Raw genomic sequence first — 42,697 nt, 5'->3', positions numbered from 1 at the left:
GCCCGATGCCGCGCGCGACCGCCTGCACGTCCGCGCCCACCGCCTCGCACAGGTCCGCGACTTCGTTGATGAACGTGATCTTCGCCGCCAGGAACGCGTTCGCCGCGTACTTGGTCAGCTCGGCGGTCCGGCGGCTCATCGCCACGATCGGGGCGGCGTTGAGGTAGAGCGGGCGGTAGATCTGCTCCATGACCGCAACGGCCCGCGGCTCATCGGTGCCGACGACGATGCGGTCGGGGCGCTTGAAGTCGGCGATGGCCGCGCCCTCGCGCAGGAACTCGGGGTTCGACACGACCGCGAACTGCGCCCCGGGGTTGGTCTCGCGGATGATGCGCTCGACCTCGTCGCCGGTGCCGACCGGCACGGTCGACTTGGTCACCACCACGGTGAAGCCGCGCAGCGCGCGCGCGATGCTCCGGGCAGCCGCGTAGACGAAGCTCAGGTCGGCGAAACCGTCGCCGCGGCGGGAGGGCGTGCCCACCGCGATGAACACCGCGTCCGCCTGCCCGACCGCCGCCTCCAGGTCGGTGATGAAGGACAGGCGATCCTGACGGACGTTCTCGGCGACGAGGGCCTCGAGGCCCGGCTCGTAGATCGGCATCCGGCCGGCATTCAGCGCGTCGATCCGGCCGCGATTGCTGTCGACGCACACGACCCTGTGGCCGAAATCCGCAAAGCACGCGCCGGAGACCAGACCGACGTAGCCCGACCCGACCATCGTGATGTTCATGGAGTCCTCGCCGCGAGCGCACCGACGCTCGGGTCTACGGCGGCCCGACGGGGCGACCAACATCATATCTTAGGCGTACGCGACTCTGCCGATCCGGCGTAGCGCCGGCGATTCGACGATACCGGCCCGAACCCGCCGCGGCCCGGCCCGCACGCGCGACCGGTCCGCGGCGGACTTCGCCATCCGGCCATGGCGGCGGCCGGGCGGCTACGCCATTCGGCTGACACGGCGCCGCCGGCCGACGATCGCGCGAACATTTCCCCGGCGCATCACCCGAATTGTCAGAGACAGGCTGCTTTTTCCCGAGCGCTTTGTCGGGGAGCGCGACCGGCTAAGATGCTAACACCGATCTATAGAACTGAACTCCCCGAAGAGTTCCGGCGGAGGAGAACCCTGTTGGCGGCGCGTTTCTACTTCGAGATCGCAAATGCCGAGGAGACGATCCACGACCTTGTGGGGGTTGAGGCTGCCGGCCTTGAGGAAGCCCTGTTCGAGGCGCGCAGCGTGATCGCCGAGATGGCGGACGAGATTACGGGAAGCGGCCAGGAGCCGCCCTGGACCCTCCTCGTGCGCAACGAGGACGGCTGGCTGGTCGGTCGGCTGCCCATCCGGAAGTGAGGGCCCGGCCGGAGCGGCCGGTGCCGCGGTGCGGGCCTTAAGATATCGTTAACGGATCGTCCGGAGGATCGGGCCTGCCCTCGAACCGTGGCAGCCATGGCCGGAATGCCCCTCTCTCAGAACGCCCCGAACGCCGCCCATCAGGCGGACGCGATGGCCGCCCAGATGGCGCTCGCCGCCCACGCGCTGCGGATGCGCGGCGATGTCGGGACGGCCGAGTCGCTCCTCGCGATGGCGCGGCACAACCGGATCCTCGGGCTCAAGCTGCGGATCGAGCAGGATCTGGCGCCGCGCCGGGACAGCGCTGGGCGTCGGGCCACCGCCGGCCGCTAGGGCCGGACCGGACGACACCGGACGGACCGCGCCTCGGAGCGGCGCGAACGGGGTGGGCGTGCCGGCGATCCGCCGCCCCTGCCGCGGCGCGGCCCCGCTGGCGGGAGCGTGCCGATCCCGGCCCGCAACGTCCCCGCGACGCCGCCCCTCGCCGCCGCGAGCCTGCCGCTGGCCGCGGGGACCCGATGCAGAATCCACACCGCCGTTCTTCGGCGCGGTTGGCGCCGAATAAAGTCCATGTTAGTGTAGAAAACTAACATCCGACAGGAAATTCAGTCGTCGTGTCGACCCCGGACGCCGGACATTCTGAGGTCAGCACGACCCTGGCGCTGGACATGGTGGGGCGCGCCTACCTGGCCCTGGCGCTGCTCTACGAGACGGCCCATCCGGGTGAGTTCGGCGACGTCCAGCAGAAGATCCGCTCGTTCGTCGAGGACAATTTCCGCATCATCCAGGAAACAAGCCGCAACGAGAGCCTGACAACCGGGACCGTTGACGGCGCCATTCACCTTGTGAACAGCGTCCTGGTCGAGGTCGAGAACAAGATCGCCACAATGATCCGGCCGACGTGGCACATGCGGGGCCAGACGAAACCTTGAACTGACGCCCTCTGATCATCGACTGTTGCAGTCGAGCCATGCCGCTCGGATAAACGGCCCCGCGCCATAGGGGATCGAAGATTGCAACGCCCCCTAACGTCGACAGTGTTAGGTGGACATGTTACCCGGCGAAAGGGGCAGCGATAAATTATCAAGCACGACGATGGGCAGCGATAATTGCGATCGAGCGGCGCGCAGTGCGGATGTCGCGCTCGAGGTTCTCGTCCGAGCCTATCACGCCCTCGCGGTCGTCTACGAGTTGTCCAGCCCCGGCGCCTACGCGGCGCTCCACGGCAAGATGATGCCCTACCTGCTGGACAGCTTCCGTCACGGGACGGCGCCGGGCGCCGTCGATCCGGACCCGGACGCGACGTTCACGACGGCCCTGGAGCGGGTCCGCAGCGCGCTGGACGACGTCCGGTCCGACGTGGCGGCCGTGCGGGCGCGCAAGGAAGACCGCGACCGCTGACGGACCGGGCCGGTCCGATGCGCCGACCCGGCTCGAGGCGCTGGCTCGAGGCGCCGGCTCAGCGCGCCGGCTCGAGGCGGCGCTCCGGCCCGAGGAGCAGGCGCGGGCCGGTCTCCCGATCGGGCGCGGGCGCCGGCACGAGGCGCCCGAGCTTGGCCGCCAGGGTCACCGACAGGATGTGGCGCCACGCCAGGGGCGTGCCGAGCAGCTCCCGCAGGGCTGCCGCGTACCCCTGGGCGCGGCGCCGGTCGAGGACGCGCCGGTGCTGCCAGCGCTTCGCCGTCGCGGCGCGGTGGGCCCTGAGAGCCGCCCGGGCCTCCGGGCCGAGACCCGGCCGGGCCAGCACAGCGTCGTCGAAGGCCAGCATCGCCCCGAGGTCGTCGGTCCGGTGCTGCGCGCTCAGCGAGTTCGACCGCTCGACCGCCACGTAGCCGCAGGGCGCCGTCACGGCGAACACCGCCCCGGCCGCCAGCGCCTCGACGTAGAGGGCGTAATCCTCCCCGAGCCGCAGCCGCGGATCGTAGCGCAGCCCCTGCCGGTCCAGGAAACCCCGCCGCATGATCGGCTTCAGGAAGCCGAGTTCGCGCCGGCTCGCGCCGGGGCGGGCGATGTTGCCGGTCACGAAGGTCGCGAGGGTGAGCCGCTGCGGCCGTCCCGGTCCGGTGACGAGGCCGGCGGCGGAGGCGGCCTCACGGCCGCGGACCATGACGATGTCGTCGGCGATCAGATCCCAGGTCCGGGGCGCGGACAGGAGCCGGCCGAGCCGGCCGTCGAGGAAGTAGTCGTCGGCGTCGAGAATGCAGAGCAGCGGGGCCCGGGCCGCCGTGATGGCGCGGTTCCGGGCCTCGGCGGGCCCGACATTCTCGGCGAGCCGGATCACCTGCAGGCGGCCCGACCCGTCGTCGGCCGCCGCGGCGGCCGCGCCGGTCGCGTCCGAGGAGGCGTCGTCCACGACGATGACCTCGGCGACCTCCGGCTGCCGGAGCGCCGAGGCGACGGCGGTCCCGATCGTGTCCGCGGCGTCCCGCGCGGCGACGATGACGCAGACCTCCGGGACGGGGGACGAGGCCTCTAAGCTGCGCACCGGACGACTCCGCGACTCTCCGGCCGGTCCGCGCCGCGGCCGGTCCGTCGGCACGGTAGGGCGACCCCGGCGGGGCGCGCGAGATCGTCCGAAAGGAGGGGGCCGGCCCGGGCCGGATCGTCCGAATGATCGCCGGCCGGCATTGCCCCCGCCGTTACGATGCGCGCCGCCGCGATCCTGCGGCGACTGGTTTGAGGACGTGCGCATGACGATCTGGTCCGCCCCGGGCCGCCGCCTCTGCGTGGCGGCGACGCTTCTCCTGCAGGCCTACCCCGCGAGCGCGGGCGAGACAGCCGCGCCGCCGGCCGCCGCTCCGGCCGCCCAGGGCGGCCCATCCTTCGTGGAGCTCTTCAGCAGCCTGAACGACCGCCGCTGGTACGTCTCGGACGGCTGGGTCAACGGCGACTGGCAGGGCTGCACGTGGTCGAAGCACCGCGCCCGGATCGCGACGCCCGGCGCTCTCTCGCTGTCCCTGACGGACATCACCTACAAGGAGCGCCCGTTCAGCTGCGCCGAGATCCAGACCCGCGAGCGCTACGGCTACGGCACCTACGAAGTCCGGATGCGGGCCGGGGCCGGGTCCGGCATGGTCTCGGCGTTCTTCACCTATAACGGCCCCGAGAACGGCGACCGGCGGACGAACGACGAGATCGATTTCGAGTGGCTCGGCAAGGACACGAGCAAGGTCCAGCTCAACTACTTCGTCGGCGGCGTCGGCGAGCATGTCAGCCTCGACGCCCTCGGCTTCGACGCCGCGACCACCACCGCGGACTACGCCTTCGAGTGGCTGCCCGACCGCCTGCGCTGGTACGTCAACGGGCGCCTGCTGCGCGAGGTCATCGGCACGCCCGACCGGCCGATCCCGTCGCACCCGAGCAAGATCATGCTCAGCGTCTGGTCGGGACAGGGCCCGGACTTCGCCTCCTGGCTCGGACCGACGGAGTACTCGGGACAGCCGGTCACCGCGCTGTTCGAGCGGGTCGCGTTCACCCGGATGGGCGATCCGTGCGGCTTCAAGGAATCGATCGTCTGCCGCTAGCCGCGCCGGCGGGCGGACGCCGCACCGGAGACCGCCCCTGACATCGACCCGGACATCGCGCCGGACATCGCCCCGCACACGGCTCCGCACAGGCCCCCGCACACCGGAACCGAGACCGGGCGGGGCTAAATCTTAACGTCTCCGCGGCAGGCTGGGCCCTCGAACGCGCCCGGAGCCACGCGATGCATTGGTCGAGCCTCGTCATCGCCGCGTACGCCGCCGGCTTCGTGGAGTTCTGGCGCCTCTGCCTTCAGGCGCCGGCCGCCGAGGAGGATCCGGCCTGACGTGCCCGCGTCGCCGCGCCGGGCCGCGCTGGGCCGGGGCGGTTCAGCGCTCGTTGGCGATCGGCCGCAGCAGGGCGCCGAGCAGGAAGGCCAGCTGTCCGCAGATCAGCAGCGCCGTGCCGCGCCGCAGGCACGCGCCGGCGCTCAGGTTGTAGACGACGAGGCCGTAGCCGACCTCGGCCGCCACGATCGGGACGAAGACCAGCAGACGCCAGACCGAGCCGAAGCGGCCCAGCATCACGCCCAGCAGGGCGTTGAGCATCATGCCCTTCATCGGTGCGCTCCGCGGCGGGCGCGGCGTGGCCGCCCGGTCATGGCGCTAGCGGCTGCCGCGCTGGCACAACACGGCCGGGACCGTCTTGAACAGGATGGCGAGGTCGCGGGTGAGGCTCCACTGACTGGCATAGGCGCAATCCAGGGCGACGCGCTCGGCGTAGCCGGTATCGCTGCGTCCGGAGACCTGCCACAGGCCGGTCAGCCCCGGCGGGACGGAGAAGCAGGCGGTGAAGTCGGCGCCGTAGCGGACGACCTCGGCCTGGACGATCGGCCGCGGTCCCACGAGGCTCATCTCGCCGCGCAGCACGTTCCAGAGCTGCGGCAGCTCGTCGAGGGAGGTCTTGCGCAGGACGTGGCCGAGCGCCGTCACGCGGGGATCGTGGGTGAGCTTGAAGGACGCCTCCCACTCGGCCCGGGCCTCGGGATTCTCGGCGAAATGCCGCGCCAGCACCGCGTCGCCGTCCGCGACCATGGACCGGAACTTCAGGCATCCGAAGGGGCGCCCGTACCGGCCGAGGCGCTTGTGGCGGAAGATCGGCGACCGGCCGTCGCTGCCCCAGATCAGCAGTGCGATGAACAGCAGCAGGGGCAGCAGCAGGAACAGCGCCGTCAGCGCGATGCTCGCGTCGAGGACGCGCTTCATCGCCCAGCTCACCCGGAGGCCGGGGCCGGCCTGCCGCGGGGCCGGCAATGTCTTGACCAACGCGTCGTTCAGCGTCTCGACCATTTCCTGCGGCGTCGACGACTCGATCGGCGTCGGGGTCCCAGCCGGGCGCAACATGTCGGCTCCTTGACTCGGGGCGAGACGGGGTCGGAACTTGCGGAGCGACGGGCGCAGCCGGCCGGTCCGGCCAGCGTCGCCGCAGCCGGCTTCGGCGGCTCTCGGCCGGTCCGAAGGGGCGTCGATCGCAGGCAAAACCCTTGCGACAACACTGGGCCCACGACAGGTTCGGCAACAAGACGGCCGCCGATCCATCAATGGAGGTAAGGCGTTGCTGGTCGTGCTGGTCTTCGCTGCGCTGATTGGAGGAGCGATCGGCTTCGCGGTTGTTCTACCGAAGGGTTTCCTGCTCGCGGTGCTCTCCGCCCAGGCTGGGGCGGCCGTCGCCGTCGGCCTCGTCGTCCTGCTCACCCGGCGCCGCTGACGGCCCTGCGGGGCGGCGGACCGCTTTCGGGGAGGTCCGGTCCGCCGATCGAGGTAGGGGCTCCCGCGCGGGGCCCGGTCTAAGGCGGGGTGTCCGGCCCTCCCGGCCGGACCCGACCGCGCGGGCGCGTTCTGCCCCGGCACGGTCGATCACCGGACGGGACGCGCCGTGGCCCCTTCAGAGCGCCGCATCAACGGGTTCGACGGCCTGCGGGCCCTGGCGTTCCTGATGGTCTTCGTCAGCCACAAGGCGCCGAGCCCGAGGACCGAGGCCCTCGGCACGACCGGCGTGTGGCTGTTCTTCGTCCTGAGCGGCTTCCTGATCGTCCGGATCCTCGCCGCCGCCCGCACGGCCGTGGAGGCGGGCGCGTCGACGCCGCTCGGCAGCCTCGGGCTGTTCTACCGGAACCGCCTGGCCCGGATCGTGCCGGTCTACTACGTCTTCCTGTTCGTGCTCTACACGGTCCGGCCCGGCGATCCGGCCAGTCTCGGCGACGAGGCGTTCAAGCTCGCGACGTGGTTCTACGTCACGAACATCTACATCGAGCAGAACGGCTGGGGGACCGAGCTCGGCCATCTCTGGAGTCTCGCCGTCGAGCAGCAATTCTACCTTCTGTTCGCGCCGGCGGCCCTGTTCCTGCCGCGGCGCCATCTCGGCGCGCTGTGCTGGCTCCTGGTCGGGATCAGCGTCCTGATGCACGGCGCCCTGTTGTGGGCGGGCGCCGCGCCGCGGTGCTTCGACGTCGACACCCTCGCCAATCTCGGGCTGATCGCGCTGGGCGGTCTCGCCGGCCTGCGCACCCGGCCGCTCCCGGCCTGGCTCGCCCGCGACGCCGCCCTGGCCGGCGTGCTGATCCTGTTCGTGACCCTGCCGCTCCTGATCGCGCCGACCGGCTGGTGGCTGATTCTCGGCCGCCTCAGCGGCGTCCTGGCGGCGCTGCTGCTGCTGCAGGTGATCCAGCTGCGGGACGGCCGCGCGGTCGCCCTCCTGGAGATCCCGTGGCTGCGCCGGATCGGCGTGATCAGCTACGCCGCCTACCTGTTCCACGTGCCGCTCCACGCGGAGCGGGTGCTGGCCCTCGTCGGCATCGACGTCGCCGGACCGCGCTCGGTCTCCATGGCGCTCGACCTGCTGCTGACGCTGCTGCTGGCGGACCTGTCGTGGCGGCTCCTGGAGCGGCCGGCCCGTCGCCTGCTGCGGGCCCCGCGCCGGCGGGTCGGCGCCTCCGCCCTGGTCAGTCCGTAATCCCGTCGCGCAGCGACCGGGACCGCCCTCCGGCTCAGCCCTTGATCGGCAGACGGCCGACCTCCGCTCCGGTGGCGTCGCGCACGACGAGCGTCCACGCGCCGCCCGGTCCCGCGGCCTCCAGTTCACCCGCCATTTCGTCGATCACGCTGCGGGCCTCCGCCAGCGCCTCGGACAAGTCCTCGGCTTCCACGCCCTGGGCGTCGCGGATCGTCTCCTCGCCGTTCTCGATGTCGAAATAGAAGCGACTGGGCACTCATCTCCTCCCTGAATGCTGCCCTCGGGAGGGCCCTCGGATACTACCTACGTAGTTCGCCCACGTCCGACAATGCTCAGTAGGAGACATAAACCTTAACAAACACCAAAACTGTTTTCGTTGGTTGCGTTGCAATAATGTCGAGATTCCAGCCAAATAATCCATTATAGGTATCGCCGATCACCCTTCCGGCCGCTTCGGCGATGGCGGCGCGCGGTGACGGGCCTCAGGGGCGTTCGGCATGGCAGCCTCCGGCGATTCGAGCCTCGAAAAAGATTCTCCCGCCACGGCGGCGAGAAAACAAAGATTGCGCGCCCACGTCCGGGCGATTCTGGCGAAGGGCCTCACCGTCCGGAATTCCCGCGCCGCCGGCGACACGGCCTCCGACGAACGCTGACCGCGGCCGGCCGCCGGGGCCATCCCCCGCAATGGGAGGGGATGGCCGCCGCCCTACGCCCTTTGAGCGTCGTGCACCCGGATCGCTTCCGGCCAAAGTCGGGGGCGGTCTCGGAGGCCGCGCCCGGCGGCCCAGGAAGCGCGATGGCGGATCAACTCTTGTCCGATGCTCGGGGCACGTTCGTGGACGTCTCGTTCATCATGGCCGCGCACGATGCGGCGCCGTGGATCGCGACGGCCGTCCGCTCCGCCCTGGCCCAGACCGGCGTCGCCGTCGAGGTCGTGGCGGTCGATGACGGCTCGCGGGACGGGACCGCCTCCGTGCTGGCGCGCCTGGCGGAGGCCGACCCGCGGGTCCGCGTGATTCCCCTCGCCGAGGCCGGGCCGGGCGCCCCCCGGGGCCCGTCGAGCGCCCGGAACGCGGCCCTGAACGCCGCCCGGGGCCGCTGGATCGCGATCCTCGACGCCGACGACCTGATCCTGCCCGACCGCACCCGGACCCTGCTCGATCTCGCGCTCGCGGCGGATGCCGACATCGTCGCCGACAACCCGATCCCGTTCACCGACATGTTCGACCCGCAGGGGCCGGGCATGCTGGATGGCGGCCGGGAGCCGTACCTGTTCGAGATCGATCTCGCCAAGTACATCACCAGCAACCACATACTCAGCCGGGTCACCAAGCTGGGCTACCTCAAGCCCATGATGCGCGCCGAGATCCTGCGCCGGCACGGCATCCGGTACGACGAGGGCGTCCGGATCGGCGAGGATTTCCTGCTGTGCCTGGAAGCCCTCGCGGCCGGGGCGCGGTTCGTGGTCACCACCTATGCCGGTTACGGCTATCGGCGCGGACCGACCTCCCTGTCGCACCGGCTGCGCCAGGGCGACATCGCGCGCCTCGACGCGGCCTTCGCGGCCCGGACCGAGCGTGGCCGCCTCGCGGAGGCCCGGTCGCGGTCCGCCGAAGTCCGCCACGGCAGCCGCGCCTACCGAGACGGCCTCGCGATGACGCGGCTGATCGCCCAGGTCATCGAGGCGGCCCAGGCCGGGCGGTGGCTCGCGGGCACCGTGCTGGCGCTTCGGCATCCGCCGATCTGGCGGTTCCTGGCCGCGACGCTGCTGGAGGCGGCGGGCAAGCGCCTGCGGCCGCGGCCGCACGCCCTCCCGATCGGACAGAGGTAAGACGATGCGCCTGTGCATCTGCATCTGCACCTGCGAGCGGCCCGTCGGGCTGGCGCGCCTGCTCAAGGCCCTGGACCAGCAGCGGCTCGGCAGCCTCGCCGAGACCGCCCTGCGCATCCTGATCATCGACAACGGGCGCGGCCGCGCCGCCGTCCCGGTGGTTGAGGCCTACCGGGCGACCGGCCGCTTTCCGGTCACCTACGTCCGGGAGGAGACCCGCGGCCTCGCCGCGGTCCGCAACCGGAGCCTCGCGGAGGCCTCCGCGGCCGGCGCGGACTGGGTCGCGCTGATCGACGACGACGAGTTCCCCGACCGCGACTGGCTCCGCAACCTGCTCGAGACCGCCCTCGCCGCGGGCGTCGCGGCCTGCGTCGGGCCGGTCGTGCCGTTCTTCGACCGGGTTCCGCCCGCCTGGGCGGCCGCCGGGGGCTTCTTCGCCAAGCGCCTGCCGGTCCGCGACGGCTTCGTGGAGGACGGCTACACCGCCAACGCGCTCCTGGACCTGCGGGTGATCCGGGCGCTGGGCCTGTCCTTCGACATGCGCTTCAACACCATGGGCGGCGAGGACACGTTCTTCTTCCGGACGCTGATGCTCGCCGGGCACCGGATCGCCTGGGCCGAGAGGGCCCTGGTCTACGACAGCATCCCGACGCACCGGATGCGGGTGCGCTGGCTGCTGGCCCGCTGGTACCGCAGCGGCAGCGTCGAGGCCTATCTCGGCCGGCTCCGCCCGGAGACGGTGAGCGGCCGGCTCGCCAACGCGGGCCGCGGCTTCGCGCGCCTCGCCGGCGGCCTGCTGCGGCTCGGGGTCGCCGGCCTGTCCCTCAGGCCGGCGACCCTGATCGGCGGCGGCTACACGCTGTGCCGGGGAGCCGGCCTGCTCGCGGCCGTGATCGGCCTGAGCTACCGGGAGTACCACCCGTCGCGCTACCGCTAGCCGCGCCTACCGGGTCGCGAACGCGATGCTGAGCGACGCCTTGGCGACGAGGCCCGGGCTCGCCAGCGCGTCGTTGTACGCGCGGTAGCGCCGGTCGAGGACGTTCTGGACGGCGACGTCCGCGGTGATCCGGTCGGTGACCGCGCAGGTGGCGAAGAGGTCCACCAGCCCGTAGGCCTTGGTGGCCCGGCTCCGGGCGGCGGCGGGCAGGTCGGTGCGGGCCTCCACCAGGGTCAGGCGCGTGCCCACGACGAGCCGGTCGGCGAGGAAGCGCAGGCCCAGCGTCGTGCCGATCCGGTCCGGCGGCACCGTGAGCAGGCTCTCGCGGGTGGCGCGGTCGCGGCCGTCGACGTGGGTGGCGGCGAGCGACACGAAGCCCCGGCCCCAGTCGTAGGTCCCCTCCAGCTCCGCGCCCGACAGGTCGGCCCGGGCGACGTTCCGGTACTGGTAGGACCGGGCCGGGATCACGCAGGGGAAGCGCCCGGGCCGGGCGGCGCAGATCGAGGCCGGGACGCCGGGAATCGCCGGGACGTAGTAGGCCGGCCCGACCGCCTGCATGTCGATGAAGCCGTCGACCGCCGTGTCGAACAGCGCGAGCTTGGCCCGCAGCGCGTCCTCCGGCCCCACCACCCCGTCGGCGCGCAGGTTGGCGCCGCCCTCGACGGTGCGGGCCACCTCCGGCCGCAGGGCCGGATTCGGCAGGATCGCGAAGGCCGGGAACGGGTGGATGCCCTCCATCAGCGTCTCGGTGATCGTGGGCGCGCGGTAGCCCTCGGCATAGGTCCCGTAGAGTTCGAGGCCGCCGACCGGCGCGACGCCGACCGTGATCTTCGGCGAGACCCGCGCGCCGCGCGCGCGATAGGCCCCGCCGTCGAGCCGGTAGCCGTCGTGCCGGAGCGCGCCGACGATGCGCAGCCACGGCGCGGCGCGGATCTCGTCCTGGAGGAAGGCGCCGGCCAGCTCCCGCCGTCCCGACGGCGTGAAGGCCGCGCCGAAGCCGCCGGCCTGGTCGGTGGTCCGGACGCGATTCGCCACGCCGTCGCCGCCGAGCGTGAGCGCGTGCGCGACCGGGCCGGTCTCGAACCGGGCGGTGTTGTGGGCGTCGAAGCCCGCGGTGGCGAGGTCGTAGGTCAGGCGGTCGCCGGCCCGGGTGCCGAGCCGGCCGTAGAGACCGCGCGGCGAGTCCTGCAGGAAGGTCAGCGCGTCGCGGGTCGTGGTCGCGTAGCCGTCGAGGCTGAGGTCGACGAGCGGCACGTCCGGTCGGGCGAATCGGTAGCCGAAGGTGACGGTGTCGGCCTGCACGGCGTTGGCGAAGCGGGCCCCCGCGCCGGTATCGCCGCCGTTGACGAAGGCGAATCGCTGCAGGAGCGCCGTGGCGTGGAGCGCGGGCCCCTCGGCCGGCCGGAGGGTGAGCTTGGCGAGGCCCGCGTTCAGCTCGCTGCCGGTGTCGGGCACCGGCAGGCCGGCACCGTCGCGATAGGGCGCGGTGTCGCGGAAGACGAACTGCCCGAACACGTCCGCGGCGGTGCCGATGCGGGCGCCGAGCGCCGAGCTGTTCACGAAGCGCTGGCCGTTCGTGCCGAAGCCCTGCTTCTGCACGAAGCCGGTACTCTCGTCGGGAGCCAGGATGTCGTCGATCGACCGGGTGCGGAACGCCGCGACGCCCCCGATGGCGCCGGAGCCGTAGACCGTCGCCGTCGGCCCGCGGGTGACGTCGACGCCGCCGACGAGCTCGGGATCGAGGTAGAACACGCCGTTGGCCCCGTGGCCCGAGACCTGGAAATCCTGCCGGGCCCCGTCGACCAGGACGTTCACCCGGCCGAAATCCTGGAGGCCGCGGATGTTGATCGCCTGCGCCGGGTCGTTCCGGTTCTCCTGGGTGATCACGCCGGGCACGTCGCGCAGCACCTCGGACAGGCGCCCGGGCTGGAGACGGTCGAGCGCGGCCCGCGGGACGACGCTCGTGCCCGCCAGGGCGTCGACGGCCGGGACGGCGGTCTTGGTCGCGGTGACCGACAGGGTGTCGAGGCCGATCGCGGGCTCGGGGAGCGCGGCCTGGCCGGCCTCCTCCGCCCGGGCGCCCGGCAGGGTCGCCAGCACGACGCCGAGGGCGACGAGCGCCCGGTGAGAAGCATAAGGCATGATGACAGCCGCCCGCACACAGTCGTTCCAGAGAGCTGGCTGGCGGATGGCTGGCTTGCTGAAGATTGTCTCGCCGATCGCGACAGAGATGTGCAACCGGCATTTCCGGGATTGCTGGCCCGCGCGCCGCGCATTGCCTGCCCGCGCGGGCCGGACGCCGCCCGGGAGCCGCGAAGTCCGATCAGTCCCGCGCGCGACCGGCCGCACCCCGGTGCGGCAGCAGGAAGGGCTGGCCGCCCGCGGGCACCCGCCCGACCGGCCAGCGGACGCCGAAGACCCCGGCGATCAGGTCGTCGGTCAGGACCTCGGCCGGCCGCCCGCCGGCGACCAGCCGGCCGCCGTCGAGGACCAGCAGCCGGTCGGCGTAGGCGGCCGCGAGGTTGAGGTCGTGGAGGATCGCCACCACGGCGACGCCGGTCGCCGCCAGCCCGGCGGCGGCGTCGAGCAGCGCGCCCTGGTGCCGGAGGTCGAGGCTCGCGGTCGGCTCGTCGAGGAACAGCACCTGCCGGTCCGCGACCGTGCGGCCGGCCTCCAGCTGGCAGAGCACCCGGGCGAACTGCACCCGCGCCTGCTCCCCGCCCGAGAGGGTCGGGTAGGCCCGGTCGGCGAGATGCGCCACGTCGGCCCGCGCGAGGGCCCGCGCCAGGATCGCCGCCCGGTCGCGGGCCCCGAGGCCCCGGCCGATGCCGTCGAGGCCGATCCGGGCGACCTCGGCCGCCGCGAACGGGAAGGCGAGGCGCGCCGCCTGCGGCAGCACCGCCCGCATCGCGGCGAGCCGCCAGGGCGGGATCGTCGCCACGGGCGCGCCGTCATAGGCGACGGTGCCGCTCGTGGGCCGCAGGGCGCCGCTGAGCAGGCCGACGAGGGTCGACTTGCCGGCCCCGTTCGGGCCGACGATCACCTGCAGGCTGCCGGCCTCCACCGCCAGGGAGACGTCGCGCACGAGCGCGCGCCCCGCCACCGTGACGGTCAGGTCGCGGGCCGCGAGCAGGGCCGGATCAGGCATGGTCAGACATCGTCAGACATCGTCAGACATCGTCAGACATCGTCCACCCGCACCCGGCCGAGGAGCAGCCACAGGAAGACCGGCGCGCCGACCAGCGCGGTGACGATCCCGATCGGCAGCTCGGCGGGCGCGGCGACGAGGCGCGCCACCACGTCGGCGAGCACCAGGAAAGCGCCGCCGAGAAGCGCTGCGGCCGGCAGCAGCAGCCGGTGCCCCGGGCCGATCAGCAGCCGCAGGGCGTGCGGCACCACGAGGCCGACGAAGCCGATCACCCCCGCCGCCGCCACGCTGGCGCCGACCGCCACCGCCACCAGCACGATGCAGGCGCGCTTCAGCCGCTCCACCGGGACGCCGAGATGGAAGGCCTCGGCCTCGCCGAGGACGAGCGCGTTCAGGCCGCGGCCCAGGAGCGGGACCGCGGCCAGCACCGGCAGGATCAGCGGCGCCGAGGCCGCGACCTTGGACCAGGTGGCGCCGCCGAGGCTGCCCAGCGACCAGAAGGCGAGATCGCGCAGTTGCCGGTCGTCGCTGACGAAGGTCAGCAGGCCGGTCAGCGCGCCGCTCAGCGCCCCCAGCGCGATCCCCGCGAGCAGCATCGTCGCCACCGCGGTGCGCCCGGACCGGGTCGCGAGGGCGTAGAGGATGAGGGTCGCGCACAGGCCGCCGAGGAAGGCCCCGGCCGGCAGCGCGGCGTAGGGCAGCGGTCCCGGGACACCCAGGCGGGCGAGGATCCGGTCGCCGAGCACGATGATGACCGCGGCGGCGAGCCCCGCCCCCGACGAGACCCCGACCAGCGCCGGGTCGGCCAGGGGGTTGCGGAACAGCCCCTGCATCAGCGCTCCGGAGACCGCCAGCCCGGCCCCGACCAGCAGCCCCAGCAGGGTGCGGGGCAGGCGGATCGAGAGGATCACCAGCGCGTCCCGGGCGCGGGCCGGATCGCTCCCCTCCCCGGTCAGGGCCGCGAGGACCCGCTCCGGCGGGATGCGGATCGCCCCGAGGCTCACGGAGAGCAGGGCGGCGGCGAGCACCAGGGCCGCCAGGATGCCCAGCACCCAGGGCGCCGCGGACCGGCGGCTCACGCGCCCCGCCCGCCGCGGCGCGGCTCAGTCACGCGGCAGGTCCGGGTAGAGCGCCCGCATCAGGTCGGTGGCGGCCTCGGGCGTGCGCGGCCCGAAGCCGAGGAGGTAGAGGCCGTCCATGGCCACCAGCCGGCCCTGCGCCGCCGCCGGCGTCTGGCCGAGGGCCGTGCCGGGGGCGAAGATGCTCTCGGGCCTCGGCGGCTCGGGGCCGTTCTGCATCATCACCACCGCGTCGGGGGCGGCGGCCACGATAGCCTCGTCGGTCATCGGCTTGAAGCCGTCCAGGCCCGCCGCCGCGTTGGCGATGCCCGCCAGGGTCAGGATGCCGTCCGCCGAGGAGCCGGTGCCGCCGACGACGGTCCGGCCGCCCTGGACCGACAGGACGACGAGGGCCCGGGCCGTCCGGGCGATCCGGGCGCGCCGGACCGCGAGGTCGGCGAAACGGGTGCGGACCTCGGCCTCGAGGGTCTCGGCCTCCCGCTCCAGGCCCGCGAGGCGCCCGACCGTCTCGATCTTGTCCAGCACGCCCTCGGGGCTCGGCGGCTCCGTCACCGTCTCGACGCGCAGCCCGGCCTCGCGCAGCTGCGTCAGGACCGCGGGCGGCCCGGCCCCCTCGGCGGCGATGATCAGGTCGGGCTGCTGCGCGAGCAGGCCCTCGGCCGAGAGCGCCCGCAGGTAGCCGACATTCGGCTTCTCGCGCAGCGCCTCGGGCGGGTAGAGGCTGGTCGTGTCGACCGCGACGATCCGGCCGCCGGCGCCGAGGCGGTAGAGGATCTCGGTGACGGCCCCGCCCAGGGCGGCGATGCGGGTGGCCGCCTGCGCGGCGGCGGTGCGCGGAGCGAGCGCCCCGGCCGCGGCGGCGGCCAGGAGGGCGCGGCGCGACAGAAGGCCGGGTGCGCTCATTTGGTCAGGATCAGCTTGTCGCTGGCGGTCACCCGCAGGCGATAGGCGTGGTCGCCGTGGCGGATGACGATCTCGCGGCGCCCCTGCAGGAGGCGCGCGGAGCCGATCTCGCCCGCCACCTCGGACCGCGGAACCGGCTGGGCCGCGCCGGGCCCGGCGCAGGTGCCGGCCGGAACGCCGCGCTGCCCTTCTCTTTCGGCACACAACATGGACCGATCGCTCCAGATCTGTTCTTTGTAAATTTTCAAATGAGAGAATGGTATCGACAGAAAGGCAGCGTAACGGCAATTGATCGCGGGCGCCACCCCGCCGAGAGGTGGCGGTTTTACTTGAGACATCAGCGGTGAAAAGCGGGCGATATCGCTGTTCGGCCACGGAGATCGTCGCGCGCGCGCCCGCGGCCGATTCCGAGAGGCGGACATTGGTACAGACGGCGTCCGCAGCGCAGGCGGATCGCGCGACGGCGCGGCCGGCCGCACGGCTCCATCGAGGTGCCCGCCGCGCGGCCGCGACGCCTCTCCCGGGCCCGGGCATGGCGCGGGCCGGATCGCCGGCCCGAGGATCGCCGGCCCGACGCCGCTGTTGGATCGATCGATGCGCCGCCGGGCTCGCCGGTCCCGGACACGGCGCCGGATAACGGGCCGCCTCAGGCGGCCGCCGCCGCTCCGTTCTGGGGAAACCGGAACGCCACCAGGGTCATGTCGTCCCGCCGGGTCTCGGCGCCGCGATAGGCGTCGAGGTCGGCCTCGAGGGCGGCGGCCTGGGCGGCGAGGGGCAGGTCGGCGTGGCGCAGGAGGCTGTCGGCCACGCCGCGCTGGCCGAGGAGCCGCGGCGCCCGGTCCGGCGCCGCGCGGCCCATCTGATCGGTGATGCCGTCCGTCATCAGGTAGAAGGTGGCGCCCGCCACCGGAACGGCGATGTCCGCGATGACGTCCTCCCGCTGGCCCGCCCGGGCGGGGCGCGGGTAGCCGAGACCCCGGCGGCCGCCGCGGACGCGCTCGGCCACGCCGTCCCGGACCACCGTGAGCGACAGGCCGGCGCCGGCGAAGTGCAGGGTTCCGGCCGCGCGGTCCCAGACGCACAGGCCGCAATCGAGCCCGTCATCCGATTCGGCGCCGCGGCCGTCCTGTCGGAGCTGCGTGCGGACCATCGCGTCGAGTCCGGCGAGGATCGCGGCCGGCGCGCGCAGGCCGCCCTCGTGCAGCAGCCGGTCGAGGGCGGTCGCGACGATCAGGGTCAGGAACGCGCCGGGCACGCCGTGGCCGGTGCAGTCGGCCACGGCGATCACGCAGAGGCCGTCGATCTCCTCCAGCCAGAAATAGTCGCCGCCGACGACGTGGAGCGGTTCCCACAGCACCGCGACCTCGACCCCGGCGCCCGCCAGGGCGTTCCGGTCCGGCAGCACCGAATCCTGGATGCGCCGGGCGTAGCCGATGCTCTCGATCACTTGGCGGTTGGCGCGCTCCAGCCTGTCGTGGGCCTGCTCCAGCTCGACGAGGAGCTGCTTGGCGGCGTCGCCGCTCCGCAGGCCCTCGACCATGCGGTTGAAGGCCTGGCTGATGACGTCGATCTCGTTGCTCGGCCGGTAGGCGCCCCCGAGGTCCACGGTCGTCCAGCGCTTGTGCTCGATCTCCCGCATCGCGAGCAGCAGCCGCATCAGCGGCGCCATGACGTGGCGGCGCACGGTGGCGTGCAGGGTGATCACGAAGGCGATCATCAGCCCGACGCTGGCGCCGAGGGCGAGCATCACCTGCCACGCCGCGTTGTCCCGCAGCGCCTTCGTGGAGACCGTGACGGTCAGGCTGCCCGCCGGGCCGGCGCGGCCGGGCACCGACAGGTCGGCCTGGGCCGAGAGGGTGGACCAGCCCCGCGCCGGAGGCGCCGCGCCCGCTGACCCGACGACGTGGCCCGCGGCGTCGCGCAGGACGGCGTGGGCGAAATCGGGCTCGGCGGCCAGGGCCTTGAGCGGGCCGTCGTAGGCGTCCGGGTCGCGCGCCCAGTCGGGCCGCGCGATCGCCGCGGCGGTGAGCCGGGCGAGGAGATGCGCCCGGTCGCCGTACAGGCGGAGCTGGTCGGTGTAGGTCACCCAGGCGATCCCGAGCTGGGTCAGCAGCAGGAGGGCGCCGATCACCGGGTAGATGCGCAGGAACAGGGTGTGGGACAGGCTGTCGAGGTCGCGGCCCCGGGCCGCCCCGCGCAGGGCGCCGGGCTTCATCAGCTCGTCCGCGGGCGCCCCCGCGGCCAGCACGTCGGCGAAGCCGCGCTTCGACAGGGGGTCGCCCCGGCGGATCGGGCCGGCCCCGCGCAGGCCGCCCGCGCGCCCGGCGCCGCCGGCGGCCGGGACGGGGTCGATGTCGGCGAAGCCGAGCTGCGCCAGGGCGTCGCCGGTCCGCAGCGGTCTCGCGCCGCGGATCCCCCCGACGGGACGCGGGCTGTCCAGGGCCGTGTCAGGTCCGCTCACGCGACGTCACTCCGTGTCACAGCGGTTGCGCGCATGCGCCGGGCGGCACCTCAGGTCAGGGACGCGCCCGGCTCCGCCGCGCAGCGCACGCAGTCGCGGCCGGCGTGCTTGGCGGCGTAGAGCGCCGCGTCGGCCCGCCGGAGCGTCGCCGACATCGACTCGCTCGGGCCGAACGCCGCGAGGCCGATGCTCACCGAGATCGGCAGCGGCCCGTGCTCCAGGCGCACGGGCCGCTGCGCCACCGCGCGGCGGAGCTGCTCCGCGATGGCCTGCGCCTCGGCCAGCACGGTGCCGGTGACGAGGATGGCGAATTCCTCGCCGCCCATGCGGCCGATCACGTCGACCGCGCGCAGGCTGTCGCGGCAGGTCTCGACGAAGGCCTTGAGGACCGTGTCGCCGGCGCTGTGGCCGTAGCGGTCGTTGATCTGCTTGAAGCGGTCGAGGTCGAGCATCAGCACGCTGGAGGGCGTGTCGCCCGACTGGGTCCGGGCCCAGACCTCCTCGCAGATCTGCAGGAAGCGGCGGCGGGACAGGGCGTCGGTGAGGTGGTCGGTGTCGGCGAGGCGGCGGAGCTCGGCCTCGAGGCGCGCCCGGTGCTCGATCTCCGCCGAGAGGGCGTCGTTGAGGTGGCGCAGGGCGCGCTGCTGCTCGGCGAGCCGCTGGTTGGCCCGGTGCAGGTCGAGCTGCATCCGGTCGCTCAGCCGCACCAGCCGGCGCTGCTCGTGGTAGCTGCGCCGGTAGGCGCCGGCGAGCTCCCGCACCCCGTCGCCGACCTCGGCGAGGCGGGCCAGCATCACCTCGGACCGGCCGAGGACGGCCTCCTCGGTGTCGAACAGGCTGAAGGCGTCCGCCGGCTCGGACAGGAGATCGTGGGCCGGCGCCCGGTGCGGGCTCACGCGGGGACGCTCGCGATCATCTCGAACCGGGCATGCGCGAAATCGGCCGCGAAATCCTCGCCGGCCTCCTGGATCACGTCGTCGTCGGCGCCGAACATCCAGCGGATCGTCACCGGGCGCCCCTCGGCGGCGGCGTCCTCCAGGGGCATGAACAGGTTCATCAGCGCCTTGGCGCTCGACGAGTTGAAGTAGGCGAGCGCGACGTCGAAGGTGATCGGGCTCGCCTCGGTCGCCGCGAGGTGGCCGCGCAGGGCCTGCAGCAGCGGGCCGAAGAACGCGGCGGCGTCCTCCGGGTAGGATTCGCCGCGCAGGACGAGCCGCCCCGACGCGAAGTCGAAATCGACCTCGGGCGAGCGCTCGGTCCGGGGCAGCGTGATGCGGTCCATGTCCGTGCGATCCTCAGATGAAGGCCTTGAGGCAGAACAGGCTGCGCTCCGCGCCCAGATCCTGGAAGTCGTATTCGACAGGGGCGCTCGACCGGCGGGCGATCTCGATCAGTCCGATGCTCCCGCCGAGGCTGCCCTCGTCCGGCGGCTGGCGCAGCTTCTCGCGGTAGACCTTCTTGAGTTCGTCGCTCGACAGGGTGGCGATCTCGTCGAGCCGCTCGCGCAGCCGCGGGACCTCGGTCTTGCCGACCTCGTTGCCGCAGACCACGAAGAACCGGCCCGCCTCGGTGCCGACCGCGATCATGCCGGCGCTGACCCGGGCGGGTCCCGGCGGCTCGGCGGGCGCGACCTTGTCGGCCGAGTAGCGGATCACGTTCTGGGCCTGCTCGACGAAGATCGAGAAGACGCGCTTGGCGACGGCGGCGTCGGTCTCCTCGTGCCGCATGCGCAGCTTCAGCACTTCCCCGAGCGAGAACAGGATGTTCTCCGACAGATCTCCGCCGAACGACAGGATCACGCCGCTGCGCTTCGACGCCTCGTGGAAGGATCTGAAATCGCTCGCGCGCAAGGAAGCCTCTCGACCGCTTCGTCGCGGCAACACACCGCGTGTGTGGCGCCCACATTAATGCGGGAATAATCAAAGCTTTCTTACCGGTACTGACCGGTTTCTGGGCAAGATTGCTCGTATAGTGAGCACGACAGCAAGCTTTACGCTGGATCCCGTCGCCGACCGCGCCTGTGAGCTTCGGGGCCGCCGGCCTCAGGCGGCCGCGCCCCGGAGGCTGCCCGCGTCCCAGTCGGCGCCCCAGTCCTGCACGACGTGGCCGGGCGCGACTTCCCGGTAGAGGCGCTCCGGCGCCACGTAGTCGGGGGCCCGGATCGGGCTGCGGATCTCGTCGTCCGGCAGGGCGTGGCGCGCGCCGCGCCGGGCCGGGTCCGGGACCGGCACGGCGGCCAGCAGCTTCTTGGTGTAGGGGTGCTGCGGGTTGCCGAAGATTGCGGCCCGGGGGCCGATCTCCACGATCTCGCCGAGATACATCACCGCCACCCGGTGGCTCACCCGCTCCACCACCGCCATGTCGTGCGAGATGAACAGGTAGGCGAGGCCGAGTTCCGCCTGGAGATCGAGCATCAGGTTCACGACCTGCGCCTTCACCGAGACGTCGAGGGCCGAGACCGCCTCGTCGGCGACGATCAGGCGGGGGTTCAGGGCGAGCGCCCGGGCGATGCAGATGCGCTGGCGCTGGCCGCCGGAGAACTCGTGCGGGAAGCGCCCGGCGGTCTCCGGGGGCAGCCCGACCCGGGCCAGCAGGTCCTCGGCGCGCCGCCGGGCCTCGCGGGGCGTCGCGAGGCGGTTGATCAGCAGCGGCTCCGCCACCGCCGCGCCGACGCTCAGGCGCGGGTCGAGGCTGGCGAACGGGTCCTGGAAGATCATCTGCATGCGCTGGCGGCGGGCGCGCAGGGTCTTCGGGTCGAGGCCGGTGACGTCCTCGCCGTCGAGCAGGACCGACCCAGAGAGCGGCTCGACGAGGCGCAGGATGGAGCGGCCGGTGGTGGACTTGCCGCAGCCGGACTCGCCGACGAGCGCCAGGGTCTCGCCGGCCGCGAGGCTGAACGAGACCCGCTCCACCGCGTGGACGCGGCCGGTCACGCGGCCGAGGAGGCCGGAGCGGATGTCGAACCGGGTGGTCAGGTCGCGCACCTCCAGCACCGGGCGCTCGGCGGCCCTGACGGTGTCGGGGGTCTCGGGCGTCGGCGCCGCCAGCCCGGTGGCCCGGTCGACCACCGGGAAGCGCATCGGGCGGGGGCGGCCCGCCATGGTCCCGAGGCGCGGGACCGCGGCGAGCAGCGCCCGCGTGTAGGGCTCGGCGGGGGCGTCGAAGATCCGCGCGGTCGGGCCGGCCTCCACGGCGCGGCCCCGGTACATCACCACGGTGCGGTCGGCGATCTCGGCGACCACGCCCATGTCGTGGGTGATGAACAGGACCGACATGCCCTCCTCGTCCTGCAGGCTCTTGATCAGGTCGAGGATCTGGGCCTGGATCGTGACGTCGAGGGCCGTGGTCGGCTCGTCGGCGATGAGGAGCTTCGGCCGGCAGGCGAGCGCCATGGCGATCATCACCCGCTGGCGCATGCCGCCCGAGAAGCGGTGCGGGTACTCGTGCAGGCGCGACCGGGCGGCCGGGATCCGGACCTTGTCGAGGAGCCGCAGCGCCTCCGCCTCGGCGGCGGACCGCGACAGGCCCCGGTGCCGGATCAGCGCCTCGGCGATCTGGAAGCCGATCGTCAGGACCGGGTTCAGGGAGGTCATCGGCTCCTGGAAGATCATGGCGATGGAATCGCCGCGCACCCGGCGCATCTCGGCCTCGGGGGCGGCGAGCAGCTCGCGGCCCGCGAAGCGCACGCGCCCGCCGATGCGGCTCGCGTCCCGCGGCAGGAGGCGCAGGATCGACAGGGCGCTGACGCTCTTGCCGGAGCCGGATTCGCCGACGAGGGCCACGGTCTCGCGCGGGCCCACGTCGAACGAGACGCCGTGCACGACCTCGCGCCAGCGCCCGTCCGAGCGGAAGGAGACGGTGAGGTCGGAAACCGAGAGGATCGGGTCCACCGGATCTGCCATCGCTAGAGAACCCGCCGCGGGTCGAGGGCGTCGCGCAGGCCGTCGCCGATGAAGTTGATCGACAGCACGGTCAGGAAGATCGCGCCCCCCGGGAACAGCGCCCAGTGGGGCGCGACGTCGAGGTGGTCCTTGGCGTCGAACAGCAGCCGCCCCCAGGTCGGGATGTCGGGCGGGAAGCCGAGCCCCAGGAAGGACAGGGTCGATTCCGCGATGATCGCGGACGAGACCTCGATCGAGGCCGCCACGATCACCGGCCCCAGCGCGTTCGGCAGGATGTGGCGGCGCACGAGGTGCCCGGTCGTCGCGCCCTGCGAGCGGGCCGCCTCCACGAACTCCTTCTCGCGCAGGCTCAGGAACTGCGCCCGCACCAGCCGGGCGACCGGCATCCAGCGCAGGCCCCCGATCACCGCGACGATCATCAGGAACACGCCGCCCTGGCTGCCGAACACGGCCTTCAGGCTGTCGCGGAACAGGTAGATCACGAGGAGCAGCAGCGGCAGCTGCGGCAGCGACAGGAACAGGTCGGTCAGCCACATCAGCACCGGGTCGAGGAACCGGCGCGACATGCCGGCGAGCGCGCCGACCAGCACGCCGATCAGGCTCGCCACCGCCATGGCGGCGAAGCCGACCGCGAGCGAGATCCGCCCGCCGTAGATCATCCGGGCGAGCAGGTCCTGGCCGAGATCGTCGGTGCCGAACGGGTGGTCCCAGGACGGACCCTGGAGCTGGGCCGCGAAGTCGATGTCGTCGATGGCGACCGGCCAGAGCAGGCCGCCGAACACCACGCCGGCGACCAGGAGCGCCAGCACGCCGACGCTGGCGAGCGCCAGCCGGTGCCGCCGGAAGCGCCGCCACGTCTCCCGCCCCGGCGAGGCCGGCGCGCGGGCGACGGGCACCGCCTCATCGGAGGGCGATGCGAGGGTCGAGCCAGCCATAGAGCAGGTCCGCGACGAGGTTGAACAGGATGACGAGGCCGGCGAACACGAAGGTCACGGCCATCACCACCGGTGTGTCGTTGGCCAGCATGGCGTCGATCAGCAGCGAGCCGATGCCGGGAATCCGGAAGATCTGCTCGGTGACGATGGCGCCGCCGAATACCGCCGGGATCTGGAGGGCGACGAGCGTCACCACCGGGATCAGGGCGTTGCGGGCGATGTGCCGGCGGGTCACCGTGCCCTCGGTCAGGCCCTTGGCCCGGGCCGTGGTGACGTAGTCGAGGCGGGCGACGTCCAGCGCCGAGGCGCGGACGTAGCGGGTGTAGGAGGCGGCCTGGAAGAATCCCAGCACCGCCACCGGCATGATCGCCTGCCGGACATTCGCCCAGATCCAGGGCAGGCCGGAGCCCGGCAGGTCGGCCTGGTAGACGAAGGGCAGCCAGCCGAGCTTGATCGAGAACAGCAGGATGAACAGCAGTCCGGTGAAGAAGGTCGGCAGCGAGAAGCCCACGAAGGCCAGCGTGTTGGCGACCTGGTCGGCGAGCGAGTAGGGCCGGCGCGCCGCGGTGAGGCCCACCGGGATCGCGATCAGCAGCGCCAGGACCTGGGAGGAGCCGACCACGAACAGGGTCGTCGGCAGCCGCTGCAGGATCAGCGTGTCGACGTTCACCCGGCTCGCGAAGGAGAAGCCCCAGTCGCCCTGCAGCATGGCGGTGAGCCAGTGCAGGTAGCGGGTGAGGATCGGGTCATCGAGGCCGAACTTCACCCGCAGGGCCGCCCGCACCTCCGGGGGCACGTTCGGGTTGCTGGCGAGCTCGCCGAACGGGTCGCCCGGCGCGAGCGCCAGGACGGTGAACAGGATCAGGCTGATGCCGAGCAGGCTCGGGATCGCGATCAGGAGGCGTCGCAGGATGTAGGCGCCCATGGCGCTCAGGCTCCCGCTCAGGCCTCCCTGTACCAGTCGGGCAGGAACGACAGGTCGTTGTCCCAGCCGCTGCGGGGCGCCGTGAGCGTGGCGCCCACCGCCGAGACCTCGGCGCGGTGGATCAGCGGCAGCACGTTCTCGGACACCGCGAGGTCGTTGCAGGTGATCAGGAGCGCCGCGCGCTTGACCGGGTCGAGCTCGCTCTGGGCGGCGTTGTAGGCCTTGTCGTAGGCGTCGTTGCGCCAGCGCACGACGTTGCGGCCCTGCCACTTGTTGGCCTTCTGGGCCACCTCCCAGGAGGCGTACATCAGCAGCCAGATCGCCGGATCGGCCTGCGTCATGCTGTAGGCGTACATCTCCATGTCGGCGTAGAAATGCGTGCAGGTGTCGGGGTTCGCCGGGTCGGAGGAGAAGAACACCGAGCCGGTCACCGATTTCAGCTCGATCTCGATGCCGGCCTTGGCGGCCGCCTGCTTGATGATCGCCTGGGTCTTCTGGCGCGGCGCGTTGATCGAGGTCTGGAAGACGAGCTTCAGCTTCTTGCCGTCCTTGGCGCGGATGCCGTCGGAGCCCTTCTTCCAGCCGGCCTCGTCGAGGAGCGCGTTGGCCTTGGCCGGGTCGAAGGCGAAGCTCGTGTTCTTGGAGACGAAGCGCTCCGGGCCGTTGACCGTGTTGGCGGTGGGCTTGCCGGTGCGGCCGTAGATGTAGGTCTGGATCGACTTGCGGTCGATCAGCAGGTTCATCGCCTGGCACACCTTCGGGTCGGAGAAGGCGGGGTGCTTCGTCGTGATCGAGGCGCGCTCGCCGTCGACCTCGACGTTCGGGTCGGTGGCGTTGAGGAGCAGGAACTCGAGCTTGCCGCCGTAGACCACGTCGACCCGGCCCTTGCCGCCGGTCTCCAGGCGCTTGAGCACCTCGTCCTCGATCAGCATGTTCCAGGCGTAGTCGTACTCGCCGGTCTGGAGCACCGCGCGGGCGGCCGAGACCGCGTCGCCCCCGCCCTTCATCTCGACCGTGTCGAAGTAGGGCCGGTTCGGCAGGTGGTAGTCCGGGTTGCGCTCGCCGCGGACGATGTCGCCGGGCCGGAACTCCACGAACCGGTACGGGCCGGTGCCCACGGGGGCGAGGTTCTGCGGCGCGTCCCGGGACTTGGCGCCGCTGTACGGGCCGAACAGGTGCTTCGGCAGCACCATCCCGACGATGCCCACGAAGGCGTCGCACCAGTAGGGCGTCGGCTTGTCGAACAGGACCCGGACGCTCAGGTCGTCGACCTTCTCGACCTTGCAATCCTTGTAGGAGCCGGCGGTGACCGCCGCGGTGGCGGGGTCGCGGGCGTATTCCCAGGTGAAGACGAGGTCGTCGGCGGTGAGCGGCTTGCCGTCGTGCCATTTCACGCCGGGCTTGAGCGTCCAGACCACCGAGCGGCCGTCGGCAGCCAGCGCCCCGTTCTCCTTGGAGGGGATCGCGGCGGCCAGAACCGGCACGAGGTTGCCGTCCGGGTCCCAGGCGGCGAGCGGCTCGTAGAAGATCCGCGAGGCGTCCTGGTCCTTGGTGCCGATGGCGAAATGCGGGTTGATCAGGGTCGGCGCCTGCCACCAGAGCAGCTTGAGCGCGCCGCCGCCGCCGGCCTTGGTCGGCTTGTAGCCGGCCCGGATATCGGCCGCCATGGCGACTCCGTTCCCGGCCAGCATCAGACCGGCCATGGGCGCGGTGAGGCCGACGGCCACCATCCGCTGCACGAAGGCGCGCCGCGACAGGCCACCGTCCTTCACCCGCCCGATGAGGCCGCGCAGATCCCGCTCGTCCATGTACGCATCCCGTTTACCGCCGCGAGCGGCACAGCAACATTCCGGTGGCGGCCTTGGCAAGGGGCGGGCCAGTGACGCTTCAACCGAAACGTGTCGAGGGATGCGCGTTGCGCACAGCCGCGTGGCCCCGGCCGTGCATACGATCGGGTGGCCGAAGGGCTCGCCGCGTATCCGACCTTGCGAGCCGAGCGAAGCAATCCAGCAGCGCCACCTTCGGCGGCGTCTCGCAACCCTGGGTCGCTTCGCTGCGCTCGCGATGACGGCGCGGAGCCCGTTATGGTGGCGCGAAGCCGACCAGCAGCCTTCCCGGAGACGACACGATGGATAACCGCAACGCCGTGTGGCGCCACGTCGACGCGCAGTCGGAGCGGCTGATCGCTCTGTCCGAGCGCGTCTGGGGCATGCCGGAGGTCTGCTACACGGAGACGCGGTCCTGCGCCGAGCACGTCGCCGAGCTGCGCCACCAGGGTTTTCGGGTCACGGAAGCGGTCGCCGGCATCCCTACCGCCGTGATGGGCGAGGCCGGAGACGGCGGGCCGGTCATCGCGTTCCTGGGCGAGTACGACGCCCTGCCGGGCCTGTCGCAGGAGGCCGGCGTCGCCGAGCACCGGCCCATCGAGACGGGCGGCCACGGCCACGGCTGCGGGCACAATCTCCTCGGCTCGGCGGCCCTGCTCGCCGCCACGGCGGTCAAGGACTGGCTCGCCGAGACCGGGACGCCCGGCCGCGTGCGCTACTACGGCTGTCCCGCCGAGGAGGGCGGCGCCGCCAAGGCCTTCATGGTCCGCGCCGGTGCCTTCGCGGACGCCGACATCGCGATCTCCTGGCATCCGGCCAGCTTCTGGGAGGTGGCGCCGCCGGTGGCGCTCGCCAACACGAGGGCCGACTTCGTCTTCACCGGGCGCACCGCCCATGCGGCCGCGGCCCCGCATCTCGGGCGCTCGGCGCTGGACGCCGTCGAGCTGATGAGCGTCGGCGTGAACTACATGCGCGAGCACATGCCGTCCGACGCGCGGGTGCACTATGCCTATCTCGACGCCGGCGGCATCGCCCCGAACGTCGTCCAGGCCGGCGCGACGGTGCGCTACTCGATCCGGGCCCGCGACCTGCCGGGCATGCTGGCGCTGGTCGAGCGGGTGAAGAAGATCGCGCAGGGCGCCGCCCTGATGACCGAGACCGCGGTCGAGGTGCGGATCGTCAGCGCGGTGTCGAACCTGCTGGGCAACGATCCCCTGGAGCGGGCGCTGCACGGCGTCATGGAGGAGCTCGGGCCGCCGCATTTCGACGAGGCCGACCGGGACTTCGCCGGGCAGATCCGGGCGACGCTCACCGACGGCGACATCGACGCCGTGTTCCGCGCCATCGGGATGCCGCGCACCGAGGCACCGCTCGCCGATTTCCTCGTCCCCCTGGACGCGCCGCGCAACCCGGCGGTCGGGTCCACCGACGTCGGCGACGTCAGCTGGGTGGTGCCGACCGTCCAGGCCCACGCGCCCACGGTGGCCATCGGCACGCCGTTCCACACCTGGCAGGTGGTGGCGCAGGGCAAGACCCCGGCGGCCCACAAGGCGATGGTGCAGGTCGCCAAGGCGATGGCCGCCACCGGGGCCCGGGCGGTGACCGACGCGGCCCTGCGCGACGCCGCCAAGGCGGACCTCGCCCGCCGGGTCGGCGCGGCGGGCTACGTCTCGCCGCTTCCGCCGGAGGTCGAGCCGCCACTCGGCATGTCGCTGGGGCGCTGACGGGGCCCCGTCTCAGAGCGTCCGGGCGCGCAGAGCCGTCACGACGATCTCGGCCAGGATGACGACGCCGAAGATCGCGGCGAGCACCACGGCGACCTGGTCCCAGTAGAGCAGGTTCAGGGCGGTATCGAGCGCGACGCCGATGCCGCCCGCGCCGACCAGCCCGAGCACAGCGGATTCGCGGATATTGATGTCCCAGCGGAACAGCGCGATCGACCAGAAGGCCGGCTTCACCTGCGGCCAGTAGCCGAGCAGCAGCGTCGACATCCGGCCGGCGCCCGCGGCCTGCAGGGCCTCGATCGAGCCGCGATCGGCCTCCTCCAGCGCCTCGGCGAACAGCTTGCCGGTGAAGCCGACGGAGCGGAGCGCGATCGCGAGGGTCCCGGCCAGCGGCCCCGGACCGAACACCGCCACGAACAGCAGCGCCCAGACCAGGGAGTTCACCGAGCGCGAGGTCACGAACACGAACTTGGCGAACAGGTTCAGCGCGCGGTTGGGCGCGACGTTGCGGGCCGCCATCAGCCCGATCGGCACCGCGATCGCGATGGCGATCAGGGTGCCGAGCGTCGCGATGTGGAGCGTCTCCACCAGCGCCCGCAGCGTCGGGCCGACATAGCCGGCATCCATCGGCCACATCCGGCCGAACAGGTCGGCCAGCTGGTCGGGGGCGTCGTAGAGGAATTCCGGGATCACCTCGATGGTGCGCAGGCTCGCCACGAAGGCCGCCACCGCGCAGAGCGTGAAGGCGAGCCGCGCCAGCCGCTTCCACAGGGGGAAGCGCTGCCAGCGGCGCGGGCCGGCGGAAGCGGGCGCGAGGGCGACGCTCACTGGAACACCTTGCGGGCCCAGCCGGAGACGATCTCGGCCACCATGATCAGGGCGACGATGACGATCAGGATCGCCAGCACCACGTCGAAGTCGAAGCGCTGGTAGGCGGTGAACAGCGTCGCGCCGATGCCGCCGCCGCCGACGATGCCGACCATGGTCGAGTTTCGCAGGTTGGAATCGAGCTGGTAGGTGGCGAAGCCGATGAAGCGCGGCAGCACCTGCGGCTGCACGCCCATGATCAGGGTCGACAGGAAGCCGGCGCCGGTCGCCCGCACGGCCTCGACCTGCTTCAGGGAGATCTCCTCGATCGCCTCGGCGAACAGCTTGGCGATGAAGCCCACCGAGGCGACGATCAGCGCCATGACGCCGGCGAGCGCCCCGAAGCCGATCGCCTTCACGAACAGGATCGCCACGATGATCGGGTGGAACGACCGGCAGAGCGCGATCAGGACGCGGGTCGGCCACGTCACCCAGGGCGGCATCAGGTTGCGGGCCGCCAGGAAGCCGATCGGCAGGGCGACCGCGATGCCGGCCACCGTGGCGATCACGGCGATCTGCAGGCTCTCGACGATCCCCGACTGGATCAGCTCCCAGCGGGAGAAGTTCGGCGGGAACATCCGCGCCAGGAATTGCCGCCCGTGGGCGAGGCCGCCGGCGAAGCGCTCGGGGGAGAAGCCGAGCTGGGTCGCCGCGTAGACCGCGTAGACGGCGAGGAGCGCCCAGCCGGCGCGGGCGGTCCAGTTGGGCCGGAACGCGACGCGGTCGGGGGAAGCGTCCGGGGAGGCCGGGCGGGCGGGCGTGCTCATTCGAGCCAGTTCTCGCCGCCGTAGATGCCGCGCAGGTCGGCCTCGCTCAGCCGGTCCGGCGGCCCGTCATAGACCACGTGCCCGCCCGACATGCCGACGATTCGCGCGGCGAAGCGCTGGGCGAGCGCCACGTTGTGGATGTTGACCACCACCGGCACGCCGCGCTCGGCCGCGAGCCGGGACAGGATCTCCATGATCTCCACGGAGCTCTTCGGGTCGAGGGACGAGGTCGGCTCGTCGGCGAGCACGATCTCGGGCTCCTGCATGATCGCCCGGGCGATGCCGACGCGCTGGCGCTGCCCGCCCGACAGGGCGTCGGCCCGGCGGGTGGCGAAACCCGACAGGCCGACCGCGTCGAGGAGGTCGAAGGCGCGGGCGATGTCCGCCTCGGGGAAGCGCCGCAGCCACGCGCGCCACGCCGGCACGTAGCCGAGGCGGCCGCAGAGCAGGTTCTCCATCACCGAGAGGCGCTCGACCAGGTTGTACTCCTGGAACACCATCCCGATCCGGCGCCGCGCCCGGCGCAGGGCGGGGCCGGAGAGCCGGGCGAGGTCCTCGCCGCGGAACAGGATCTCCCCCGAGGTCGGCTGGACCAGGCGGTTGATGCAGCGGATCAGGGTGCTCTTGCCGGTGCCGGACGGCCCGATGATCGCCGTGAGCCCGGTGCCGGGCACCACGAGGTCGATGCCCTTCAGGACCGGCTGGCCGGGCCGGTACGCCTTGGTCAGCCCGCGGATCACCAGCGCGCGGGGATCCTCCGCCCGGGGTTCGCCGTCGGGTCCGGCCGCCACCGCGCGCGCGGCGCGTCCCGCCGTCACCGCTCGCGTCACGGCTTGGGCGCGCCCGCGGCCTTCTTGCGGGCGGCCTCGGCCTCGCGGGCGGCCTCGCGCTCGTAGGCGGCCTTGTTGTACGGCGTGCCCGATTCCTCCGCGACCTTGCGGACGATCGCCCAGTCCTTGAGGTAGGTGATCGGCGCGAACCGGTCGTCGCCCTCGAAATCCTTCACCATGTCGGGCGGGAAGCGGAAATCGTAGAAGCACTGCTTCAGCTTCTCGGCGAGTTCCGGCTTGAGATCGTGGGCGTAGGCGAAGCCCGAGGTCGGGAACTTCTCGCTCGTGTAGATCACCCGGTAATCGTCGCCCTTGATCGTGCCGCGGGCGACCATCCGGTAGAACACGTCCGAGGCCACCGGGGCGGCGTCGTAGTCGCCGGTGCCGACGCCCAGCGCCGACTTGTCGTGGCCGCCCGAGTAGATGAGCTTGTAGTCCTCGCCGGGCTTCAGCCCCTGCTCGGGAAACAGCGCCTTGGGCGCGAGGTTGCCGGAATTCGACGACGGCGCCGTGTGGGCCACGCGCTTGCCCTTGAGGTCGGCCAGCGTCTTGTACGGGCTGCTCGCCTTCACCACCACGATCAGGTTGTAGCCCTCGGCGCCCTTCTCGGTGCCCTTGGCGGCGAACGGCACCGCGCCGGCCATGTTCACCGCGAAGCCGAGCGGGCCGGTCGAGAAGCCCGCCACCGTGAGCCGACCCGAGCGCATCGCCTCGATCTCGGCCGAGTTCGACTGGACCGGGTAGTAGACGACGCGCTTGCCCGTGCACTGGCTCAGGTAGGTCGTGAACGGCTTGAACGAGTTCTCGTAGACCGCGGGATCCTCCACCGGCGTGTAGGCGAAGACGATCACGCTCGGGTCGCGGGTCTTGGCCGGGACGTCGGCGACGAGGTCCTTGTTGGCGTCGCAGTAGGCGTCGTCGAGCTGGCCGCGGTTGGGGCACTCGTCGGCCCTGAGGGGCGACAGGAAACCGAAGCCGCAGAGCAGCGCCAGGGCTGCGCCGTATCGGGCGATCGTCACGCGCTATCCTCCCTGCGGGGCCGTGCCTCGGGCCGGCGCCGTCATGTCCCGCCCGGTCCGGGCCGAGCTTGAGCCGGCAAAGGTGTAGGCGCCGGCTGACGGGAGACGCAAGGCGCGGCATCGAGCGGAAGTTGAGGGAAGCGGCGCGCTGACAGGGCGCCGCGGCCGTCCGGGCGGCCCGCGTCAGGGCGCGAGCCGCGTGAACACGTAGTCGTGGTCCCGGACATTCGCGCTGTGGCAGGCGAAGCAGGTCTCGTGCTGGGCCGCGTCCGCGGGCTTGCCGTCGACGAAGCGCCCGAACCCCCAGCCGCCCGTCGCCGCGTAGCGCCGCGAATCCTTCACCATGACCTGGATCGTCGTGGCGCCGCCGGGCACGAAGGCCGGGGCGAACTCCGCCGACGGCACCCGTGTCCAGGCGCGCTTCACCAGCACCGTCCCGTCCGGGAACGGCAGGGTGCCGGACCGGTAGGCGTCGAGCGCCCGCGCGTTGCCGACGACCGCGCGCAGCTCGTCGAGGGCCCCGGTCTCCTGCGCGACGCCGACGAGCTGCCAGTCGCGGTACCCGTCCGGGACGGTGACGCCGTAGATCGGCGAGGCCGCCGGGGCGGTCCCCGCCTCCACGGCGCGCACCGCGGAGCCGGCGAAGAATGGGCCTGCAGAGAGCAGGCCGGCAGCGAGCAGGGCCGGCAGCGCGACAGCCAGGAACCGCATGGCAACCTCCGTCATCGTCTCGGGATGGTCGTGTTTCCGGGGATGACCCGGCCGCGCCGGCGCGGTCAGGCCGCGGCCGCGTCGATCACGGCCTGCGCGAAGGCGCGCGGGGCCTCCTGCGGCAGGTTGTGGCCGATCCCGCCGGTGATCAGCCGGTGCGCGTAGCGCCCGGTAAACTTGGCCGCGTAGCTGGCGGGTTCGGGATGCGGGGCGCCGTTCGCGTCGCCCTCCAGGGTGATGGCCGGCACGCCGATCGTGGGCGCCTCAGCGAGGCGGCGCTCCAGCGCGTCGTACTGGCGCTCGCCCTCGGCGAGGCCCATCCGCCAGCGGTAATTGTGGATGACGATGCTGACGTGATCCGGGTTGTCGAGGGCCGGGGCGCTCCGCGCGAAGGTGGCGTCGTCGAAGCGCCAGCGCGGCGAGGCGGTCTGCCAGATCAGCCTGGCGAAGTCGGCGCGGTAGGCCTCGTAGCCGGCCCGCCCCCGGCTGGTGGCGAAGTAGAACTGGTACCACCAGGACAGCTCGGCCCGCGGCGGGAGCGGCTTCTTGCCGGCCTCCTGGTTGCCGATCAGGTAGCCGCTGACCGCCACCAGCGCCCGGCACCGCTCCGGCCACAGCGCCGCGACGATGTCGGCCGTCCGCGCGCCCCAGTCGAAGCCGCCCAGGATGGCCTGGGGGATCTTCAGGGCGTCCATCAGGGCGATGACGTCCACCGCGAGTGCCGCCTGCTCGCCGTTCCGGACCGTGTCCGATGCCAGGAAGCGGGTGGTGCCGTAGCCACGCAGGTACGGCACGATCACCCGGTGCCCGGCCGCGGTGAGGAGCGGCACGACCTCCGCGAAGGCGTGGATGTCGTAGGGCCAGCCGTGAAGCAGGATGACCGCCGGCCCGTCGGCGGGACCGGCCTCGACGTAGCCGACGTCGAGCACGCCGGCCTCGACCTGCTTCAGGACGCCCGGCATGACGCCGGGGACCGGGGCGCCGGGGGCCGGGGCACCCTGCGCCCGCGCGGTCCCGCCGACGCCGAGTTCGGCGAGGGCGGCGGTGGCTACCGCGCTCTTCAGGAGGCGGCGGCGGCTCCAGGCGGATGTGTCGGGATCGGTCTCGCGGGCCATGGACGGCTCCCTCGTCGGAAAGTCTTCGATGGAGCGAAACCTATCCCGATGTTCGACACCGCGCTTTGAGAGGGCCTTGAGGACACCTTCAGAGGCCCATGATTTATGCCCGCCCGGGCCCGTGCTAGAGCGCCCTCCGCCGCGGAGACCGGTTCGGTGAGCAGGGCGCGGAACGCGGACATAGCCCCGCCCAGGAACGCCCCGTGATCTACCGGTTCGGACCCTTCACCCTCGATTCCGCCCGGCGCGAGCTGAGCCGGGACGGCGCGGAGATCGCCGTCGAGCCGCAGGTCTTCGACCTCCTGCGCGTGCTCATCGAGCGGCGCGACCGGGTGGTCAGCCGCGACGACCTGCTGGAGGCGGTCTGGAACGGGCGCATCGTCTCCGAGGCGACCCTCGGCAGCCGGATCAACGCGGCCCGGACGGCGATCGGCGACACGGGAACCGGGCAGCGCTGGATCCGGACCCTCCCGCGCAAGGGCGTGCGCTTCGTCGGCGCCGTGCGGGAGGCCGCATCGGAGGTCTCGCCCGGGATCGCTCCGGAAGACGCGGCGGAGCCGGGCGTCACGTGGCGCGCCGGGCCGCGCTTGCCCGCGGTGGCGGTCCTGCCCTTCACCAACATGAGCGCGGATCCGGAGCAGGACTACTTCGCCGACGGGATGACCGAGGAGATCATCACGGCGCTGTCCCGCGTCAGCGGCCTGTTCGTGATCGCGCGCAACTCGACCTTCACCTACCGGGGCGCGGCGATCGACGTGCGCCGGGTCGGGCAGGAGCTCGGCGTCGGCTACGTGGTCGCGGGCAGCGTGCGCCGCGGCGGCTCGCGCCTGCGCATCACCGGCCAGCTGGTCGATGCCGGGACCGGCGCCCATCTCTGGGCCGACAGCTTCGACGGCGGTCTCGACGACGTCTTCGCCCTGCAGGAGCGGGTCGCCGCGCGCGCCGCCGCCGCGATCGAGCCGACCCTCCAACTGGCGGAGATCCGCCGGCTCGGCCGCGACGCGCCCGCCCATCCGGATGCCTACGACCGGCTGCTCCGGGCCAACGCCCGGCTCGCCGACTTCACCGCCGCCGGCATGGCGGCCGCGCTCGATCACCTGGACGAGGCCCTGGCGCTCGACCCGGGCTACGCACCGGCGATGGCCGCGGCGGCCTATTGCCGGGCGCAGTGCCACTTCCAGGGCTGGATCGCGCAGGGCGAGGCTGAGCGCGCGGCGGCCGTGCGGCTGGCCTGGGGCGCGGTCGAGCGCGCGCCCGGGGACGCGCAGGTGCTGTTCATGGCGGCCTTCGCGGTCTGGAACATGTCGGAGACCGGGCGGGACCGGGCGCGCGACCTGTTCGGCCGCGCGCTGCTCGTCAACCCGAACTCCGCCCTGGCGCTCACCCTCGCGGGCTGGATCGAGACCATGTGCGGCCGCGCCGAGGCGGGACGCGCCATGGTCGAGCGGGCGCTGCAGCTCAACCCGCGGGATCCGCGCGGCTGGCTGATGTCGGGCGTGATGGCGGTCGCGGCGGTGAGCGAGGCCGACTATCCCAAGGCGATCCGGTGGGCCGAGCGGGCGCTGGCGCAGAACCGGCGCTTCGCCGTCGCCCTGCGGGCGCTCGCCGTGGCCCATGTCGGGCTCGGCCAGCCGGAGCGCGCCCGGCAGGCGGTCGCCGAGCTCCTGGAGATCGAGCCCGAACTGACGGTCTCGGGCTTCCTGGCGCGGATCCCCTTCCCGGTCGCCGCGCTGGGGCAGCGATACGCCGAGGCGCTGGCCCTTGCCGGCCTGCCCGCCTGAGCGGGGCGACGGTCAGGCCCCTTCCCGTTCAGGTCCCTTCCCGGTTGAGCCGGACGACGAGCTGGTCGGCGAACTTGGCGGCGGCCACCGAGAGCGAGCGCCCGCGCAGCTGCGCCAGGACCAGCGTCATCGGGGTGAGATCGCGGGTGTCGATCGGCCGGCTGTGGAGGCGCGGGTCCTCCGGGATGCCGCTGGGTACCTGCAGGCTGACCACGTCCTCCCGCAGGGTGAGGTTGCGCAGGAACTCAAGCGAGCCCGACTCCACCACGGGCCGCAGCTCGACGCCCCGCCGGGCCAGCGCGTGCTCGATGTGGTGGCGGATGGCGAGCGACCGGTCGGGCAGCGCGAGGGCGTGCGCGAGGCAGTCGCGCAGGCGCACGGGCCCGCGTTCCGCCGCCAGCGCGTGGCCCCGACGCATCAGCGCGCACAGGGTCTGGTGGCCGGCATAGAGCGGGTGCAGCTCCGCCGAGGGCGGCGGCTGCAGGATCAGGGCGAGGTCGGCCTCGAAAGCCGCCAGGGCGGTGACCGCCTGGGCGTGGTCGCGGACCTGCACGGTGAAGCCGACCTGCGGAAACCGGGCGCGGTAGGCCTCGACCTCCTCGGGCACCACCTGGGTGACGAAGGCCTGGCTGCAGGCGAGCGCCACATGCCCCCGCCGCACGCCCGACAGGTCGGCGATCTGCGAGCGGACCCGGTCGAGATCGGCCGCCTGGTCGCGGATGTGCCGGGCGAAGAGCTCGCCGGCCGCGTTGAGCCGCATCCCCTGCGGCAGGCGCTCGAAGATCGGCGTGCCGAGCTCGTACTCGAGATCCTGGATCTGCCGCGTCAGGGCCGAGGGCGTGAGGTTCAAGCGCTCCGCGGCGCGCCGGATCGAGCCGGCGCGGGCGACCTCGGCGACGTAAGTGACGGTGCGCAGGTGCTTCACGCCCGCACCCTGCCCGACCGTTGCCCGCGAGGCAACGGCACGCTCAGAAAATAGCACTTCCTCGCAACAGGTGGTGCCCGTAGCGTCGGCACATCGGGACCCTGCAGGAGCCGTTCGATGATCCGCCGCCGCACCCTCCTGGCCGGTCTCGGGGCCGGCCTCGCCCTCGGCCCCCTGGCCCGAGTCCGCGCCCAGGGCGCCCCCATCACGATCCGGATGGGCTCGCTCAAGCTGATCCACTCGATCGCGCCGAGCTTCTACGAGCGCTTCACCCCCGCGGGCGTGAAGGTCGAGGTCGTGCCCTTCGAGAGTCCCACCGAATGCAAGAATGCGGTGGTCACCAAGTCGGTGGATTTCGGCACGTTCGGCATCGCCGCCGCGACGCTGGGCGCGGCCGCCGGCGAGCCGCTCGTGGTCATCGCCTCCACCTGCAACCGCGGGATGGCGGTGATCGCCAAGAAGGGCTCCGATATCCGCGCCATCAAGGACCTGCGCGGCAAGCGCGTCGCGATCTGGCCCGGCAGCACCCAGGAGGTCTTCGTCCTAGAGCGGATGCGCATGGAGGGCCTCTCGGTGAAGGACATCACCCCCGTGCGCGTCTCCTTCTCGGAGATGCACATCGCGCTCGCCCGCGGCGACGTCGACGCCTATGTCGGCGCCGAGCCGGGCCCCGGCGTCAGCCTCGCCTCGGGCGTCGGCCAGCTCGTCGAGTACCCCTACGGCACCGAGATGGGCGCGCTGAACATGGTGTTCGGCGCCCACCGCGACACGGTCGCCGAGCGCCCCGACCTCGTCCGGACCATGCTGGAGATCCACCGCAAGGCGACGGACTTCGCGGCCGGCGACCGCGACGCGATGATCGCCATGGCAGTGGCGAAGCTCGGGCAGAAGCGCGAGGCGCTCGAGCTCTCGGCCCCGAACGTCGAGCTGACCTGGCGCCTCGGGCCGAACGAGGTCCGACAGGCCGACGCCTACGCGCAGCACATGCTCGCCCTCAAGCAGATCAAGCGGCTGCCCGAGCCGGGGTTCATCGACACCCGCTTCGTCGACGCGCTGGGGCGGGCGTGAGCACCGGGATCGAGGCCGGCGCCCTGCCGGCGGCGGTGACGCCGGGCCCCGCCCGCCGGGCTGGATCCGGGCCCGGGCTCGCCCACCTGCGCCGGCTGGCGCTCGCCTGCGTGGTGCCGGCCGCACTCGTCGCGGTCTGGCAGATCACCACCGCGGGCCGGCCCTACAGCCTGATCCCGCCGCCCGCGGAGGTCTGGGCGGAGATGCGGGACCTCGCCGTCGGCGGCGTCAACGACGACGCGTTCAGCGGCACGCTCTGGACCCATCTCGCGGCGTCGCTGAGCCGGGTCTACGGCGGCTTCGCGCTGGCGGCGGCCGCCGCCCTGCCGCTCGGCCTGCTGATCGGCCGCGTTCCGCTGATCCGGGCGCTCCTCGACCCCGCGCTGCAGGTCCTGCGCCCTGTTCCGGTCACCGCGTGGCTGCCGCTGGCCATGATCCTATTCGGCCTCGGGCCGCGCTCGGCCTTCTTCCTCGTGTTCCTCGGGGCGTTCTACCCGATCCTGGTCAACACCGTGTTCGGGGTCCGCTCGGTGGAGCCGCGCCTGTTCGAGGCTGCCGCGATGCTGGGCTGTACCGGCCCGGCGCAGTTCGTCCGGGTCGTGTTGCCGGCGGCGCTGCCGTCGATCTTCACCGGCCTGCGGCTCGGCCTCGGCTTCGCCTGGGTGGTGATCGTGGTCGGCGAGATGACCGGGGTCCAGACCGGCCTCGGCGCGATCATCATGGAGGCGCGCCAGCTCTCGCGCACCGAGATCGTGATCTGCGGCATGGCGGTGATCGGGGTCGCGGGCTTCGTCTCCGACTGGCTGGTCATGCAGCTGGGCCGCCGGCTGCTCGCCTGGAGCCCCAACCATGGCTGACCCCACGATCCCGATCCTCGACATGCGCGCGGTCTCCAAGACCTACGCGGCGGGCGGCCGCCGGACCGAGGCCCTGCGCGAGGCGAACCTCACGGTGTCCCGCGGCGAGTTCGTCTGCCTGCTCGGCGCCTCGGGCTGCGGGAAGTCGACGCTGCTGCGGGTCGCCGCCGGCTTCGAGGCCCCGAGTTCCGGGCAAGCCCTGATGTGGGGCAAGCCGATCGCGGGGCCGGGGCCGAGCCGCGGGATGGTCTTCCAGGATTACGGCCTGTTCCCGTGGCTCACCGTGCGCGACAACATCGGCTTCGGCCCGAAGGCGCGCGGGCGGCCCGCCGCCGAGGTGCGCGACACCGCCGAGCGCTACATCGCCCTGGTCGGCCTCCAGGCCTTCGCCGACGCCTACCCGCACCAGCTCTCGGGCGGCATGAAGCAGCGCGTCGCCATCGCGCGGGTGCTCGCCAACGAGGCCGAGGTCGTGCTGATGGACGAGCCCTTCGGGGCCCTCGACGCCATGACTCGCGAGCGGCTGCAGGACGAGCTGCTCGACCTGTGGTCGCGGACGGGGCTGACGATCCTGTTCGTCACCCACGCCATCGAGGAGGCGATCTTCCTGGCCGACCGCATCGTGATGATGTCGCCCGGCCCCGGCCGGATCGAGGCGATCCATCCGGTCGAGCTGCCGCGGCGGCGCGACGTGTCGAGCCCGGCCTTCAACGACCTGCGCCGGATGCTCGCGGCCCAGCTCCACAGCCACCACGCCCCGCGGGCCGCTGCCTGATGGACACCGCCCCCGACGATCCCCGCCGGCCCGAGAACCGCCTCGCCTACCGCGCCGCCGTGGACCGGCCGCGCCTGACGCTGCCCGGGGGCCGGCACGTCGCCGTCTGGCCGGTGGTCAACGTCGAGCACTGGCTGATCGACCACCCGATGCCGCGCCAGATCCTGGCGCCGCCGACCGGGGCCAGCCTGCTGCCGGACATCCCGAACTGGGCGTGGCACGAGTACGGCATGCGGGTCGGCTTCTGGCGGTTCCTCGAGGCGTTCGAGAGCCGGGGCATCCGCCCGACCCTGTCGATCAACGGCTCGGTCTGCACGGCCTATCCGCGCATCGCCGAGGCCGCCCACGCGGCCGGCTGGGAGTTCATGGCCCACGGCTTCCACCAGGTCCCGACCCACAGGGTCGCGGACCAGCCGGAGATGATCGCCCGCACCGTCGCGGCGATCACCGGAACCACGGGGCGCCCGCCGCGCGGCTGGCTGGGGCCGGGCCTCACCGAGACCCTCGACACGCCCGACCACCTGCGCGCGGCCGGGCTCGAGTACGTCGGCGACTTCGTGGTCGACGATCGCCCCTGCCGGGTGGCGACGCGCACGGGCGACCTCGTCGCCCTCCCCTACTCGGTCGAGCTCAACGACATCCCGCTGCTGGCCATCCAGCACCACCGGGCCGACGAGTTCGTGGAGCGGGCGCTCGCCCATCTCGACCGGCTCGCCGCCGAGGCCGCCGGCTCCGGCCCCCTCGGCGGCGCCAAGGTGATGGGCTTCGCGATCCACCCCTACATCACCGGCGTCCCGCACCGGATCCACCTGCTGGAGCGGCTGCTCGACGCCATCCTGGCCCGCGACGACGCGGTGTTCATGCAGGGGGTCGAGATCCTCGACTGGTACCGCGCCACCGGCGACGTATCCTGAGCCGTCCGGGCGCATCGGGCCGCGGGGGAGGACGACCGTGCGATCCACCGCTGCACCTCGAGATGCGGGCGCGGGCAGGGCCTAGCCCCCCGCGCGCCGAATCCCCTCGCGCGCGAACTTGTCTGCCGACCTGAGAACGAGGAGCCGCCGTGCCCCCCTTCCCGACGATCCCGCTCCTGCACGCGGCCTACGCCGACGGCCTCGACCCGCGCGCCGTCGTGGCCGAGGCCTACCGGCGGCTCGCCGCGGTGGACGATCCCGGCATCTTCCTCGCGCTCGTCCCGGAGGCGGACGCCCGGGACGCCGCGGCGGCGCTCCCGCCCTTCGACCCCGCTACGATGCCGCTCTGGGGCGTGCCCTTCGCCGTGAAGGACAACATCGACGTCGCCGGCCTGCCGACCACCGCCGCCTGCCCGGACTTCGCCCACACCCCCGCCGAGACCGCACCCGCGGTGGCACGGCTCCGCGCGGCGGGCGCGATCCTGATCGGCAAGACCAACCTCGACCAGTTCGCCACCGGGCTGGTCGGCCTGCGCACCCCCTACCCGGCCCCGCGCAACGCGATCGATCCGGCCTACGTGCCCGGCGGGTCCAGCAGCGGCTCCGCCGTGGCGGTGGCCCACGGGATCGTCGCCTTCGCGCTCGGCACCGATACGGCGGGGTCGGGCCGGGTGCCGGCGGCGCTCAACAACGTCGTCGGGCTGAAGCCCTCCCTCGGGGCGATCTCCAGCCGCGGGATGCTGCCGGCCTGCCGGACCCTCGACACGCTCTCGGTCTTCGCCGGCACCGTCGCGGACGCCGACGCGGCCTTCCGGGTCATGCTGGGTCCGGACGGGGCCGATCCCTGGTCGCGGGCCCTGCCGGTGCCGGCCGCCCCCGCCGGCCTGCCGCCGGGCCTGCGCCTCGGGCTCCCGGACGCGGCGAGCCTCCGCTTCGGCGGCGACGGGCTCTCGGAGGCGGCCTTCGCGGCGACGGTCGCCGATCTCGAAACCCTCGCCGGGGCGGCGGCGCCGGTGGATCTCGCGCCGATGTTCGCCGTCGCGGCCCTGCTCTACGACGGCCCGTGGGTCGCCGAGCGCTACGCGGCGATCCGTGCGGTGATGGAGACGCGCCCCGAGATCCTGCACCCGACGACGCGGACGGTCATCGCCGCCGCCGAGCGCCACAGCGCCGCGGACGCCTTCGCGGGCCTCTACCGCCTCGCGGCGCTGCGCCGGGAGGCGGACGCGGTCTGGGACCGGATCGACGTCCTCGCCGTGCCGACCTACCCGCGCCCGCAGACCTGCGCGGCCCTGGCGGCCGACCCGATCGGGCCGAACAGCGAGCTCGGCACCTACACCAACTTCGTCAACCTGCTGGACTGGTGCGCCCTGGCGGTGCCGGGGCGGCCCCGCGCCGACGGCTTCCCCGCCGGGATCACCCTGCTGGCGCCGCGCGGCTCGGACGGGCTGCTCGCCGCCCTGGGCGCGCGCCTGCACGCGGCGTCCGCGCCGCGGATCGGCGCGGGCACGATCCCGGTGCCGACGGCGGAGCCGGGACCGGCCGCGGCCGGACCGGACGCGATCGAGCTGGCGGTCGTCGGGGCGCATCTCTCGGGGCTGCCGCTGAACCGCGAGCTCGCCGGGTGCGGCGCGCGCTTCCTGCGGGCGGTGCCGACCGCGCGGGACTATCGCCTCTACGCCCTGCCGGGCGGCCCCCCGCAGCGCCCGGGCCTGCTTCGGGTGGCGGCCGGCGAAGGCGCCGCCATCGAGACCGAGGTGTGGGCCCTGCCGCCCGCCGCGTTCGGACGCTTCGTCGCCGCCATCCCGGCGCCGCTCGGGATCGGCACCCTGCGGCTCGCCGACGGTACGGCGCCCAAGGGCTTCCTGGTCGAGCCGGCCGGCCTCGACGGGGCGGCCGAGATCACGCGCTTCGGCGGCTGGCGCGCCTACCTGGCCGACCCTGCGGCCGCGTAGCCTCCCGGGCCCGGGACTGACATCGGCCGCCGAAGGGAAACCGGCTCCGGCCCGTCACGCGGGGACAGGGCGCCCGCGCCGCTGCTAGGCTGCCGCCCGGTGGCGGAGGGCTCCGATGCAACGACCGATCCTGTTCCTGGCGGCCTGCCTGCTGGCCGGCATCCCGCGGGCGGTCTCCGCCGGGCCCGCGCCGGACGGCGTCGCCGATCTCGGCAGCTACGCCACCCGCGTGGAGATTCACCCGTTCGACAGCCTGACGCTGACCGACCGGCAGTTCCTCACCGGCACGTCCGAGGGGGCGAAGCCGGTCACGGTCGCGGGGCTCCTGCGCGTCGCCAAGGCGGGGACGGAGCGCCTGCCGACCGTGATCCTGATGCACGGCTCCGGGGGCCTGGGCGGGAACATCGAGTTCTGGCAGCGGGCGCTGGCGGCGCGCGGGATCTCGACCTTCGCCATCGACGGGTTCACCGGGCGCGGCCTGACCAGCGTCAACACCGACCAGAGCCTCCTGGCGCGCACGAACCTCATCCTCGACATCTACCGGGCGCTGGGCGTGCTGGCCCGGCATCCGCGGGTCGACCCGGCGCGGATCGCCGTGATGGGCTTCTCGCGCGGCGGGCAGGCCGCGCTCTACGCGAGCCTCAAGCGCTTCGACGCGGCCTGGAACCGCTCCGGCGTCACCCCCGCCCTCTACCTACCGGTCTATCCGGACTGCTCGATCCGGTTCCGGGACGACACCGCCGTCGTGGACCGGCCGATCCGGATGTTCGGGGGCAGCGGCGACGACTACAATCCCGCCGCGACCTGCGCGGCCTACGCGGAGCGTCTGAAGGCGGCCGGCGCCGATGTCGACCTGACCGTCTATCCCGGGGCGCAGCACGTCTTCGACAACCCGACCGGGCCGAGCCAGCCCGTGGTCGCCAGGGGCGCGCAGACCGTCCGCGCCTGCGCGATCCGCGAGGCGGCGGACGGCGCCCTCGTCGAGGGCGCGAACGCCGCGCCGTTCACCTATGCCGACCCGTGTGTGCAGCGCGACCCGCATATCGGCTCCGACGCCGCCGCCCGCGCCGCGGCCCTGTCGCGCGTCTCGGAGGCGCTCGACACGGCTTTCCGGGCGCGGTGAAGGACGCCGCGCAGCGCCGCGTCCTTGCCTGATCCTGCGGGCAGAGCCGCCGCGGGATCCGCCGCGTTGTCGCTGCCGCGGGCAACAGGACGATCAAACTGGGCGGCTCGCTCACGCTGCAGGTTTGAAGGCCCGAGACCGACGCCCAGCCGCTCTGCAGAGCCGTCCGACTCTCCCGGTGCAGCGACAGGACTCCCTGCCTGAACCTCGGCGATGCCGGTCGATCCGGGGCTTCAGCCTGCTTCAGTGCCAACCCGCTCAAGGTCCAGCGGATCGAGCCGGACGCGTCGGCGACACGAGACGGCCGCAAAGCCCAAACATAATGCAAATTGTGGCCCTATAGGCGCGGAAACGCCCAAAAAGGTGACTGTTCGCGGCAGGGAATCCGGCGAACGTCCCTGCTGCCCGAATTCGCCGAGACGATCGGATCGTTCCCTGTGCCGCGTGACACGATCGAACACCGGCGGACCGAAGTGTGGACTCCCTCTCTCATGATG

The 42,697-nt window shown here is 72.9% G+C and carries 42 protein-coding genes; 17 read left to right on the top strand and 25 right to left on the bottom strand.

What is annotated here, in order from left to right:
• Positions 1-730: UDP-glucose dehydrogenase family protein (locus ME121_RS24825; protein WP_491892884.1), on the bottom strand; the 730-nt coding region annotated here is incomplete at its 3' end.
• Between the two features lie 396 nt (positions 731-1,126).
• On the opposite strand from ME121_RS24825, the gene ME121_RS24820 reads away from it, so the two are divergent.
• From ME121_RS24820 to ME121_RS24805, 4 genes are all read left to right on the top strand, one after another.
• Positions 1,127-1,348 carry a DUF6894 family protein gene (locus ME121_RS24820; RefSeq protein ID WP_059409795.1) on the top strand — a complete coding sequence of 74 codons (222 nt, stop codon included), beginning with the start codon at positions 1,127-1,129 and terminating at the stop codon, positions 1,346-1,348.
• Between the two features lie 96 nt (positions 1,349-1,444).
• Positions 1,445-1,681, top strand: a complete 237-nt coding sequence (locus ME121_RS24815; RefSeq protein ID WP_059409794.1) for a hypothetical protein — start codon at positions 1,445-1,447, stop codon at positions 1,679-1,681.
• A 281-nt stretch (positions 1,682-1,962) separates the two neighbouring features.
• The gene (locus ME121_RS24810) at positions 1,963-2,280 is read left to right on the top strand and encodes a hypothetical protein (RefSeq protein ID WP_059409793.1); all 318 of its coding nucleotides are present in this window, start codon (positions 1,963-1,965) and stop codon (positions 2,278-2,280) included.
• A 163-nt stretch (positions 2,281-2,443) separates the two neighbouring features.
• A complete protein-coding gene (locus tag ME121_RS24805) occupies positions 2,444-2,749 on the top strand; it encodes a hypothetical protein (RefSeq protein WP_024828703.1) in 306 nt (101 codons plus the stop codon).
• A 58-nt stretch (positions 2,750-2,807) separates the two neighbouring features.
• On the opposite strand, the gene ME121_RS24800 is transcribed toward ME121_RS24805, so the two are convergent.
• Positions 2,808-3,833 (bottom strand): glycosyltransferase family 2 protein, encoded by a 1,026-nt coding sequence (locus ME121_RS24800; protein ID WP_059409792.1) that lies wholly within the window; start codon positions 3,831-3,833, stop codon positions 2,808-2,810.
• 205 nt (positions 3,834-4,038) lie between these two features.
• Here ME121_RS24800 and ME121_RS24795 point away from each other — a divergent pair, with 205 nt between their 5' ends.
• A complete protein-coding gene (locus ME121_RS24795; protein WP_012321519.1) occupies positions 4,039-4,872 on the top strand; it encodes a glycoside hydrolase family 16 protein in 834 nt (277 codons plus the stop codon).
• 327 nt (positions 4,873-5,199) lie between these two features.
• Here the strand turns inward: ME121_RS24795 and ME121_RS24790 are convergent, their stop codons facing one another.
• Positions 5,200-5,430, bottom strand: a complete 231-nt coding sequence (locus tag ME121_RS24790; RefSeq protein WP_012321517.1) for a hypothetical protein — start codon at positions 5,428-5,430, stop codon at positions 5,200-5,202.
• Between the two features lie 45 nt (positions 5,431-5,475).
• The gene (locus ME121_RS24785) at positions 5,476-6,213 is read right to left on the bottom strand and encodes a sugar transferase (RefSeq protein WP_076729977.1); all 738 of its coding nucleotides are present in this window, start codon (positions 6,211-6,213) and stop codon (positions 5,476-5,478) included.
• Between the two features lie 211 nt (positions 6,214-6,424).
• Here ME121_RS24785 and ME121_RS34270 point away from each other — a divergent pair, with 211 nt between their 5' ends.
• The gene (locus tag ME121_RS34270) at positions 6,425-6,577 is read left to right on the top strand and encodes a hypothetical protein (protein ID WP_012321515.1); all 153 of its coding nucleotides are present in this window, start codon (positions 6,425-6,427) and stop codon (positions 6,575-6,577) included.
• Between the two features lie 168 nt (positions 6,578-6,745).
• Positions 6,746-7,822 carry an acyltransferase family protein gene (locus ME121_RS24780; RefSeq protein WP_012321514.1) on the top strand — a complete coding sequence of 359 codons (1,077 nt, stop codon included), beginning with the start codon at positions 6,746-6,748 and terminating at the stop codon, positions 7,820-7,822.
• A gap of 34 nt (positions 7,823-7,856) precedes the next feature.
• Here ME121_RS24780 and ME121_RS24775 read toward each other — a convergent pair whose 3' ends face one another.
• The gene (locus ME121_RS24775; RefSeq protein WP_012321513.1) at positions 7,857-8,078 is read right to left on the bottom strand and encodes a DUF6894 family protein; all 222 of its coding nucleotides are present in this window, start codon (positions 8,076-8,078) and stop codon (positions 7,857-7,859) included.
• A 540-nt stretch (positions 8,079-8,618) separates the two neighbouring features.
• Between ME121_RS24775 and ME121_RS24770 the strand changes: the two genes are divergently transcribed.
• Both ME121_RS24770 and ME121_RS24765 read left to right on the top strand, forming a co-directional pair.
• Positions 8,619-9,653, top strand: a complete 1,035-nt coding sequence (locus tag ME121_RS24770; protein WP_059409791.1) for a glycosyltransferase family 2 protein — start codon at positions 8,619-8,621, stop codon at positions 9,651-9,653.
• A gap of 4 nt (positions 9,654-9,657) precedes the next feature.
• The gene (locus ME121_RS24765; RefSeq protein ID WP_012321511.1) at positions 9,658-10,590 is read left to right on the top strand and encodes a glycosyltransferase family 2 protein; all 933 of its coding nucleotides are present in this window, start codon (positions 9,658-9,660) and stop codon (positions 10,588-10,590) included.
• 6 nt (positions 10,591-10,596) lie between these two features.
• On the opposite strand, the gene ME121_RS24760 is transcribed toward ME121_RS24765, so the two are convergent.
• The 13 genes from ME121_RS24760 to ME121_RS24700 all read right to left on the bottom strand — a co-directional run bounded on the left by ME121_RS24760 (position 10,597) and on the right by ME121_RS24700 (position 25,751).
• Entirely contained in the window at positions 10,597-12,732 is a 2,136-nt protein-coding gene (locus ME121_RS24760) for a TonB-dependent hemoglobin/transferrin/lactoferrin family receptor (protein ID WP_059409797.1), read from the bottom strand.
• Between the two features lie 181 nt (positions 12,733-12,913).
• On the bottom strand, positions 12,914-13,738 hold the full coding sequence (locus tag ME121_RS24755; protein WP_058606247.1) for a heme ABC transporter ATP-binding protein: 825 nt from the start codon (positions 13,736-13,738) through the stop codon (positions 12,914-12,916).
• Positions 13,739-13,770: 32 nt separating this feature from the next.
• A complete protein-coding gene (locus ME121_RS24750) occupies positions 13,771-14,817 on the bottom strand; it encodes a FecCD family ABC transporter permease (RefSeq protein WP_024828708.1) in 1,047 nt (348 codons plus the stop codon).
• Positions 14,818-14,841: 24 nt separating this feature from the next.
• Entirely contained in the window at positions 14,842-15,720 is an 879-nt protein-coding gene (locus ME121_RS24745; protein WP_029360040.1) for a heme/hemin ABC transporter substrate-binding protein, read from the bottom strand.
• Positions 15,717-15,929 (bottom strand): hemin uptake protein HemP, encoded by a 213-nt coding sequence (locus ME121_RS24740; RefSeq protein ID WP_059409790.1) that lies wholly within the window; start codon positions 15,927-15,929, stop codon positions 15,717-15,719. The genes ME121_RS24745 and ME121_RS24740 overlap by 4 nt, the downstream gene beginning before the upstream one ends.
• Before the next feature lie 437 nt (positions 15,930-16,366).
• A complete protein-coding gene (locus ME121_RS24735; RefSeq protein WP_089231708.1) occupies positions 16,367-18,181 on the bottom strand; it encodes a SpoIIE family protein phosphatase in 1,815 nt (604 codons plus the stop codon).
• A 50-nt stretch (positions 18,182-18,231) separates the two neighbouring features.
• Complete coding sequence (locus tag ME121_RS24730) at positions 18,232-19,077, bottom strand: GGDEF domain-containing protein (RefSeq protein WP_024828712.1); 846 nt, start codon at positions 19,075-19,077, stop codon at positions 18,232-18,234.
• Entirely contained in the window at positions 19,074-19,463 is a 390-nt protein-coding gene (locus ME121_RS24725; RefSeq protein WP_012321503.1) for a DUF1987 domain-containing protein, read from the bottom strand. Before ME121_RS24725 ends, ME121_RS24730 begins: the two co-directional genes overlap by 4 nt.
• Before the next feature lie 13 nt (positions 19,464-19,476).
• Positions 19,477-20,031, bottom strand: a complete 555-nt coding sequence (locus ME121_RS24720) for a SiaB family protein kinase (protein WP_012321502.1) — start codon at positions 20,029-20,031, stop codon at positions 19,477-19,479.
• A 192-nt stretch (positions 20,032-20,223) separates the two neighbouring features.
• Complete coding sequence (locus tag ME121_RS24715) at positions 20,224-22,083, bottom strand: ABC transporter ATP-binding protein (protein WP_059409789.1); 1,860 nt, start codon at positions 22,081-22,083, stop codon at positions 20,224-20,226.
• A gap of 2 nt (positions 22,084-22,085) precedes the next feature.
• Positions 22,086-23,018 (bottom strand): ABC transporter permease, encoded by a 933-nt coding sequence (locus tag ME121_RS24710; protein WP_012321500.1) that lies wholly within the window; start codon positions 23,016-23,018, stop codon positions 22,086-22,088.
• On the bottom strand, positions 22,984-23,943 hold the full coding sequence (locus ME121_RS24705) for an ABC transporter permease (RefSeq protein WP_012321499.1): 960 nt from the start codon (positions 23,941-23,943) through the stop codon (positions 22,984-22,986). Before ME121_RS24705 ends, ME121_RS24710 begins: the two co-directional genes overlap by 35 nt.
• A gap of 17 nt (positions 23,944-23,960) precedes the next feature.
• Positions 23,961-25,751 (bottom strand): peptide ABC transporter substrate-binding protein, encoded by a 1,791-nt coding sequence (locus tag ME121_RS24700; RefSeq protein ID WP_059409788.1) that lies wholly within the window; start codon positions 25,749-25,751, stop codon positions 23,961-23,963.
• Positions 25,752-26,071: 320 nt separating this feature from the next.
• Here ME121_RS24700 and ME121_RS24695 point away from each other — a divergent pair, with 320 nt between their 5' ends.
• Complete coding sequence (locus tag ME121_RS24695) at positions 26,072-27,493, top strand: M20 family metallopeptidase (RefSeq protein WP_059409787.1); 1,422 nt, start codon at positions 26,072-26,074, stop codon at positions 27,491-27,493.
• 12 nt (positions 27,494-27,505) lie between these two features.
• On the opposite strand, the gene phnE (ME121_RS24690) is transcribed toward ME121_RS24695, so the two are convergent.
• The 6 genes from phnE (ME121_RS24690) to ME121_RS24665 all read right to left on the bottom strand — a co-directional run bounded on the left by phnE (ME121_RS24690) (position 27,506) and on the right by ME121_RS24665 (position 32,802).
• A complete protein-coding gene (gene phnE / locus ME121_RS24690) occupies positions 27,506-28,321 on the bottom strand; it encodes a phosphonate ABC transporter, permease protein PhnE (RefSeq protein ID WP_012321496.1) in 816 nt (271 codons plus the stop codon).
• Positions 28,318-29,127, bottom strand: coding sequence for a phosphonate ABC transporter, permease protein PhnE (gene phnE, locus ME121_RS24685; protein WP_012321495.1), 810 nt, complete (start codon positions 29,125-29,127; stop codon positions 28,318-28,320). Before phnE (ME121_RS24685) ends, phnE (ME121_RS24690) begins: the two co-directional genes overlap by 4 nt.
• Positions 29,124-29,918 (bottom strand): phosphonate ABC transporter ATP-binding protein, encoded by a 795-nt coding sequence (gene phnC / locus ME121_RS24680; protein ID WP_029360045.1) that lies wholly within the window; start codon positions 29,916-29,918, stop codon positions 29,124-29,126. The genes phnE (ME121_RS24685) and phnC overlap by 4 nt, the downstream gene beginning before the upstream one ends.
• Positions 29,919-29,953: 35 nt before the next feature.
• A complete protein-coding gene (gene phnD, locus ME121_RS24675) occupies positions 29,954-30,976 on the bottom strand; it encodes a phosphate/phosphite/phosphonate ABC transporter substrate-binding protein (protein WP_029360047.1) in 1,023 nt (340 codons plus the stop codon).
• 183 nt (positions 30,977-31,159) lie between these two features.
• Positions 31,160-31,687, bottom strand: a complete 528-nt coding sequence (locus ME121_RS24670; protein WP_024828720.1) for a cytochrome P460 family protein — start codon at positions 31,685-31,687, stop codon at positions 31,160-31,162.
• Between the two features lie 65 nt (positions 31,688-31,752).
• Positions 31,753-32,802: an alpha/beta fold hydrolase gene (locus ME121_RS24665; RefSeq protein ID WP_053621458.1), complete on the bottom strand. Its 1,050-nt coding sequence runs from the start codon at positions 32,800-32,802 to the stop codon at positions 31,753-31,755.
• Between the two features lie 203 nt (positions 32,803-33,005).
• Here ME121_RS24665 and ME121_RS24660 point away from each other — a divergent pair, with 203 nt between their 5' ends.
• Positions 33,006-34,583 carry a winged helix-turn-helix domain-containing tetratricopeptide repeat protein gene (locus ME121_RS24660; RefSeq protein ID WP_059409786.1) on the top strand — a complete coding sequence of 526 codons (1,578 nt, stop codon included), beginning with the start codon at positions 33,006-33,008 and terminating at the stop codon, positions 34,581-34,583.
• A gap of 28 nt (positions 34,584-34,611) precedes the next feature.
• Here the strand turns inward: ME121_RS24660 and ME121_RS24655 are convergent, their stop codons facing one another.
• Positions 34,612-35,508: a LysR family transcriptional regulator gene (locus ME121_RS24655; RefSeq protein WP_012321489.1), complete on the bottom strand. Its 897-nt coding sequence runs from the start codon at positions 35,506-35,508 to the stop codon at positions 34,612-34,614.
• A 117-nt stretch (positions 35,509-35,625) separates the two neighbouring features.
• Between ME121_RS24655 and ME121_RS24650 the strand changes: the two genes are divergently transcribed.
• From ME121_RS24650 to ME121_RS24625, 6 genes are all read left to right on the top strand, one after another.
• A complete protein-coding gene (locus tag ME121_RS24650; protein ID WP_059409785.1) occupies positions 35,626-36,576 on the top strand; it encodes an ABC transporter substrate-binding protein in 951 nt (316 codons plus the stop codon).
• Entirely contained in the window at positions 36,573-37,433 is an 861-nt protein-coding gene (locus tag ME121_RS24645; protein WP_059409784.1) for an ABC transporter permease, read from the top strand. Before ME121_RS24650 ends, ME121_RS24645 begins: the two co-directional genes overlap by 4 nt.
• On the top strand, positions 37,426-38,208 hold the full coding sequence (locus ME121_RS24640; RefSeq protein ID WP_012321486.1) for an ABC transporter ATP-binding protein: 783 nt from the start codon (positions 37,426-37,428) through the stop codon (positions 38,206-38,208). Before ME121_RS24645 ends, ME121_RS24640 begins: the two co-directional genes overlap by 8 nt.
• Positions 38,208-39,122, top strand: coding sequence for a polysaccharide deacetylase family protein (locus tag ME121_RS24635; RefSeq protein ID WP_059409783.1), 915 nt, complete (start codon positions 38,208-38,210; stop codon positions 39,120-39,122). Before ME121_RS24640 ends, ME121_RS24635 begins: the two co-directional genes overlap by 1 nt.
• 149 nt (positions 39,123-39,271) lie before the next feature.
• The gene (atzF, locus tag ME121_RS24630; protein WP_059409782.1) at positions 39,272-41,077 is read left to right on the top strand and encodes an allophanate hydrolase; all 1,806 of its coding nucleotides are present in this window, start codon (positions 39,272-39,274) and stop codon (positions 41,075-41,077) included.
• Positions 41,078-41,192: 115 nt separating this feature from the next.
• On the top strand, positions 41,193-42,200 hold the full coding sequence (locus tag ME121_RS24625) for a dienelactone hydrolase family protein (RefSeq protein ID WP_059409781.1): 1,008 nt from the start codon (positions 41,193-41,195) through the stop codon (positions 42,198-42,200).
• Positions 42,201-42,697 lie beyond the last annotated feature (497 nt).

The organism is Methylobacterium sp. ME121 (assembly GCF_000974725.1).
Taxonomy (GTDB): Bacteria; Pseudomonadota; Alphaproteobacteria; order Rhizobiales; family Beijerinckiaceae; genus Methylobacterium; species Methylobacterium radiotolerans.
Note: the sequence above shows the minus strand (reverse complement) of the source record. Positions and strands in the feature narration are given on the sequence as shown.

What these genes read in the sequence shown, in the direction of transcription:
- ME121_RS24710 (WP_012321500.1), bottom strand. Translation starts at nt 23,018, where the DNA reads ATGGCTGGCTCGACCCTCGCATCGCCCTCCGATGAGGCGGTGCCCGTC.
- ME121_RS24640 (WP_012321486.1), top strand. Translation starts at nt 37,426, where the DNA reads ATGGCTGACCCCACGATCCCGATCCTCGACATGCGCGCGGTCTCCAAG.
- ME121_RS24745 (WP_029360040.1), bottom strand. Translation starts at nt 15,720, where the DNA reads ATGAGCGCACCCGGCCTTCTGTCGCGCCGCGCCCTCCTGGCCGCCGCC.
- ME121_RS24715 (WP_059409789.1), bottom strand. Translation starts at nt 22,083, where the DNA reads ATGGCAGATCCGGTGGACCCGATCCTCTCGGTTTCCGACCTCACCGTC.
- ME121_RS24765 (WP_012321511.1), top strand. Translation starts at nt 9,658, where the DNA reads ATGCGCCTGTGCATCTGCATCTGCACCTGCGAGCGGCCCGTCGGGCTG.
- ME121_RS24670 (WP_024828720.1), bottom strand. Translation starts at nt 31,687, where the DNA reads ATGCGGTTCCTGGCTGTCGCGCTGCCGGCCCTGCTCGCTGCCGGCCTG.
- ME121_RS24790 (WP_012321517.1), bottom strand. Translation starts at nt 5,430, where the DNA reads ATGAAGGGCATGATGCTCAACGCCCTGCTGGGCGTGATGCTGGGCCGC.
- ME121_RS24795 (WP_012321519.1), top strand. Translation starts at nt 4,039, where the DNA reads ATGACGATCTGGTCCGCCCCGGGCCGCCGCCTCTGCGTGGCGGCGACG.
- ME121_RS24665 (WP_053621458.1), bottom strand. Translation starts at nt 32,802, where the DNA reads ATGGCCCGCGAGACCGATCCCGACACATCCGCCTGGAGCCGCCGCCGC.
- ME121_RS24815 (WP_059409794.1), top strand. Translation starts at nt 1,445, where the DNA reads ATGGCCGGAATGCCCCTCTCTCAGAACGCCCCGAACGCCGCCCATCAG.
- ME121_RS24635 (WP_059409783.1), top strand. Translation starts at nt 38,208, where the DNA reads ATGGACACCGCCCCCGACGATCCCCGCCGGCCCGAGAACCGCCTCGCC.
- ME121_RS24725 (WP_012321503.1), bottom strand. Translation starts at nt 19,463, where the DNA reads ATGGACCGCATCACGCTGCCCCGGACCGAGCGCTCGCCCGAGGTCGAT.
- ME121_RS24785 (WP_076729977.1), bottom strand. Translation starts at nt 6,213, where the DNA reads ATGTTGCGCCCGGCTGGGACCCCGACGCCGATCGAGTCGTCGACGCCG.
- ME121_RS24705 (WP_012321499.1), bottom strand. Translation starts at nt 23,943, where the DNA reads ATGGGCGCCTACATCCTGCGACGCCTCCTGATCGCGATCCCGAGCCTG.
- ME121_RS24770 (WP_059409791.1), top strand. Translation starts at nt 8,619, where the DNA reads ATGGCGGATCAACTCTTGTCCGATGCTCGGGGCACGTTCGTGGACGTC.
- ME121_RS24740 (WP_059409790.1), bottom strand. Translation starts at nt 15,929, where the DNA reads ATGTTGTGTGCCGAAAGAGAAGGGCAGCGCGGCGTTCCGGCCGGCACC.
- phnE (WP_012321495.1), bottom strand. Translation starts at nt 29,127, where the DNA reads ATGAGCACGCCCGCCCGCCCGGCCTCCCCGGACGCTTCCCCCGACCGC.
- ME121_RS24755 (WP_058606247.1), bottom strand. Translation starts at nt 13,738, where the DNA reads ATGCCTGATCCGGCCCTGCTCGCGGCCCGCGACCTGACCGTCACGGTG.
- ME121_RS24625 (WP_059409781.1), top strand. Translation starts at nt 41,193, where the DNA reads ATGCAACGACCGATCCTGTTCCTGGCGGCCTGCCTGCTGGCCGGCATC.
- ME121_RS24650 (WP_059409785.1), top strand. Translation starts at nt 35,626, where the DNA reads ATGATCCGCCGCCGCACCCTCCTGGCCGGTCTCGGGGCCGGCCTCGCC.
- ME121_RS24695 (WP_059409787.1), top strand. Translation starts at nt 26,072, where the DNA reads ATGGATAACCGCAACGCCGTGTGGCGCCACGTCGACGCGCAGTCGGAG.
- ME121_RS24805 (WP_024828703.1), top strand. Translation starts at nt 2,444, where the DNA reads ATGGGCAGCGATAATTGCGATCGAGCGGCGCGCAGTGCGGATGTCGCG.
- ME121_RS24700 (WP_059409788.1), bottom strand. Translation starts at nt 25,751, where the DNA reads ATGGACGAGCGGGATCTGCGCGGCCTCATCGGGCGGGTGAAGGACGGT.
- ME121_RS24760 (WP_059409797.1), bottom strand. Translation starts at nt 12,732, where the DNA reads ATGCCTTATGCTTCTCACCGGGCGCTCGTCGCCCTCGGCGTCGTGCTG.